A 57,671-nucleotide genomic window follows, 5' to 3' on the forward strand; every position below is an offset into this window, starting at 1 on the left:
CCGCGCCGCCCTACGACCCGTACGGCACCGGCACGCACTCGGCGCAGTACGACCCCTATGGCCGTACCGCCACCAGCGGACAGCAGCCGCGCGTCGCCGAGCAGACCGCCTACATCCCGCACCAGGCCGGTCCGGTCGAGGAACAGGGGACCCAGGAGCGCGGCGACCGGGACTACCGCACCGAGCAGTTCGCCTTCGTCGAGGAGCCCGACTCGGACTCCGAGGACGTCATCGACTGGCTGAAGTTCACCGAGAACCGCACCGAGCGCCGCGAGGAGGCCAAGCGACGGGCACGCGCGCGTGTGATCGCCCTCGTGGTCGTCCTGGCGATCGCCGCGGCCGGCGGCGTCGGCTACCTCTGGTACGCCGGGAAGCTGCCGGGCCTCACCGCGTCGGACGACAAGACCAGCGCCTCGACCCCGGTGGGCGCCCAGAAGCGCGAGGTGATCGTCGTCCATCTGCACAACACCAAGCAGGGCGGCACCTCCACGGCGCTGCTGGTCGACAACACCACCACCAAGCAGGCCACCACCGTCCTGCTGCCCAACTCCCTCGCCCTGAGCGGCGACGACGGCACCACGACCACGCTCGCCAAGTCGGTCGACGACGACGGTTCCTCCGGCACCCGCGACGCCATCGACACCGTCCTCGGCACCGAGATCCAGGGCACCTGGCGGCTGGACACCCCCTATCTGCAGAACCTCGTCGACCTGGTCGGCAACATCGAGGTCGACACCAACGCGAACGTCCCCGACCCGGACGCCAAGTCCAAGGGCGCCGCGCCCCTGGTGCGCAAGGGCAAGGCACAGACCCTCAGCGGCAAGCTCGCCGTCGCCTACGCCACCTACCAGGGCTCGGGCGAGGCCCAGAACGCCCAGCTCGAGCGGTTCGGGCAGGTCATGCAGGCCGTGCTGCGCAAGATGACCTCGGACACCCAGGGCGCGATCACCACCGTGCAGACGCTCGGCATGATCATCGAGCCGCCGCTGACCGACAAGGACCTCGGCGCCTTCCTCGCCCGGCTCGCCGACCTCGCCAAGGGCGGCGACTACAAGACGGCCCTGATGCCCGTCCAGGGCGACGGCACACTGAGCGCACAGGCGAGCGCGAGCGTCGTCAAGGACGTCCTCGGCGGCACCGCCAAGAGCCCCGACAAGGACGCCGCCGTCCGCGTGTCCGTGCGCAACGCCAGCGGCACCAGGGACAACACCGGGAACGCGCGCGTGGTGCTGCTCAACGGCGGCTTCACCTTCCTGGAGGGCGGCACCGCGGCCACCGCGGCCACCTCGAAGGTCGTCTACGCCGACGCCGCCGACAAGGACAACGCCACCGAGGTCGCCAAGACCCTGGGCCTGTCCGCGGACGCGGTCAGCAAGGGCGACGTGTCCTCGAACGCGGACGTCTCGGTGGTCCTCGGCCAGGACTACAAGCCGTCGTCCTCGTAGCCGCGGGGTGTCCGATCGGTGCATCACCGCAGGCCACCCCACGTGAGCCGGTAATCACGTGGGGCGCTGTCGGCGGTCCGTGAGACCCTTGGTGTCAAGTGTCCGCCGACCGAAAGCCTTGTAGTGACCGCTACCGACCGTTCCCTCGAGCTCGTCAACACCGCCGCCCAGGCGGCCGCCGACAAGCTCGCGCACGACATCATCGCCTACGACGTCAGCGACGTCCTGTCGATCACGGACGCCTTCCTGCTGGCCTCCGCGCCCAACGACCGCCAGGTCAAGTCGATCGTCGACGAGATCGAGGAGCGGCTCCTGAAGGAGCTGGGCGCCAAGCCGGTGCGCCGCGAGGGCGACCGTGAGGCCCGCTGGGTGCTGCTCGACTACGTCGACATCGTCGTCCACGTCCAGCACAGCGAGGAGCGCGTCTTCTACGCCCTGGAGCGGCTGTGGAAGGACTGCCCCGAGCTCGAACTGCCCGACGACGCCAAGGCCACCCGCGGCAAGGCCGAGGAGCACGCCAAGCTCCAGGCCGCAGAGGAGGCGGCCGACCTGGGCGGTGAGTGGCGATGAGCACCACCGGCGAGGTGCCCACCGGCAAGCCCGGCCGCGGCCGCCGCGTCATCCTGTGGCGGCACGGCCAGACCTCGTGGAACGTGGAGCGCCGCTTCCAGGGCACCACGGACGTCCCGCTCACCGAGGCCGGCGTCTCCCAGGCCCGCCGAGCCGCCCGGCTGCTGGTCAACCTCAAGCCCGACGCGATCATCGCCTCCGACCTCCAGCGCGCCGCCGACACCGCCGCCGAGCTGGCCGGGCTCACCGGCCTGGCGGTGACGCACGACGAGGGCCTGCGCGAGACCTACGCGGGCGTCTGGCAGGGGCTGACGCACGAGGAGATCATCGCCCGGCACGGCGAGGAGTACGCCGCGTGGAAGCGCGGTGAGCCGGTGCGCCGCGGTGGCGGCGAACTGGAGACCGAGGTCGCCGACCGCGCCGCGCCGGTGGTGCTCCGGCACGCCGAGAAGCTCCCCGACGACGGCACGCTCGTCGTGGTCAGCCACGGCGGCACCATCCGTACGACCATCGGCCGGCTCATCGGCCTGGAGGCCGGGTACTGGGAGAGCCTGGGCGGCCTCACCAACTGCTGCTGGTCCGTCCTGGGCGAGGGCGCGCGCGGCTGGCGCCTGCTGGAGCACAACGCCGGCACCCTGCCGGAGCCGGTGCTCGGCGACGACGACTGACGTCGGGGTCCCGGCCGGGTCGACCCGGGACCCGGATTTCACTTTCTGGCAGGTCGCAGGCTAAAGTTCTTCTTGTTCGCCCGCCGAGCGGAGGACACCCAGGGGCTATAGCTCAGTTGGTAGAGCGCCTGCATGGCATGCAGGAGGTCAGGAGTTCAATTCTCCTTAGCTCCACAGTGAGACAACAAGATCCCGTCGATCGAAGCGATCGACGGGATCTTCTGGTATCCGCCAAAGTGTTCGGGTTCGGGTTGAGTCACCCGGGCCCCGCCAGGCGTATACCTCTCCGGAGGGGTCGCGGAGGCTGCCGTGTCCGGACTGGTACTGAGGCGTCGCTGACCGTATTGGTCCGGCCGTGGCAGAATCAAACGGCCGGAAGGGGACGCGGCCCGACGGGAGGGAGTAGCGATGCCTGCGAGCATCCTCGAAGAGGTCGGTCACCTCTTCGAAGCAGCATTGACACGGGATACGATCACCCGCCTCAGCTGCCCTTCCTGCGGCTCCGTCCATGTTGCCCAGCTTCTCGGTGACAATGGCGGAATTTCCTACGTGTGCACGGCCTGCGGCCACAGCTGGAGCTGATCGATGGGTGCACACAGGCGAAAGTGCGACTGGTGCGGCAGCGGAACGCCGATCGTCCGTGACATGGAACCGGTGAACCCCGACTACCAGTACTGGTGCGAGGAATGCGCGCGGGCGCTGATCATAAAGGGCGACCCGATCGAGACCTACCGTGAACTCGAGGGCGAACCGATCTACGGCCGACTCCTCGAAGAACACTGCACCCTCAAGCGCTTCTACTCCTTCGTCACGGCTTGAACCGGACATAAGCACCCGTATCGCGCCGCACGGGAAACGATTTGGTGCTGCACCTGATCGACCGGTAATGTTGGCGTCGCCGCCGGGGAAACCGGGCGAACGAGGGGCTATAGCTCAGTTGGTAGAGCGCCTGCATGGCATGCAGGAGGTCAGGAGTTCAATTCTCCTTAGCTCCACAGTGAGACAACAGGATCCCGCCGGATCGATTCGATCCGGCGGGATCTTTTGCGTGCGCGGATGCCGTTGGTTTCAGGGGCGGTTGGGGAACGAACGAGGGGCCGTCCGGGTGGGACGGCCCCTCGTGTGTGCGTGTCGGGCCTCAGCGGCCCAGGGCGCGCCTGCCGCGGCCCTGGGAGAGGACCGGCAGGTTGTTGCGGGAGGAGTCCTGCGCGCGCGTGTCCTCCTCGATGCGCAGGGCGAGGGCGGGGCAACGGCGCACCGCCCGCATGGCCTTGGCCTCGGCGTAGCGCGGCACCTTCGCCTGGGCGACGGTCGGGAAGCCGTCGGCGCCCAGTTGGAAGACCTCCGGGAGGATGTCCGCGCACAGGCCGTGCCCCCGGCACAGCGTCCAGTCGACGTAGATCTTCTGGCGGCTGGGGCCGTTCTCCTCCGACTCGGCGCCGCCCGGGATGCCCGTGGGTGCCCTGCCGCCCTCGAAGAGCGGCAGAACGCCCTCCACGCGCCGTCCGCAGCCGTTGCCGAGGACATGGGCCGCGAGGTCGTCGGTGAACGCCTTGATGGTCGACTCCAGGAACATCGCGGAGCCGTCCGGGTGCGAGCACGCGCCGCGCCGCTTCACGTTCTTGGCGACCTGCTTGAGCGCCTCCAGGGCGGCCGGGCCGCCGCCGTTGAGGATGTCCTCCATACCGCGCGCGGCGGCCGGCAGACCGAGGTAGCAGGGGCCGCACTGGCCCGCGCTCTCCTCGGCCAGCCACTGCGCCACCCGCAGCGACTCGCCCAGCGGGCAGGTCTCCTGAGTGATCGGCAGGATCGCGCCGGCGCCGAGCGCACCGCCCACCGCGTCCAGTGAATTGCGCGAGACGACCGCCTCGTTGACCGTCGCCGCGTCGATCCACTTGCCGTGGTAACCACCCGTCAGCACGCCCTGCGGCACCGGCGGGGCGCCGGCGAGCTGCAGGACGTAGCGCAGCGGCACGCCCGTGGGCACCTCGATGACCATCGGGCGGGCGACCGCGCCGGAGACGGTGAGCATCACGGTGCCCGGCTCGTCGTACAGGCCGGTGTTGCCGTAGCGCTCCGGGCCGATGCGGGCGGCTATGGCGAGTTGGGCGAACGTCTCGGCGTTGGACAGCAGGGTCGGGGCGCCGCCGACGCCGTTCTGCGAGGCGCTGACCTTGCGGCCGGGCGGGATCGCCGGGCCGCCGTCGATCGAGCGGACCAGGGAGGCGGCGGCGCCGGTGACCATGCGCACCGGGTTGCGCTGCACCCACGCGCGTAGAGCGGAGCGGCGACTGTTGCTCAGGCCGCGTTCTGCGAGGGCGGCCTCCATGGAGCGCTGCGTCGATTCCCGGGTGACCCCCACCACGAGCGTGCGGGCACCCAGGGCCTCGGCGCACAGCAGCGCGCCGTCCAGGATGAGATGCGGGGCACGGTTGATCAACACCGTGTCCTTGCGGCAGGCCGGCTCGTCCTCACTGCCGTTGATGACCACGACCGGCCGTACGCCGCGTTTGATCGCCGCCTCGGCGACCGAGCGCAGCTTCTTGTGGAAGGGGAAGCCGGCGCCGCCGCGGCCCTTCAGATTGATGTTCTCGGCGAGCTTCGCGAGTTGCTCGCCGCCCATCGGCTCGAGCGGCCCGTGCACCTTGAGATGCATGGGCAGATCGAGTCTTTCGACAAGGTCGAAGCCCGACGTGAGCTGGGGAAGGCCGACCACGCGGACTTCGGGTACGTCGGGCAGGGCCTCGTTCACTTAAAGCCTCCGGAAGGCGTGTTCCAAGGTTCGCCCGAACCCGGTGCGTCGAAGTCGTAGGAGGCACCGGGCAGTGTTTCAGTGGCGGGACCGCTGTTGTTGTACGTGTCGTTCTGGTTGTACGTCCCGAAGACGGCGTTCGTCTCAGCGGTGTCGTACACATCACTCGAGCCGTAGCCAGATGCGCCGTTGCCGTAGCCCGGAGTGCCCGAGTTGTCGTAGACGGGGATGTTGTATCCCGTGTCGTTGAGCGGGTCGTAGGCCGACGGGGGCGCTTCGCCCACCGGCGGTGGGGAGGGGATCGGCCAGTTCCCCGAGGTGCTGCCGCCGCCGTCGATGCGCGGGATGGCCTCGGTGGGCTGCATGTCCAGGGGCAGGTCGAAGGGGGAGGCCTGGTCGGCCGCGAGGGACTGCTGCCGCTCGCGCGCGGGTGGCGAGACGGCGCGGTAGGCGGCGGCGAAGCCGCCGGTGGTCTCCGCGGCGGACGGGGACCGCATGCCGGGCAGCGGGCCCGTCGTGCCGGGCAGCGGGCCCGCCGGCTGACCGTCGCGCGCGCGTCGCCTCGACCGCGGCTCCTCGTAGCCCGACAGCGCGGACTCCGTCGCCCTGGCCCGGCTGGCCTCGAGATCCTCGCGGGCGGCCGGTTCGCCGTTGCCGATGAGCCGGGTGAGCCGGTCGGCGACCTTGCGCTTGAAGGGGCGCGGCGCGGCGCGCAGGGCGAGTGCCGCGCCGACCGCCACCACGCACAGCTCGTACGACACCATGAAGAACGTCTTCGCCGGGCGGCCGGCGAACAGGCCGTGGACCAGCGCCGCGCACCAGGCCGGGTAGGCCAGCATGTGCATCGCCCGCCAGCGCGCCGCGACCGGCGCCGAGGACGCGAAGCGGTTGCGCAGCGCGCCGGTGACGCCCACGAAGATCATGAGCATCCCGGCCAGGGTGCCCAGGCCGATCAGGAACGCGGTGCCCGTGAACTGGTCGCCGCCCGAGATGAGCAGCCCGAAGGGGATGAACGCGGCGATCCAGCTCGTGTGCTCCAGCACCAGCTTCGTCACGATGTGCACCAGCAGGAAGGCGATGGAGGCGACCGCGGTCACCCGGTGCACGGCCTGCGCCGTCATCCGCTGGCGGGTGTTGAGGATCATCCGGTCCTGGGCGACGAGTCCCCAGACCACCGAGCAGGTGAGGAGGACGAGGGACAGGACGCCCGCGCCGAAGTTGAGGAACTCCAGGAACGCGTCGTCCATCACGCCGTCGTCCGGATCGAACGGTTCCGTCGTCACGACATGCCTCCCGTCGAAACAAGGGCGGGTATGGACGGCAGAGGGGCAGCGGCCACCGTCCCGGCGGCCGACGGGCCGGGCCTGGGCGGCGGGCTGCTGTGAGGACGAGGGTTCATGGGGGCAACTCCGAACGGTTCGGGAAAGCGGTCCCGCTGCCGCACTCTAAGTGGCTCCATACCGATGGGTACGGCGTTTGAGTTATTGCGTTGTTATCCACGGACGGGGTGGGGCTGGTGATGTCCCTTAGCGACTGTTACGCCAGGTAACAGTTGAACATTGTTCAGCTTTTCGAGGTCTTCACATCTTTCAGGTACGGAGCCGAGGCTGTCATTGTTCATACGCGACGCTTATGTGCGACCCCGCCGGAAGCCCGTCGCGACCCGCTCCGGCGCTGCGGTACCCTGACGCCATGCGTGCCGTACGCCTTCTGCTTAGCGAGCCGCGCTGATCAGTCCCGACCACTGGGCGAATCGGATGGTCGGAATCGGCGCGGCGTCCCCTCCTGTGCGAGGGGATTTTTCGTTTCTAGAGAATCGCAGCCGCTGGCAGAGACGATCGATGGAGCTTAAGGACCATGAGCGAGACGAACCCCGCTGCCACCGCCGAGGTGGCCGCGCCGCACCGCTACACGGCGGCCATGGCCGCCGAGATCGAGGCACGCTGGCAGGACTTCTGGGACGCCGAGGGCACGTACGCGGCGCCGAACCCCAAGGGTGACCTGGCGGGCGACTCCGAGCTGGTCGCCCGGCCCAAGAAGTTCATCATGGACATGTTCCCGTACCCCTCCGGTGCGGGCCTGCACGTCGGTCACCCGCTGGGCTACATCGCCACCGACGTCTTCGCGCGCTTCCAGCGCATGACCGGCCACAACGTCCTGCACACTCTGGGCTTCGACGCCTTCGGCCTGCCCGCCGAGCAGTACGCCGTGCAGACCGGCACGCATCCGCGCGTCTCCACCGAGGCCAATATCGAGAACATGACGGCCCAGCTGCGCCGGCTGGGCCTGGGTCACGACAAGCGCCGGTCGTTCGCCACGATCGACCCGGACTACTACAAGTGGACCCAGTGGATCTTCCTGCAGATCTTCAACTCCTGGTACGACGACGAGGCGAGGAAGGCCCGCCCGATCGCCGAGCTGGTCGCCGCCTTCGAGTCCGGTGAGCGTGCCGTACCGGGGCACACGCGCGCGTGGAGCGAACTGAGCGCCGACGAGCGCGCCGACGTCCTGGGCGAGTACCGGCTGGCCTACGCCTCCGACGCGCCGGTCAACTGGTGCCCCGGCCTGGGCACCGTGCTGGCCAACGAGGAGGTCACCGCCGACGGCCGCTCCGAGCGCGGCAACTTCCCGGTCTTCAAGGCCAAGCTGCGCCAGTGGAACATGCGGATCACCGCCTACGCCGACCGGCTGCTGGAGGACCTGGACGCGCTGGACTGGCCCGAGGCCATCAAGCTGCAGCAGCGCAACTGGATCGGCCGCTCCGAGGGCGCCCGCGTCGACTTCCCCATCGACGGCGAGCGCATCACCGTCTTCACCACGCGCCCCGACACCCTGTTCGGCGCGAGCTACATGGTGCTGGCGCCCGAGCACCCGCTGGTCGACAAGTTCACCCCGGACGCCTGGCCCGAGGGCACCCACGACGTGTGGACCGGCGGTCACGCGAGCCCGGCCGAGGCCGTCGCCGCCTACCGCGCGCAGGCCGCCTCCAAGTCCGACGTCGAGCGCCAGGCCGAGGCCAAGGACAAGACCGGCGTCTTCATCGGCTCGTACGCGACCAACCCGGTCAACGGCGAGCGGGTGCCCGTCTTCATCGCCGACTACGTCCTGATGGGCTACGGCACCGGCGCGATCATGGCCGTCCCGGCGCACGACACGCGCGACTTCGCCTTCGCGCGCGCCTTCGAACTGCCGATCCGCTGCGTCGTCGAGCCGACCGACGGCAGGGGTACCGACCCCGCGACGTGGGACGACGCCTTCGTGTCGTACGACGCGAAGATCATCAACTCCACCGGTGCGGGTGTCTCCCTGGACGGCCTGGGCGTCGCCGAGGCCAAGGCGCGCATCACCGAATGGCTGGAGCGCGAGGGCATCGGCGAGGGCACCGTCAACTTCCGGCTGCGCGACTGGCTGTTCAGCCGTCAGCGCTACTGGGGCGAGCCCTTCCCGATCGTCTACGACGAGGACGGCATCGCCCACGCGCTGCCCGAGTCGATGCTGCCGCTGGAGCTGCCCGAGGTCGAGGACTACTCGCCGCGCACCTTCGACCCGGACGACGCCGACACCCAGCCCGAGACGCCGCTGTCGCGCAACGAGGAGTGGGTCAACGTCACCCTGGACCTGGGCGACGGCCCCAAGCGGTACCGGCGCGAGACCAACACCATGCCCAACTGGGCCGGTTCCTGCTGGTACGAGCTGCGCTACCTGGACCCGCACAACAGCGAGCAGCTGGTCGACCCCGAGATCGAGCAGTACTGGATGGGCCCGCGCGAGGGGCAGCCGCACGGCGGCGTCGACCTGTACGTCGGCGGCGCCGAGCACGCCGTGCTGCACCTGCTGTACGCGCGCTTCTGGTCCAAGGTGCTGTTCGACCTGGGCCACGTCTCCTCGGCGGAGCCGTTCCACAAGCTGTTCAACCAGGGCATGATCCAGGCCTACGTCTACCGCGACAGCCGTGGCATCGCGGTGCCGGCCGCCGAGGTGGAGGAGCGCGACGGCGGCTACTACTACCAGGGCGAGAAGGTCTCCCGGCTGCTGGGCAAGATGGGCAAGTCCCTGAAGAACGCGGTCACTCCGGACGAGATCGCCGCTGAGTACGGCGCCGACACGCTGCGGCTGTACGAGATGGCGATGGGCCCGCTGGACGTCTCCCGGCCCTGGGACACGCGCGCGGTGGTCGGCCAGTTCCGGCTGCTGCAGCGGCTGTGGCGCAACGTCGTCGACGAGACCACCGGTGCCGTGACGGTCGTGGACGCCGAGCCCGACGAGGACACGCTGCGTGCCCTGCACAAGGCGATCGACGGGGTGCGCGGGGATCTGGAGGGCATGCGGTTCAACACCGCGATCGCCAAGGTCACCGAGCTGAACAACCACCTGACCAAGACCGGCGGAGCGGTGCCGCGTTCCGTCGCCGAGGCGCTGGTGCTGATGGCCGCGCCGCTGGCCCCGCACATCGCCGAGGAACTGTGGCGCAAGCTGGGGCACACGGACTCGGTGGTGCACCGGGACTTCCCGGTCGCCGACCCGGCGTACGTGGTCGACGAGACCGTGACCTGCGTCGTGCAGATCAAGGGCAAGGTCAAGGCCCGCCTGGAGGTCTCGCCGGCCATCTCCGAGGAGGATCTGGAGAAGGCCGCGCTGTCCGACGAGAAGGTCGTGGCGGCGCTGGACGGGGCCGGGATCCGCAAGGTGATCGTGCGGGCGCCGAAGCTGGTGAACATCGTTCCCGCGTAAGCGGCGCGGGGCCGTACCCACGGCTCAGGGGAGTCCCCTACGGGCAGGTTCGGGGTTCAGCTGGAACTCCGGGCCTGCCCGTAGCGTTTACCGTTGAAGAGCGATGCGGGCGTGCGTCGCGCCCGGACGTAGGAGGAGCGTCGTGGAAGCAGTGATCGCAGTCTTCGCCCTGCTCTTCGTGCTTTTCATAGCGCTCGGCGCCTACGCCACGGTGAAGGTCGTCGGCGCCGCCAAGCGACGCGTGGACCACACCATCACCCAGGCCCGCCGCACGGTCGAGGACCACACCCTGCGGGCCAAGTCCTTCGCCCAGCCGGGCGCGGTCGGCGAGCTCGCCGAGCTGCGGCTGAAGCTGCGCACCTCCATGCGGGCCACCCAGGACGCGCTGCACGCGGGCGCGGCCGAGGACGAGTCCCTCAAGGAGTCCCTCGGCCTCTTCCAGCGCCTCAGCGCCCATGGGCACGAGCTGGACGCCGAGCTGCGGCGCCTGGAATCCGAGCCCGACCGCTCCACGCTCGCCGAGCGACTTCCCGACCTGCGCGAACGCGCCGAGCGCATCGTGCAGGCGGCGGACTCGCTGCGCTGGGCGGCCCGCGACCGGGCCCACCGCTTCGCTGACGACGACCTGGACACCCTCAGCGCGCAGATCGACGTGGAGACCGGGGCGCTGCGGCACTGGCAGACGACAGAGCCGTCGGCGAGCGGATCTTCGACGACCGCGTCCACCACGGGAGCCGCGCCGCCGCCCCCGTGGCCCGAGGCACCCGCCGCCGAGTCCGGTGCGACGACCGAACAGACCTGGCCGGACAGCCCTCGCACCCAGCGGGCCGAGGAGCCCACGCGGCCCGCCATCAACCCGCCCGGACCCCGGCCGACATACCCCTGGCAGAAGAAACCCCGCCCCGAGAGCACGACTTGAGCCCGCACGACCACCAGCCGCTCCGGTCAAGGCTTGACCGGCTGAGCGGGGTCGGGCTGCCGCCCGGGCGCTACGCCAGGTAACCTCCAGCTCATGTCCCGCCATGTCGCGATCGTCACCGATTCAACGGCCTACCTGCCGCCCCGGACGATGGAGCGTCATGGCATCACAACGGTGCCTCTGACCGTGGTCGTCGGCGGCCAGGCACTGGATGAGGGCACCGAGATCTCGACCCGTTCCCTCGCCCAGGCGTTGCAGAAGCGACGCCCCGTCACCACCTCGCGCCCCAGCCCTCAGGTCTTCGCGGAGCATTACCGCAAGGTCGCCGAGTCCGGCGCCACCGGCATCGTCTCCCTGCACCTGTCGGCCGAACTCTCCGGCACCTACGACGCGGCGGTCCTCGCGGCGCGCGAGGCGCCGGTGCCGGTGCGGGTGGTGGACACCGGCATGGTGGCCATGGCGCTCGGGTTCTGCGCGCTCGCGGCGGCAGAGGCGGCGGAGTCGGGCGGCACCGTGGACGAGGCCGTCACCGCCGCCGAGAAGCGGGCCGGGGGCACGGCCGCCTACTTCTATGTCGACACCCTCGACTATCTGCGCCGCGGCGGCCGCATCGGCGCCGCGCAGGCCCTGCTGGGCTCCGCGCTCGCGGTGAAGCCGCTGCTGCAGCTGGAGGGCGGCCGGATCGGTCCGCTGGAGAAGGTGCGGACGGCCTCCAAGGCCATCGCCCGCCTTGAGGAGATCGCCGCCGACCGGGCAGGCGGCGCCCAGGTCGACATCGCGGTCCACCATCTCTCCGCTCCCGACCGGGCGGCGGCGCTGGCGGATCGTCTGCGGGCGCGAGTGCCGGGGTTGGCGGATCTGCATGTGAGTGAGGTCGGGGCGGTCATCGGGGCGCACACCGGGCCCGGACTGCTGGGCGTCGTGGTCTCGCCTCGGTGACGGATCCTCGGGGTGCGGGTGAGTCACCCCTGTGGGTGACGGAGTTATCCACAACTGGGCGGTAATCCCCGGGAATTGAGCAAGATCATCGCGGATGTGCCGAGGTGCCCGATCCTCGTCGCATGGCACTTCGATCACATACACATGCAGCCACCCCCACCCGCCGCCCGGCGGTGACCAGCGGCCCGGGACGCGGCCCGTACTCCGACGGCCGCGCCCGCCGCCGACGCGGCGCGCAGGTCCAGGGGAGGGCTCGGCAGCGCCATGCGTCGGCGGAGGAACTGCGGCGCCGGACGGAGGTGATCTTCGCCGAACACAGCGGGGAGTGGCGGGAGTCGGGGGCGGGGCCATCGGGCCGGGCGGAGGGTGCCCCGGTGGCGGCGGCTGTGGACCGGGGCGGGGAAGCGGAGTTGCACCCCGACGCCGACGCCGACGCCGACGCCGGTGCCGGGGACGCGGGTGCCGATGTCGGCACGGGGCGCCGGCGTTCGCGGGCCGGGCTGGCGTTGCGGGAGCGCATGCCGGTGTGGTTGCAGGCGCGGTGTGGACTGGAGCGGCGGGGCGTGGTCGCGCTCACCGTGGTGCTCGTCGTCGCCGCCGGTTTCGCGGTGCAGCACTTCTGGGCCGGGCGGGCACAGTCGGTGCGCGCTCCTGAGGTGGTGCGGGCGGCGGCCCAGTACGGCGGTGGACAGGGCGCGGGAGAGGAGCTGGGCGGTGCGGCCGGGGCGGGCGCCGCGGCGACCGGTGCGCCAGGGGCCGTCGGTACGCCCGTCGCCGAGATCGTGGTGGACGTCAGCGGCAAGGTGCGTGAACCGGGGATCCATCGCCTGCCGGCGGGTTCGCGCGTCGCCGACGCCCTGCGCGCGGCCGGTGGCGTGCGGCCCGGCACGAACACCGACGGACTCAACCGGGCCCGGTTCCTGGTGGACGGCGAGCAGGTGATCGTCGGCGCTCCGGCCGCCGTGCCCGGTGCCGCCCCGGGTGTCGGCTCGGGCGGCGCGGCCGTCCCCGACGGGGCACCCGCCGCCTCGGTCGCCCTCAACACGGCCACCGTGGAACAGCTCGACACCCTCCCCGGCGTCGGCCCGGTGCTGGCCCAGCACATCATCGACTACCGCACCCAGCACGGCGGCTTCCGCTCGGTGGACGAACTGCGCGAGGTCAACGGCATCGGCGACCGCCGGTTCGCCGATCTACGGAATCTCGTGCGGCCATGAACCACGACCTCCGCCCATCCGACCTCACGCCCTCCCGCGCCGCCGTTCACGCGGCGTCCGGACGGCGCCTCGGTGCCGCCCACCCCCGGCAGGAAGGGCCGACGGACCTACGTCTCGTCCCACCCGCGCTCGCGGCCTGGGCGACGGCGGCGCTGACGCTGGACGCCCCGCCGGAGTGGGTGAGCGGTACGGCGGTGGTCTGCCTGCTCACGGCGGGCGTACTGCTGCTGGCGCGGCGTGGCGCGATGGCCGTGCAAGGCCTGCGGGGCATGCGCCCCACCTGGCCCCGCACCTCGGTCGCCGCCGTGCTGCTCTGCATCGCCGCGGCCGCCGTCTCCGCCGGGCTGCACGGCGCCGATCTGCGGCGTGGGCCGGTGCCGGGGCTGGCGCGGGAGTACGCCACGGTGACCGCCGAGGTCGAGGTCACCTCCGACCCGCGGCTCACCCGGCCCCGCGTCAAGGGGAATCACATGGCGCCGACCGCCGTGCTGATCAACGCGGAGGTGCGACGCGTCGAGGACGCGGACGGCACGGCGGTGGTGACGCGGGCGCCGGTGCTGATGATCGTCGACGGGGGCCGGGGGTCCTCGGACGGCGTCGACGAGCAGCCGCGGCCCTCTCAGCCCTCGTCCGCCGACCGACCCTCGCCCTGGTCGAGCCTGCTCCCGTCCACGCGGCTGCGGGTGACCGCTCGGGTCGCGCCCGCCCTGGCCGGCGGAGACCGGATCGCGGCCGTGCTGCGGGTGCGGGACGCGGCCGTGCCGGAGGTCGTCGGGGAGCCGTCGGCGGCGCAGCGGCTGGCGGGGCGACTGCGGGCAGGGCTGCGGGAGGCGACCGACGGGCTGTCGGCGGACGCGCGGGCACTGTTGCCGGGGCTGGTCGTGGGCGACACCTCGCGGATCACGCCGGAGCTGGACGAGGCGTTCAAGGAGACCGACCTCGCGCACACGCTCGCCGTCTCCGGCAGCAACCTCACGATCATCCTGGCCCTGCTCATCGGCCCGCCCGGGACGGCACAGCTCGTCGAGCGCCGAGGGCTCGCTCCGCGCCTCGGCATCTCCTTGCGGACGACCGCGCTGCTCGGCGGAGCGCTCACGCTCGCCTTCGTCGTCGTGTGCCGGCCGGACCCGAGCGTGTTGCGGGCCGCGGCCTGCGGGTCCGTCGCACTGCTCGCCCTGGCGACCGGACGCCGCAGATCGCTGATCCCGGCGCTGGCGACCGCGGTCCTGCTGCTGGTGCTGTACGACCCCTGGCTGGCCCGCAGTTACGGCTTCCTGCTCTCCGTGCTGGCCACCGGCGCCCTGCTCACCCTCGCGCCCCGCTGGAGCGCGGCGTTGCGCAGCCGCCGGGTGCCGCCGCGGCCGGCCGAGGCGCTGGCGGCCGCGGCGGCCGCGCAGGCGGTGTGCGCGCCGGTGGTGGCGGTGCTGTCGGCCCGGGTGAGCCTGGTGGCGGTGCCGTGCAATCTCCTCGCGGAGTTCGCGGTCGCGCCGGCCACGGTGCTGGGATTCGCGGCGCTGGCCGCGGCACCACTCGCGATGCCGGTGGCCAAGGCCCTGGCCTGGTGCGCGAGTTGGCCGACCGGGTGGATCGCGGACGTCGCCCGGACGGGGGCCGCGCTGCCCGGCGCGGGCGTGGACTGGCCCGGCAGTTGGGCGGGGGCGGCGCTGCTCGCCCTTGCCACGGTGGTCGCGGTGCCGGCCGGCCGGCGGCTGCTGCGGCACCCCTGGTGGTGCGGTGTCTGCGGGGCGCTGGTGCTGCTGGCGGTGGTGCAGCCGCCGCCGCTGACCAGAGTGGTCACGGGGTGGCCGCCGCCGGGATGGCGGTTCGCGATGTGCGACGTGGGGCAGGGCGACGCGACGGTGCTCGCGGCGGGCGCGGGGACGGGGGTGGTCGTGGACGCCGGCCCCGATCCGACGCTGGTCGACCGCTGTCTGAGCAGACTCGGCATCACGAGGATCCCGCTGGTCGTGCTGACCCACTTCCACGCCGACCATGTGGCGGGCCTGCCCGGCGTCCTGCGCGGGCGTGCGGTCGGCGCCATCGAGACGACCGGGCACGAAGCGCCCGTGGACCAGGTGGAGTTCGTCCGGAGGGAGGCGGCAGCCCGGCGGATCCCCGTGACGCGGGCCGCCGCCGGGGAGGAGCGGCGTACCGGGGCGCTGAGCTGGCGGGTGCTGTGGCCGCCGCCGCACCCGGCCCCGGCACCGGAGGGCCCGAACGACTCCAGCGTCACCCTGCTGGTCCGGTCGGCCGGGCTGCGGCTCCTGCTGCTCGGGGATCTCGAACCCCCGGCCCAGCGGGCGCTGTCGAGAACCCCGGCGGCGGCACTCCTGGACGGCGTGGACGTGCTGAAGGTCGCCCATCATGGCTCGGCGTACCAGGACCCGGAGCTCATACGCCGGGCGGCGCCGAGGCTGGCGTTGATCTCCTGCGGGGAGGACAACCCGTACGGGCACCCGGCCCCCGGCACGGTCGCGGCGCTGCGGGCGCGGGGCGCGGTGGTGCTGCGGACGGACGTGGACGGGGCGCTGGCGGTCGCGGGCACGGGCGCGGAGCTGCGGGTGGCGGGAGACTGAGGTCATGGATTCCGAAGAGGTTGATGCCTATCTCCGGCGACTGGGAGCGGAGCACCCGGCCTGGCCCACCGTGGACGTGCTGCGCGAGCTGCAACTGCGCCATCTGCAGACCGTGCCGTTCGAGAACCTGTCGATCCACCTCGGCGAGGAGATCGTGCTGGAGGAGAAGCGGCTGCTGGACAAGGTGGTGGGCGCGCGGCGGGGCGGATTCTGCTACGAACTGAACGGCGCGTTCGGGGCGTTGCTCGGGGCGCTGGGCTTCGATGTGACGCTGCTCGCGGCGCGGGTCTACGACGGCGAGGGGCAGCTCGGGATCCCCTACGACCACATGGCGCTGAAGGTGGGGACGGTGGACGGGGGCGCGTGGCTGGCGGACGTCGGCTTCGGGGCGCACAGCCACTATCCGCTGGCGTTCGAGGCGCGGGGGGAGCAGCGGGATCCGGCGGGTGTGTTCCGGGTCGTCGAGGCCGGGCCGGACGCGGCCGGGGTGCGCGGCGGGCACGACGTGGCGGAGGCGGCGGACCTGGACGTCGTCATGGACGGCAGAGCGCGGTACCGGCTGGACCGGCGGGCCCGGGCGCTCGGTGACTTCGCGGCCGGGGCGTGGTGGCACAGCACCTCGCCGCTGTCGCACTTCACACAGTCGCTGGTGTGCTCGCGGGTGACGGAGGACGGAGGGCGGATCACGCTCAGCGGCCGCACGTTCAAGTCGACGGCGGCGGACGGGACACGTGAGGAGTGGGAGTTGGGCACGGACGAGGAGGTGCTGAGGATGTACCGGGAGCGGTTCGGGGTCGAGCTGGACCGGGTGCCGACGGTGCGGAGGGCCGACCGGGACGGCTGATTCCGCCGGCCGCACCCGGTGTGCTACTCGTGCGTAGAACCAGCACATGTGCCGGTTTCCCACGATGTGATCCCGTGTTGCCCCGAAAAACTCGACGGTGGTCGAATGTTCCTTCGGCAACGGATGATGTCGAGGCGTACAGGGGTGTCGTGGATGATCGGTCGCTGGCTGGGAAGCCGAACGAACCGGGAGCAACGGACGAGCCCGCTGGCGGCCCTGGAGACCCCGCCGAGTGCCGGGGTGCTGAGCTGCCGGGTGCTCGATCCGGTCAACGAGCCCGTGCGGCACGCGGAGTTCGCGGTCAGCGACACCATGGGGCGGCCGGTGGTCGGCGGCGGGCTGGATCCCTTCGGGTCGTTCGTGACCACGGTGCCGGCGGGGGAGTACCGGCTCGCGGTGTCGGCCGAGGGGTACACGCCGTACCGGACGACCGCGACGGTCGGGGAGAACGCGCTCGTCTCGCTCGGTGATGTGACCCTCCAGATCGCCCAGCCGCCGGAGCCGCCGGGGCCCGGCGACTGGGAGATCGAGCCGGCGCACACCTCGATCGGGTTCACCGCGCGGCACATCGGGCTGGCCCGGATCCACGGCCGGTTCAACTCGTTCGCGGGCGTGGTGCGGATCACCGAACCCGTCGAGCGGACGGCGATGCACGTGGTGATCGACGCGGCGTCCATCGACACGGGACTGCGGATGCGGGACGACCATCTGCGGTCGGCGGACTTCCTGGACGTGGCGGCCTTCCCGACGCTGGAGTTCTACAGCGACCGGTTCGTGCACAAGGGCGGCGCCCGGTGGGCCGTGACGGGGGCGCTGTCGCTGCACGGCGTGACACGGACGGTCGTGCTCGACATGGAGTACCTCGGGCTCGGCAACGGCATGGAGGGCGAGGTGCGGGCGGCGTGCCGGGCCACGACCGAACTGCACCGGGACGACTTCACGGTGAGCTGGCAGACGATGCTGGCGCGGGGCATCGCGGTGGTGGGGCCGAGCATCCGGGTCGACCTGGATGTGCAACTCGTGCGGAAGGGCTGACCCGGGGTTCGGGGCTCGGCGGGTGCCCGAGAATGGCTCCGTGAGCGATGTGAGACATGTGCTGGTGCTGCCCGACCGTGACGCGGCGGAGGAGGTCGCGGAGGCGCTCGGGGAGCGGTTCGGCATCGACGAGGAGCCGCGCCTGGTGCGCGACGCCCTGGCCGGCGAGGACGACGCCGAGGACGCACAGTGGCTCGTCGTACTGCGGGACGAGCGGGAGCGGCTGGATCCGGGGGAGCTGGACGAGTTCGCGGGGGAGTGGGACGGGTGGCGGGAGGAGCCGTAGCCCCATAGGCGTTCTGGCGCCGGCCGGGGTTGTCAGTGGCGCGTGCCATGCTTGTCGCGATGGCCAGGAAGACTGCGAATGACGATCCCCTCGCTCCCGTGACCCTCGCCGTGGGTCAGGAGGAGCTGTTGCTCGACCGTGCCGTGCGGGAGGTGGTGGTCGCCGCCAGGGCCGCCGACGCCGACACGGATGTGCGGGAGCTGACCCCGGACCAGTTGCAGCCGGGCACGCTGGCCGAGTTGACCAGCCCCTCGCTGTTCGCGGAGCGCAAGGTGGTGGTCGTACGGGCGGCGCAGGACCTGTCGGCCGACACGGTCAAGGACGTGACGGCGTACCTCGCCTCGCCCGCCGAGGAGATCACGCTGGTGCTGGTGCACGCCGGCGGGGCCAAGGGCAAGAAGCTGCTCGACGCCGCGCGCAAGGCGGGGGCGCGGGAGGTGGCGTGCCCGAAGATGACCAAGCCGGCGGACCGGCTGGCGTTCGTCAGGAGCGAGTTCCGGGTGACCGGGCGCTCCGCGACGCCCGAGGCCTGCCAGGCGCTGGTCGACGCCATCGGGAGCGATCTGCGTGAGCTGGCGTCCGCGGTGAGCCAGCTGGTCGCCGACGTCGAGGGGACCATCGACGAGGCCGTCGTCGGGCGGTACTACACCGGCCGCGCCGAGGCGTCGAGCTTCACCGTCGCCGACCGGGCGGTCGAGGGGCGGGCGGCGGAGGCGCTGGAGGCGCTGAGGTGGTCGCTGGCGACGGGCGTGGCGCCCGTCCTGATCACCAGCGCGCTCGCCCAGGGCGTGCGGGCCATCGGCAAGCTGTCCTCCGCGCGCGGCGGCCGCCCCGCCGATCTGGCGCGTGAGCTGGGCATGCCGCCGTGGAAGATCGACCGGGTCCGCCAGCAGATGCGTGGCTGGACGCCCGACGGGGTGGCGGTCGCGCTGCGGGCGGTCGCCGAGGCGGACGCCGGGGTGAAGGGCGGCGGGGACGACCCGGAGTACGCCCTGGAGAAGGCGGTCGTGACGATCGCGCGGGCGGCCCGCTCCAGGGGGCGCGGCTAGGGGCGGGAGAGGAGAATCGGGCGTATCAGCCGTATCTCGCCGGACTGGGAAAGGTGGCGACCACCATGGCTGAACACCCGCACGCTGCTCTTGTCCGCAAGGGCTATGAAGCGTTCCAGCGCGGAGACATGGACACCCTGCGCGGGTTGATGACCGCGGACTGCGCGCAACACATACCCGGCAGCCACCCGCTCTCCGGTGACTTCAAGGGCCAGGACGCGATCCTGCAGATGTACGGTCGGCTCTTCGAGGAGACGAGCGGCACGTTCACCGCCCAACTGCGCGATGTCTTCGTCGACGGCCGGGGCCATGCCGTGGCCCTGCACCACGTCACCGCCGACCGCGGCGGCAAGCGGTACGACGCGGACGAGACGCACGTCTTCCGGATCGTCGGGGACAAGATGACCGACCTCGACCTCTGCATCCCCGACATCGACGCGTCGAACGACTTCTGGTCGTGACGGCTCTCGCAAGCCGAAGGCCCCGCCGCCCGCCCTGGGGAAGGGCGTGGCGCCGGGGCCTTCGGTTCAAGCTGCTGAGCCCGTACCCGCGTGGCGAACGCAGGCCGCGTACAGGCTCGGGGCGCCGGACGGGAGCGGATGAGAGAGGGCCCGCCCTGGGTCCTTCCGGCGATCAGATCGACAGAGTGTCAGCCCTTGATGGACGCGACCTTCGAAGCGAGCGCCGACTTCTTGTTGGCGGCCTGGTTCTTGTGGATGACGCCCTTGGAGACGGCCTTGTCGAGCTGACGCGCGGCAGCGCGCTGGTACTCGGTGGCCTTCTCGACGTCACCCGCGGCAGCGGCCTCACGGGCCTTGCGGATCGCGGTCTTCAGGGAGGACTTGACGGCCTTGTTGCGCAGCCGGGCCTTCTCGTTGGTCTTGATCCGCTTGATCTGGGACTTGATGTTCGCCACTGATTGAGCCTTTTCAGGTTCTGGCACGGGACCGCACGGGAGCCGCACGGACCGGTACCGGGTGATTTCTTCGGGGTGTGCCTCGCGCTGAGAGGGCATGAGACACAGCCACCCAGGCTACCAGCGGCCCAGCCGACGGCCCAAAACGGTCCCCGGTCGCCGCCCATGGGACCATGGAAGCTACGTATCGATCCGACCCGAGGCATAAGGCGCCTCAAGAGACAGGACCCTGCGTGCCCGCGACCCCTAAGAATGTGCCCGAGCCGAGCCGCACCGACCCGGCTCAGATCCGCAATTTCTGCATCATCGCGCACATCGACCACGGCAAGTCCACGCTCGCCGACCGGATGCTCCAGCTCACCGGCGTGGTCGAGCAGCGGCAGATGCGTGCTCAGTACCTCGACCGGATGGACATCGAGCGTGAGCGCGGCATCACGATCAAGTCCCAGGCGGTGCGTCTGCCGTGGGCTCCGACCCACGACAAGAGCGACACGCACATCCTCAACATGATCGACACCCCGGGGCACGTCGACTTCACCTACGAGGTCTCACGGTCGCTCGCCGCCTGCGAGGGCACCATCCTCCTCGTCGACGCCGCCCAGGGCATCGAGGCCCAGACCCTCGCCAACCTCTACCTGGCGATGGAGAACGACCTCACGATCATCCCCGTACTGAACAAGATCGACCTGCCGGCCGCGCAGCCCGAGAAATTCGCCGAGGAGCTCGCCAACCTGGTCGGGTGCGACCCCGACGACGTGCTCAAGGTCTCCGCCAAGACCGGGCTCGGCGTCGAGGCCCTCCTCGACAAGGTGGTCAAGGAGATCCCGCCCCCGGTCGGCGTCAAGGACGCCCCCGCGCGCGCCATGATCTTCGACTCCGTCTACGACTCCTACCGCGGTGTCGTGACGTACGTCCGTGTCATCGACGGCCAGCTCAACAAGCGCGAGCGCATCAGGATGATGTCGACGGGCGCCACCCACGAGCTGCTGGAGATCGGGACGAACTCGCCGGAGATGCTGCCGGCCGACGGCCTGGGCGTCGGCGAGGTGGGCTATCTCATCACCGGTGTGAAGGACGTCCGCCAGTCCAAGGTCGGTGACACCGTCACCAGCCAGCACAAGGGGGCCACCGAGCCGCTCGGCGGCTACAAGGACCCCAAGCCGATGGTCTTCTCCGGCCTGTATCCGCTGGACGGCTCCGACTACCCCGAGCTGCGCGAGGCCCTCGACAAGCTCCAGCTCAACGACGCCGCGCTGGTCTACGAGCCGGAGACCTCCGCCGCCCTCGGCTTCGGCTTCCGCGTCGGCTTCCTCGGCCTGCTCCACCTCGACGTGATCCGCGAGCGTCTGGAGCGCGAGTTCGGGCTCGACCTGATCGCCACCGCGCCCAACGTGGTCTACCGCGTGATCATGGAGGACGGCGAGGAGGTCACCGTCACCAACCCGAGCGAGTTCCCCGAGGGGAAGATCGCCGAGGTGTACGAGCCGGTCGTGCGGGCCACCATCCTCGCGCCCACCGAGTTCATCGGCGCGATCATGGAGCTCTGCCAGACCCGTCGCGGCACCCTGCTCGGCATGGACTACCTGTCCGAGGACCGCGTCGAGATCCGCTACACCCTCCCGCTCGCGGAGATCGTCTTCGACTTCTTCGACCAGCTGAAGTCCAAGACCCGCGGCTACGCCTCGCTGGACTACGAGCCCACGGGCGAGCAGTCCAGCTCCCTCGTCAAGGTCGACATCCTGCTGCACGGCGACAAGGTCGACGCCTTCTCGGCGATCACCCACAAGGAGCAGGCGTACGCGTACGGCGTGCGGCTCGTCGCCAAGCTGAAGGAACTGATCCCGAGGCAGAACTTCGAGGTGCCGGTCCAGGCCGCCATCGGCTCCCGGGTGATCGCCCGCGAGACCATCCGCGCTATCCGCAAGGACGTCCTCGCCAAGTGCTACGGCGGTGACATCTCCCGTAAGCGCAAGCTGCTGGAGAAGCAGAAGGAAGGCAAGAAGCGGATGAAGATGGTGGGTTCCGTGGAGGTTCCGCAGGAGGCCTTCATCGCCGTGCTGAGCAGTGATGACAGCGCGGGGTCGGGCAAGGGCAAGAAGTAACCGCCGGTAAGAGAGCGTCGTCCGGCAAATCGCCGCAACCAGGGGTCCGTCGTACGAAAGTGCGGTGGGCCCCTACGCGTGCGTAGCGTCGCTCTCTGTAGGAAGTGACAGGCCGCAGCCCCTTACGCGGTGGCCGGTCGGGCTCTACCCTGATCTCTGCTCGATAGTTACTCGTGAGTTAAACAAACGCTACCGCGTGAAGCCAGCCGCAATTGAGCCAGCCGCATTGTCGCGGGCCCCCGGAGGATGTCGTGAGCGACACACAGACACTGATCGAGAACCGTCCACCGAGCGTGGCGACCCTCTTCCTGGACCGCGTGACCGCCACGCCGGACGCCGAGGCGTACCGCTACCCGGTGCCCGCGGCCTCCGGTGAGGGGCCGGACGACTGGAAGTCGCTGAGCTGGGCGCAGGCCGCCGAGCGGGTCTACGCCATCGCGGCCGGGCTCATCGAGCTGGGTGTGCAGCCCGAGCAGCGCGTCGCCCTCGCCTCCTCGACCCGGATCGAGTGGATCCTCGCCGACCTGGGCATCATGTGCGCCGGCGCCGCGACGACCACCGTCTATCCGCAGACCAACGCCGAGGAGTCGGCGTACATCCTCTCCGACTCCGAGAGCCGGGTGCTGATCGCCGAGGACGCGGCGCAGCTGGCCAAGGCCGTGGAGAAGCGCGCCGAGCTGCCGCACCTCACCCATGTCGTCGTCATCGACCCGGCCGGCGTCGAGACCGCCGACTGGATCCTCACCCTCGACGAGCTGGAGAAGCGCGGCGCGGCCCGGCTGGAGAAGGACCCCGACCTGATCAAGCAGCGGGTCGGCGCGATCACCAAGGACCAGCTCGCCACCCTCATCTACACCTCCGGCACCACCGGCCGCCCCAAGGGCGTGCGGCTGCCGCACGACAACTGGGCGTACATGGCCAAGGCGATCGCCGCCACCGGGCTGGTCGGCGCCGAGGACGTGCAGTACCTGTGGCTGCCGCTGGCGCACGTCTTCGGCAAGGTGCTCACCTCCGGCCAGATCGAGGTCGGCCACGTCACCGCCGTCGACGGCCGCGTCGACAAGATCATCGAGAATCTGCCGGTCGTACGGCCGACGTACATGGCCGCCGTGCCGCGCATCTTCGAGAAGGTCTACAACGGGGTCGCCGCCAAGGCCCGCGCCGCCGGTGGCGCCAAGTACAAGATCTTCCAGTGGGCCGCCGGGGTCGCCCGCGAGTACGCCAAGGCCTCCCAGGACACCTTCCGGCGCACCGGCACCCACTCCGTGCCGTTCGGCCTCGGCGCCAAGCACAAGGTCGCCGACGCGCTGGTGTACGCCAAGATCCGCGAGGCCTTCGGCGGCAACCTGCGCGCGTGCGTCTCCGGCAGCGCCGCGCTCGCCCCGGAGATCGGCTACTTCTTCGCCGGCGCCGGCATCCACATCCTGGAGGGCTACGGCCTGACCGAGTCCTCGGCCGCCTCCTTCGTCAACCCCGGCGAGGCCTACCGCACCGGCACGGTCGGCAAGCCGCTGCCCGGCACCGAGGTCCGTATCGCCGACGACGGCGAGATCCTGCTGCGCGGCCCCGGCATCATGGAGGGCTACCACGGGCTGCCGGACAAGACCGCCGAGGTGCTGGAGAGCGACGGCTGGTTCCACACCGGCGACATCGGCGAGCTGTCGCCCGACGGGTACCTGCGCATCACCGACCGCAAGAAGGACCTCATCAAGACGTCCGGCGGCAAGTACATCGCGCCCGCCGAGGTCGAGGGGCAGTTCAAGGCGGTGTGCCCGTACGTCTCCAACATCCTGGTGCACGGGGCCGACCGGAACTTCTGCACCGCGCTCATCGCCCTGGACGAGGTCGCGATCCTCGGCTGGGCCGAGGAGAACGGGCTCGGCGGCAAGGCGTACGCCGACGTGGTGGCCGCGCCGGCGACCGTGGCGATGGTCGAGGGCTACGTCAAGCAGCTCAACGAGGGCCTGCAGAAGTGGCAGACCATCAAGAAGTTCCGGCTGCTGCCCAGGGACCTCGATGTCGAGCACGGTGAGATCACACCGAGCCTGAAGCTCAAGCGGCCCGTGGTGGAGCGGGAGTACAAGCACCTCATCGACGAGATGTACGCCGGTACGCGCGAGGCGTAGGCCGGATGGGCCCGGGACGAGCACCCTCACCCGACAAGACGGCGTATCTCGTGGATCCTCGCGCGTAGCTCCGTCAGGTCCGGGGGCGTGTCCTCGGAGAGCTGTTCCTCCAGGGCCGCCAGCCGGGTGCTCAGTTCCCTGCCGTGGCTGTGCTCACGCCTCAGCAGGTGCTCCAGCTGCCTGTTCTTGCGGTACAGGTCCAGGAACACCGTCACCTTCGCGCGCAGCACCCATGGGTCGAACGGCTTGGTCAGATAGTCGGCGGCCCCGGTGGCGTAACCGCGGAACGCGTAACCGGGGTCGTCCTCCGCGCCGGTCAGGAAGATGATCGGCACGTCCTTGGTCTGGTCGAGCCGTTTGATGTTCGTGGCGGTCTCGAAGCCGTCCATGCCCGGCATCCGGACGTCGAGCAGGACCAGGGCGAAGCGTTGCCGCAGCAGCGCCTTCATGGCCTGCTCGCCCGAACGAGCGCGGACGAGCGGCTCGTTGAGGGACCCAAGGACGGCCTCCAGCGCGATCAGGTTGTCCTCCATGTCATCGACCAGGAGGATGCCGGCACGCTCGTCGGTCGTTGCCTCAGCGATCATGGTGAATTGGCCTCATTCAGTCGTCGGCGGATCCGCCGTCTCCTCGGCGGCGTCCGTCGCCCCGTCATCTTGGGTGCCGTCCGCGCCATCGGGGTCCAGGAGGTCGCAGACGACGGTGAACAGCTGATCCACGTCCACCGGCTTCGGTACGTATTCGTTGGCGCCCCGCGCGATGGACTTCTCCCGGTCTCCGGGCATCGCCTTCGCGGTCAGCGCGACGATGGGCAGATGCGCCCAGCGCGGGGTGCGGCGGATGGCGGAGATCGTCTCGTAGCCGTCCAGCTCCGGCATCATGATGTCCATCAGGACGAGTTCGACGTCCGGGTTGCGCTCCAGCGTCTCGATGCCCTCGCGGCCGTTCTCCGCGTACAGCACCGGCATGCCGACCCGGCCCAGCACATGGGTCAGCGCGAAGACGTTGCGGATGTCGTCGTCCACGATCAGCACCCGCCGGCCCGGCAGCACCCGTCCCGCCCGCCCCGTCTGCCACGCCTCCAGCTTGGTCGGCGCCGGCCAGGTCTCCTCCGCGTCGTGGGCGGTCGGGAACGGCTCGGCCGACCGCTGTTCCGGCATCGGCAGCGGACGGTTCTCGGGAACCGGGCCGGTCGCCGCGTGCCCGGGGCCGACGACCGGGACGTACAGCGTGAACGTGGAGCCCTTGCCGAGTTCGCTCTCGGCGACGATACGACCGCCCAGCAGGCCCGCGATCTCCCGGCTGATGGACAGGCCCAGGCCCGTGCCGCCGTACTTGCGGTTGGTCGTGCCGTCGGCCTGCTGGAACGCCTCGAAGATCACGGGGAGCTTCTCCGCCGTGATGCCGATGCCGGTGTCGGACACCGCGAAGGCGATCACATCGTCGCCGTCGTGGACGTAGCGGTGCTCGGGGTCCTTCAACCGGCTCACCCGCAGCTCGACACCGCCCCTCGCGGTGAACTTGATCGCGTTGGACAGGAGGTTGCGCAGGATCTGCTGGAGGCGCTGCTCGTCCGAGTGCATCTCGCGCGGCACGCCCTCGCCGACCGACACCTCGAAGGCGAGCCCCCGGTCCAGGGTGAGCGGGCGGAAGGTGGCGTGGACGTAGTCGAGGAGCTTGATGAGCGGCAGCCGCTTGGGGCGCACGTCCATCCGGCCCGCCTCGATCTTCGACAGGTCCAGGATGTCGTTGATCAGCTGCAGCAGGTCCGAGCCCGAGCGATGGATCGTCGTCGCGAACTGGACCTCCTGGTCGGAGAGCCGGCCGTCCGGGTTGTCGGAGAGCAGACGGGCCAGGATCAGCAACGAGTTCAGCGGCGTGCGCAGCTCGTGCGACATGTTCGCCAGGAATTCCGACTTGTACTGGGAGCTGGTCGCCAGCAGGGCCGCCTTCTCCTCCAGTTGGGCGTTCGAGCGCTGCAACTCCGCCTGCTGCATCTGGAGTTCGTCGGAGCGTTCCTGGAGCTGCATGGCGAGGCGCTGGGACTCGCCGAGCAGCGACTCCGTACGGGAGTTGGCGATGATCGTGTTGATGGCGACGGCGATGGTGTTCACGAACTGGTCGAAGAACGCCAGGTGCACATCGGAGAAGCGGGAGAACGACGCCAGCTCGATCACGCCGAGAAGCCTGTCCTCGAAGAGGATCGGGATGATCACGACGCTGCTGGGCGCGGCCTCGCCCAGCCCCGAGGAGATCTTCACGTAGTCCGGTGGCACCTCCTCCACCAGGATCCGCTTCTTCTCCAGCGCCGCCTGCCGGATCAGGTTGTGTCCGGGACTGTTGGCGGCGGTCACCACGGCCTCCTCCGCGGAGCCGTACCCGGCGATGTAGGCGAGCCCCTTGCCCGGCACGATCGGCAGCGCGGTGTCGTCGGTGTTGTCCGGGTCGGCCAGGAAGAACGCGCCGTACTGGGCGTTCACCAGCGGCGTCAGCTCGCGCAGCAGCAGGTCGGCGACCTCCATCAGGTCCCGGTGGCCCTGCATCAGGGCGGCGAGACGGGCCAGGTTGGACTCCAGCCAGTCCTTGGCGCGGGTCGTCTCGCGCAGGTTGGCCACCATCAGGTTGATGTTGTCCTTCAGCTCGGCGACCTCGCCGCGGGCCTCGACCGTGATCGAGCGGGACATGTCGCCCTGGGCCACGGCGGAGGCGACCTCGGCGATCGCGCGGACCTGGGTGGTCAGGTTGAGGGCGAGTTCGTTCACGTTGGTCGTCAGGCGCTTCCAGGTGCCGTAGACGCCCTCGACCCTCGCCTGGCCGCCGAGTTGGCCCTCGCTGCCGACCTCGCGGGCGACGCGCGTGACCTCGGAGGAGAAGGAGGAGAGGGTGTCGACCATCGTGTTGATGGCGGTCTTCAGTTCCAGGATCTCGCCGCGGGCGTCCACGTCGATCTTCTTGGACAGGTCGCCGTTGGCGACGGCGGTGGTCACCTGGGCGATGTTCCGCACCTGTGAAGTCAGGTTGTCGGCCATGTAGTTGACGTTGTCGGTCAGGTCCCGCCAGACCCCGGAGACGCCCAGCACCTGCGCACGCCCGCCGAGCCGCCCGTCGGTGCCGACCTCGCGGGCGACCCTCGTCACCTCGTCGGCGAAGGCGCGCAGCTGCTGCACCATCGTGTTGACGGTGTCCTTCAGTTCGAGGATCTCGCCGCGTGCGTCGACGGTGATCTTCTTGGACAGGTCGCCGTTGGCGACGGCGGTGGTCACCTGGGCGATGTTGCGGACCTGTGAAGTCAGGTTCAGCGCCATGAAGTTGACGTTGTCGGTGAGGTCCTTCCACACGCCGCTGACGCCCCGCACCTGCGCCTGGCCGCCCAGGTTTCCTTCGGTGCCGACCTCGCGGGCGACCCGCGTGACCTCGTCGGCGAAGGCGGAGAGCTGGTCCACCATCGTGTTGATGGTCGACTTCAGCTCCAGGATCTCGCCCTTCGCCTCGACCGTGATCTTCTTGCCGAGGTCGCCCTGGGCCACGGCGGTGGAGACGAGGGCGATGTTGCGGACCTGCGAAGTGAGGTTGTCCGCCATGAAGTTGACGTTGTCGGTGAGGTCCTTCCAGACGCCCGACACACCTCGCACCTGGGCCCGGCCGCCGAGGTTTCCCTCGGTGCCGACCTCGCGGGCGACCCGCGTGACCTCGTCGGCGAAGGCGGAGAGCTGGTCCACCATCGTGTTGATGGTCGACTTCAGTTCGAGGATCTCGCCCCGGGCGTCGACGGTGATCTTCTGGCTCAGATCGCCGTTGGCGACGGCGGTGGTCACCTGGGCGATGTTGCGGACCTGCGAGGTCAGGTTCGACGCCATGAAGTTGACGTTGTCGGTGAGGTCCTTCCAGACGCCCGACACACCTCGCACCTGAGCCCGGCCGCCCAGTTGCCCTTCGGTGCCGACCTCGCGGGCGACCCGCGTGACCTCGTCGGCGAAGGCGGAGAGCTGGTTGACCATCGTGTTCACGGTCAGCTTCAGTTCGAGCAGCTCGCCGGTCGCCTCGACGGTGACCGTGCGGGTGAGGTCGCCGCGGGCCACGGCCGTCGTCACCGCCGCGATGTCGCGCACCTGGGCGGTCAGCCGGGACGCCATCGCGTTGACCGCCTCGGTCACGTCCCGCCAACTGCCCGACAGGCCCCGTACCTTGGCCCGGCCGCCGAGCCGGCCCTCGGTGCCGACCTCGCGGGCCACCCTCGTCACCTCGCCGGTGAACAGGGAGAGCTGGTCGACCATCCTGTTCACCCCCCGGCCGAGGCGGCGCAGGTCGCCGCGTAACTGGCGGGTGCCGTCGTGCAGATCGACGCGCTGGGTGAGGTCGCCGCCCGCCACCGCGTCCAGCACGCGAGTCGCGTTCGCCGCCGGGGCCACCAGGGCGTCGAGCAGCTGGTTGACGTCGTTGACGCGGGTCGTCCAGACGCCCTGGCCCGGGCTCGCCGACAGCCGCTCGTCGAGCCTGCCGTGCCGGATCAACTCCCTCTTGACGCGCTGCACTTCCCCGGTGAAGTGGGTGCTGCGGTCCACGATCTGGTTGAAGACCGCGGTCAGCTCGGCCACGACTCCCTCCCCCGTCTCCGGGAGCCTGCGGAAGTCGCCGTCCCGGGCCGCGGTCATCGCGGCGAGCAGTGGGCGCAGAGCCGATGCTCGAATTTGACCGTCTTTCTGTCCGTCTTCGAGCACACGCGTAGCACGGTTCTCACTCATGGCGGCCCACTTCGGTAACTCGGTGCTTATGGGCGTGGCCAGTCTGTCACTCTGTCGGCGTCGACTGAGGCGTATTCGTCCGAACCGTTCGGGGAGCTGTACATGGGGGCCATTCCGGCGCAACGGGAGACCGTTACCCGTGCCTGTGATGCGCCTGCGCGGGACGGCGGGCACGCGGAGGCCCGCACCACCCTGCCCGGCAGCCCGCTCTCCCCGGGCTCCGCCCGCACCCTCGTGCGCGCCGCCCTCACCGACTGGGCCGCCTCCGGACTCCCCGGCACCGAGCACGTCACCGACCGCCTCGTCGACGACGCCGTCGTGGCCGTCAGCGAACTCGTCACCAACGCCGTCGTGCACGCCGGCACCGAGGTCGAGCTCTCCTGCCGGCTGGAGGAGGACGGCGCCCTGCTCGTCGAGGTCCTGGACCACCACCCCTCGCGCGCCCCGCGCGACGGTGAGCTGGAGGCGCCGTACGAGACCCCGGAGTACGGGCGCGGGCTGCGGCTGGTGTCGCGGCTCGCGGAGTCCTGGGGCGTCACCTACCGCACCGGCGCCAAGACCGTGTGGGCGCGACTGCCCGCCGAGGACCCCGTCGCGGCCAGGGACGACATCGAGGCGTACGCCGAGGAGCGCGCGCTGGAGCGCGGGCTGCGCGTCGCCGAGATCCTCGCGCCCGAGCCCCAGCGCGCCGAGCGGGACCGGGACTGGCTCAACCGGGGCGCCCTGTCCTTCCTCGCCGAGGCCTCCGACCTGCTCGCCGGGCAGCTCGACGAGAACCTCGTCGCCGCGCTCGCCGGCCAGCTGATCGTGCCGCGGCTGGCGGACTGGTGCGCGGTGTGGCTGGAGGACGAGGTCGCCGGGCGCTGGGGATACCCCCGATCCGGTGAGACACAGGGCGGGGCCGGCTGGGCCGCGGACGGCACGGCCGGCACCGGGCCCCGGCTCGCCCGCGTCTGGCACGGCTCGGAGAACCTCATCGAGGAACTGCGCCGCGCCCTGGAGAAGGAGCCCCCGCTGCCGCCCGCCAGCCAGCGCACCGGGCCCGTGGCCTACCCCTGGCCCGGCGAGGCACTCGGCGCCCGCCAGGCACACGGCACCGCGCTCGCGTACCGTCTGATCGCCGGCGGCCATCCGCTGGGCACGCTCGTCATCGGGCGGGCCGACCTCGTGCGCTTCCCCGACGAGGTCACCGGACTCGTCGAGGACCTCAGCCGCCGCGTCGCCCTCGCCATCGGCGCGGCCCGCCAGTACGCCCGCCAGGCCACCATCAGCCGGGTCCTGCAGCGCGGACTGCTGCCCGGCGCCGTCGCCGAGATCCCCGGGGTGGCCAGCGCCCTCGTCTACGAGCCGTACGACAAGGGCGGCCCGAGCGGCGACTTCTACGACCTGTTCCCGGCCGGCGACGGCCGCTGGTGCTTCGCCATCGGGGACGTCCAGGGCAAGGGCCCGGAAGCCGCGGTGGTGATCGGCATCGCCCGCCCCTGGCTGCGGCTGCTCGCCCGCGAGGGCTACCGCGTCTCCGACGTCCTCGACCGCCTCAACCAGCTCCTCCTCGACGACGCCACGGAGGCCGCCGACGCCGCCGCCCGCGCCCTGGCCGGCCCGGTGGCCCCCGGCGACGGCCCGCAGACCCGCTTCCTCTCCCTGCTCTACGGCGAGCTGACGCCCTTCGACGGCGGCATCCGCTGCACCCTCGCCTCCGCCGGCCACCCCCTGCCGCTGCTGCTCGGCGAGGACGGCGAGGTGCACACGGCCGCGCAGCCGCAGACCCTCCTCGGGGTCGTCGAGGACGTGACGTACACCAGCGAGACCTTCGAGCTGCGCTCCGGCGACACCCTGCTGTGCGTGACGGACGGGGTGACGGAGCGGCGCAGCGGCTCCCGCCAGTTCGATGACGGCGACGGCCTCGCGGCGGCGCTGGCCGGGTGCGCGGGCCTGAACGCCCAGCTGATCGCGGAACGGATCCGCAGGCTGGTGCACGAGTTCGGGGGCCGTCCGCCGGAGGACGACTTGGCCCTGCTGGTGCTGCAGGCCGAGTGACCGGCGAGGTACGGGACAATAGAACCCATGCCCTCCGCACTCCCCGACGGCGAGCCCGTCCCCGCCGACGGCGCGCTGCCGCCGACCGCCCTCGCCGACGTGGCCGACCGCCCCCTCGGCTTCTACCTGCACGTCCCGTACTGCGCGACCCGCTGCGGCTACTGCGACTTCAACACCTACACGGCGACCGAGCTGCGCGGCACGGGCGGCGTGCTGGCGTCCCGCGACAACTACGCCGAGACGCTGATCGACGAGATCCGCCTGGCGCGGAAGGTCCTCGGCGACGATCCGCGCCCGGTCCGCACGGTCTTCGTCGGCGGCGGTACGCCGACGCTGCTGGCCGCCGACGATCTCGTACGGATGCTGGGGGCGATCCGCGACGAGTTCTCACTGGCGCCGGACGCGGAGATCACGACGGAGGCGAACCCGGAGTCGGTGGACCCGGCGTATCTGGCGCGGCTGCGGGAGGGCGGCTTCAACCGGATCTCCTTCGGCATGCAGAGCGCGAGGCAGCACGTGCTGCGCGTACTGGACCGCACGCACACGCCGGGACGCCCGGAGGCATGCGTGGCGGAGGCCCGCGCGGCGGGCTTCGAGCACGTGAACCTGGACCTGATCTACGGCACACCCGGCGAGTCGGACGACGACTGGCGGGCCTCGCTGGAGGCGGCGATCGGCGCCGGACCGGACCATGTCTCGGCGTACGCCCTGATCGTCGAGGAGGGCACCCAGCTGGCCCGCCGCATCCGCCGGGGCGAGGTCCCGATGACGGACGACGACGTGCACGCGGACCGGTACCTGATCGCGGAGGACGTGCTGTCGGGGGCGGGATTCGACTGGTACGAGGTGTCCAACTGGGCGACTTCTGAGGCCGGGCGCTGTCTCCACAACGAGCTGTACTGGCGGGGCGCGGACTGGTGGGGCGCGGGGCCGGGAGCGCACTCGCACGTGGGCGGGGTGCGGTGGTGGAACGTGAAGCATCCGGGCGCGTACGCGGCGGCGCTTGCGGAGGGGCGGTCGCCGGGTGCGGGGCGCGAGCTGCTGTCGGAGGAGGACAGGCGGGTCGAGCGGATCCTGCTGGAGCTGCGGTTGCGGGAGGGGGTGCCGCTGGAGTTGCTGCGGGAGGAGGGGCTTGCGGCTTCGCGGCGGGCGTTGGGGGAAGGGCTGTTGCAGGACGGGCCGTACGCGGAGGGGCGGGCCGTGCTGACGTTGCGGGGGAGGTTGCTGGCGGATGCGGTGGTCAGGGATTTGGTGGACTGATCACTCGGGCGAGTGAATCGGCGTGGAACGTCGGTTCGGTCCCTAAGCTGGTTCGTAGGCTGCCGCCAAAAGGACGCGGCGGATGTGGAGGGCCACGGAGATGACCGCTGTGGACGAACGCGGGATGACGAAGTACTTCGAGGAGATTGAGCCTCCCGAGGGCGTCAGGGTCGAGCTCCTCCGGGGGGAAATCGTGATGATGGCGGCTCCCGATCTGGTGCACAACCGGATTGTGGCGGACGTGCAGGATCAGATCCCGCGCAAACCCTGGGAACGACTCCAGACGACGGACCTGGACATCATCGACGAGGCCAGCGAGCCCATTCCGGACCTTGTGGTGCTAGAGCGTGGTGTGGCTCCAGACTCAGGCAACCTGGTGCCGTCCCAGATGGTCACATTGGTGGTCGAGGTGGTCTCGAAGACGAGTGTCGACCGGGACTACGGGATCAAGCGCTCGATCTACGCGGCAGGCAAGATCCCCGCCTACCTGATCATCGACCCGATCATGGCGCACTGTGTTCTGCTGACCGATCCCATCGGCGATGGAGATCAAGCCGACTATCGCGGGCAGTGGATTACGAAGTTCGGTGACCCCGTGCTGCTCGAACTGCTCGGGGTAGAACTGGACACGAGCGAGTTCGGAACTCTTACCGGGGTCAGGCGTCACCGGCTGCCGTGACGAAGTCGATCAGCTCCTCCACCCTCCCCAGCAACTCCGGCTCCAGGTCCTTGTAAGACCCCACCCGCTTCAGAATCGCCTGCCACACCGCCCCGGTGTTCTCCGACGGCCACCTCAGTGCCCGGCACACCCCCGTCTTCCAGTCCTCCCCATGCGGCACCCGCGGCCACGCCTCGATCCCCAGGGACGACGGCTTCACCGCCTCCCAGATGTCGACGTACGGGTGGCCCACCACCAGGGCGTGCTCGCTCGTCACCGCCTGTGCGATGCGCCACTCCTTCGTGCCCGGTACCAGGTGGTCCACCAGGACCCCCAGCCGCGCATCCGGACCCGGTGCGAATTCGGCCACGATCGACGGCAGATCGTCCACGCCCTCCAGGTACTCCACCACCACGCCCTCGATGCGCAGATCGTCGCCCCACACCTTCTCGACCAGCTCGGCGTCGTGTCGGCCCTCGACGTAGATACGGCCGGCGCGGGCCACGCGTGCGCGGGCGCCGGGGACGGCGACCGAGCCGGATGCGGTACGGGTGGGACGTACCGGAGCCGCGCCGGACGGCCGGACGAGCGTCACCACCTTGCCCTCCAGCAGGAACCCCCGCGGCTCCAGCGGAAAAACCCGGTGCTTGCCGAAGCGGTCCTCCAGGGTCACCGTGCCGGCCTCGCAGCGGATCACCGCGCCGCAGAACCCCGTGCCGGGCTCCTCGACGACCAGGCCGGGCTCCGCCGGGACCTCGGGGACGGGCTTGGGCTTCTTCCAGGGCGGGGTCAGGTCCGGGGAGTACTGGCGCATTCGGATGACGATAGGAGAAGTGGCCCCGCGCTCACCGCGACACGCCGAATCTGGCGGCCAGCTCGTCGCGCTGGCGCCGTACGAACTCCGCGTCCACCACCGCTCCGTGACCGGGCACGTACAGCGCGTCCTCGCCGCCCAGGTCCAGCAGGCGGTCCAGGGCGGCCGGCCAGTGCGACGGTACGGCGTCGGGGCCCGCCTGGGGTTCGCCGGACTCCTCGACGAGGTCCCCGCAGTAGACGACCTCAGGGTCGCCCGGCACCAGTACCACCAGGTCGTGGGCCGTGTGCGCCGGGCCCACGTTCGCCAGCAGGACCTGGCGGCCGCCGCCCAGGTCGAGGGTCCACTCGCCGCTGACCTGGTGGTGGGGGTGGACCAGCGCGTCCACCGCCTCCTCCGCCGCGGCCGGGTCCAGGCCGTCCCGGACGGCGTCCGCGCGCAGCTCCTCGCGCGCGTGCCGGCCCGCCAGCACCGTGTCCATGCCCACCGGGCCGTACACCTCCGCCCCCGCGAAGGCCGCCGCGCCGAAAACGTGATCGAAATGGGGATGCGTCAGCGCGAGATGAGTCACACGGTGACCCGCGAGCCACTGCGCCTGCGTACGCAACCGCACGCCCTCCGCGAGGCTCGACCCGGCGTCCACGATCAGCGCGGTGCCGTCCCCCACCACCAGCCCCGCCGTGCAGTCCCAGACCGGAAGCCGGTACCGCCCCACCCCGGCCGCCAGCCGTTCCCACCCCAGCTCTTCCCAAGTCACCGTCATACGGCGACGCTAAGCGACACCACCGTCGGGCGCGGCGGTGCTGGCCCGGCCTTGCCCGGGGTGCACCCCACCGCCGTACACTGGCCGGGGACGGCTGGCACTCGGATGGACAGAGTGCCAGGAAACGCGCCAAGGGGACGACCGCTGGAGGTGTGCGCGAGATGCTGAGTGAACGCAGGCTTCAGGTACTGCGCGCCATCGTCCAGGACTACGTCGGGACCGAGGAGCCGGTCGGCTCGAAGGCGCTGACCGAGCGGCACAACCTCGGTGTCTCCCCGGCCACCGTGCGCAACGACATGGCGGCCCTGGAGGACGAGGGCTTCATCGCCCAGCCGCACACCAGCGCCGGGCGCATCCCGACCGACAAGGGCTACCGGCTGTTCGTCGACAAGCTCGCCGGCGTCAAGCCGATGACCCCGCCCGAGCGGCGCGCCATCCAGAACTTCCTCGACGGCGCCGTGGACCTCGACGACGTCGTGGCCCGCACGGTACGGCTGCTCGCGCAGCTCACCCGGCAGGTCGCCGTCGTGCAGTACCCGTCCCTGACCCGGTCCACCGTCCGCCATGTCGAGCTGCTCTCGCTCGCGCCCGCGCGCGTGATGCTCGTCCTGATCACGGACACCGGCCGGGTCGAGCAGCGCATGATCGACTGCCCGGCGCCGTTCGGCGAGGCCTCGCTCGCCGATCTACGCGCGCGGCTCAACAGCCGGGTCGCGGGCCGGCGCTTCACCGATGTGCCGATGCTCGTCGAGGACCTCGCCGAGGCCTTCGACCTCGAGGACCGAGGCACCGTCTCGACCGTGCTCTCCACCCTCCTGGAGACGCTCGTCGAGGAGAACGAGGAGCGGCTGATGATCGGCGGCACCGCCAATCTGACCCGCTTCTCGCATGATTTCCCCCTCACCATCCAGCCGGTGCTGGAGGCACTGGAGGAGCAGGTCGTGCTCCTCAAGTTGCTTGGCGAGGCCGGGGATTCGGGCATGACCGTGCGCATCGGGCACGAGAACGCCTACGAAGGACTCAACTCCACGTCCGTCGTGTCGGTGGGCTACGGTTCGGGCGGCGAGGCAGTCGCCAAGCTCGGCGTGGTCGGACCGACCCGCATGGATTACCCGGGAACGATGGGAGCGGTACGCGCAGTGGCACGTTACGTCGGACAGATCCTGGCGGAGTCGTAAGTGGCCACGGACTACTACGCCGTGCTCGGCGTGCGTCGCGACGCGTCGCAGGAAGAGATCAAGAAGGCCTTCCGGCGGCTCGCGCGCGAGCTGCACCCGGACGTCAACCCGGATCCGAAGACCCAGGAGCGGTTCAAGGAGATCAACGCCGCGTACGAGGTGTTGTCGGATCCGCAGAAGAAGCAGGTCTACGACCTCGGCGGCGACCCGCTCTCGCAGCAGGGCGCCGGCGGCGGTGCGGGCGGCTTCGGGGCCGGTGGGTTCGGGAACTTCTCGGACATCATGGACGCGTTCTTCGGTACGGCGTCCCAGCGCGGCCCGCGCTCGCGCACCCGGCGCGGCCAGGACGCGATGATCCGGCTGGAGGTCGAGCTCGACGAGGCGGCCTTCGGCACGACGAAGGACATCCAGGTCGACACGGCCGTCGTCTGCAACACCTGCAACGGTGAGGGCGCGGCGCCCGGCACCTCCGCGCAGACGTGTGACATGTGCCGCGGTCGCGGTGAGGTGTCGCAGGTGACGCGGTCCTTCCTGGGCCAGGTCATGACCTCGCGGCCGTGCCCGCAGTGCCAGGGCTTCGGGACCGTCGTCCCGACGCCGTGTCCGGAGTGCGCGGGCGACGGGCGGGTACGGTCCCGTCGGACCCTCACCGTCAAGATCCCGGCCGGTGTCGACAACGGCACCCGGATCCAGCTCGCCGGCGAGGGCGAGGTCGGGCCCGGCGGCGGTCCCGCAGGTGACCTGTACGTCGAGATCCATGAGCTGCCCCACCCGACCTTCCAGCGGCGTGGCGACGATCTGCACTGCACGGTGACGATCCCGATGACGGCGGCGGCCCTCGGCACGAAGGTCCCGCTGGAGACGCTGGACGGCCTGGAAGAGGTCGACATCCGCCCGGGCACCCAGTCCGGCCAGTCGATCCCGCTGCACGGCCGGGGTGTCACGCACCTGCGCGGCGGCGGCCGGGGCGATCTCATCGTCCACGTCGAGGTCACGACCCCGACGAAGCTCGACCCCGAGCAGGAGCGCCTCCTGCGCGAGCTGGCCAAGCTGCGCGGCGAGGAGCGTCCGCAGGGGCAGTTCCAGCCGGGGCAGCAGGGGTTGTTCTCCAGGCTCAAGGACGCGTTCAACGGGCGTTGAGTCCGGAGGCAAACTCCGGGCCTATGCCAAGGGGAAGGGTCGATTCGGACTTGTTCGGAGGACGTGACAACATGCCGTCATGTCCTCCGCACTGACCGATCTCTTCCCCCATCCGATCGTGCAGGCCCCCATGGCGGGCGGCGTCTCCGTGCCGCAGCTCGCCGCCGCCGTGTCCGAGTCCGGTGGGCTGGGTTTTCTCGCCGCCGGGTACAAGACCGCCGACGGGATGTACCAGGAGATCAAGCAGCTGCGCGGGCTGACCCAGCGTCCTTTCGGCGTCAACCTGTTCATGCCGCAGCCCGAGCATGCCGACGCCGCGGCCGTGGACGTCTACTCACACCAACTGGCCGGTGAGGCCGCCTGGTACGAGGTCGAGCTCGGGGACCCCGACAGCGGACGCGACGACGGCTACGACGCCAAGCTCGCCGTGCTGCTCGACAACCCGGTGCCGGTGGTCTCCTTCCACTTCGGCGTGCCCAGCGGCGACGTCCTGGAGTCCCTGCGCCGCGCCGGCACCGTCACCCTCGTCACCGCCACCACCCCGGACGAGGCCCTCGCCGTGCAGCGGGCCGGCGCCGACGCGGTGATCGTGCAGGGCATCGAGGCCGGCGGCCACCAGGGCACCCATCGCGACAACCCCGAGACCGAACGCGCCGGCATCGGGCTGCTCTCCCTCGTCGCCCAGGTCCGCGAGACCGTGAGCCTGCCCCTGGTCGCCGCCGGCGGCATCATGCGCGGCAGCCAGATCGCCGCCGCACTCGCGGCCGGCGCCAGTGCCGCCCAGCTCGGCACCGCCTTCCTCGCCACCCAGGAGTCCGGCGCCCACGCCCTGCACAAGCAGGCGCTGACCAACCCCCTGTTCGTACGGACCGAGCTGACGCGCGCCTTCTCCGGTCGCCCCGCACGCGGCCTCGTCAACCGCTTCATGCGCGAGCACGGGCCGTACGCCCCCGCCGCCTACCCCGAGGTCCACCACCTCACCTCGCCGCTGCGCAAGAAGGCCGCCGCCTCCGGCGACCCGCAGGGCATGGCCCTGTGGGCGGGGCAGGGACACCGCATGGCCCGCGAACTGCCCGCCGGGCAGCTGGTGGAGGTGCTGGCCGCCGAACTGGACGCGGCCCTGACAGCGTTGTCGGCGTTCCCGCGGGGCGGTGCCGGCCGATGACCGCGCCGGTCTTCGTCGTCGAGTCGCTGGAGCGGGCCACCGGTCCGGGCGGCGGCGAGTACGTGCTCGACGGGCCCGAGGGGCGGCACGCCGTCTCGGTGAAGCGGCTGCGGCCCGGCGAGGACGTCGTCCTGACCGACGGGCACGGGCGCTGGGCCGAGGGCGTCGTCAAGGCGGCCGAGGGCAAGGACCGGCTCGTGGTGGAGCTCGGCGCCGTGGCCGAGGAGCCGCCGGAGCGGCCCCGTATCACCGTCGTCCAGGCCCTTCCCAAGGGGGACCGGGGCGAGCTGGCCGTCGAGACCATGACCGAGACCGGCGTCGACGCGATCGTGCCGTGGGCGGCCGCCCGCTGCATCACCCAGTGGCGGGGCGAGCGGGGCGCCAAGGCCCTCGGCAAGTGGCGGGCCACCGCGCGCGAGGCCGGCAAGCAGTCGCGCCGGGTACGCTTCCCCGAGGTCGCGGAGGCGGCGACGACCAAGCAGGTCGCGGCGCTGCTCGCGCAGGCCGACTTCGCCGCCGTACTGCACGAGGAACGCGACTACGGCAGCGAGCCGCTGGCGACGGCCGAACTGCCCGCCGACGGCGAGATCGTGCTCGTCGTCGGCCCCGAGGGCGGGGTGTCCCCCGAGGAGCTGGCCCTCTTCGAGGAGGCGGGGGCGAAGGCGTACCGTCTGGGCCGTACCGTCCTGCGCACCTCCACCGCCGGAACCGCGGCGACGGCACTGCTCCTCGGCCGCACCGGCCGCTGGTCCTGACCCGGGGAGGGACGTCCGCCGTGGAACTCGCCCAAGTAAGACTGCTGGTCAGCGACTTCGCCGCCTGCTACCGGTTTTACGCCGACGTCCTCGGCCTCAAGCCGCAGTCGGGCGCGACCAGCGGGCCGTACGAGAAGTTCAGCCCCGCCACCGGCTCGGCGGGCATCGCCCTCCAGGACCGGGCGATGATGGCCGAGGTCCTGGGCGAACTCGGCGACGACGCCAGCGGCCATCGCTCACTGGTCGTGCTGCGGGTGGACGACCTGGACGCCTACTGCGCACAGATCGCCGAACGCGGCGCCACCCTCCTGCGCGGCCCCGCTCCCATGACCGACCGCATGCGCGTCGCCCACCTCAAGGACCCGGAGGGCAATCTGGTGGAGCTGCAGCAGTGGCTGCTGCTGCGCACCTGAGACAGGCCCTGGACCACCTGTGACGTGCGAGCGCGGGGTGTGGCCGTATGTGCTCTACCGCGGCGGCCGGGACAGTGGCAGGCTGCCCTCCCATGGGGGCTCTCAGGAGGGTTTGGGGCCGCGCGGACCGGCCTGCGGGGCGTCGTGCGCGCGCGGTGCGGGTGGCCGGTGCGGCGGGCGTGGCCGTGCTCGCCGTCGGCGGGACGTCGGCCTGCGATCCGGGCGGGCTGAACACGGCGACCGTGGCGTTCACGACCGACCAGACCGTGACCGCCGAGCTGGAGCGGCAGAAGGCCGATGTGCAGTGGCTCAACTGCACCGGTTCGTACGACAACGGCGGCAAAGGCAACGGCGGCAACAGCTCCGCGACGGCCAGTGAGAACACCATCGTCAAGGTCGACTGCGAGGGCGAGACCTCCGACGGCAAGGACATCACCGTCACCGGCCGGATCACCCGGGCCGTCAGCGGTGCCTGTGTGCGCGGGGACCTCGTCGCCAAGATCGACGGCAAGGAGTGGTTCCACGTGAACGGGCTGGGCAACTGCAACGCCACGCCCTCGCCGGTCAACCCGCCCGGCAACGGACAGCAGCCCGGGCCCACCGTCACGGTGACCGTCACCAAGACCGTCTACTGCAAGGAGCACCCGAACTGCTGGCCGGAGGGCAAGTGAGCGCTTTCCGAAGGGAGTTCGGGCAAGTGATCCAAAGGCCTGTCCCCGGACGCCGCCCCTGCCTATGGTGATCGGGTGACTCAGTCCGCGACGCCTGGATCGTCTTCGTATCTCCGGTATCCGCATCTCCACGGCGACCTGGTCGCCTTCACCGCCGAGGACGACGTGTGGCTCGCTCCCCTCGACGGCGGCCGGGCCTGGCGGGTCAGCGCCGACAACGTGCCGGTCTCCCGGCCGCGCATCTCGCCCGACGGCACCACCGTGGCCTGGACCTCCACGCGCGACGGCGCCCCCGAGGTGCACATCGCCCCGGTCGCGGGCGGCCCCTCCAAGCGCCTCACGCACTGGGGGAGTTGGCAGACCCGGGTGCGCGGCTGGACCCCGGACGGACAGGTCCTGGCGATCAGCACCCAGGGCCAGGCGGGCAGCCGCCGCACCTGGGCCCACACGGTCCCGCTCGACGGCGGACCCGCCACCCCCCTGCCGTACGGCCCCGTCGGCGACGTCGTGCACGGACCGCACCTGGTCCTGGCCTCCGCGCCGATGGGTCTTGAGGCCGCGCGGTGGAAACGGTATCGGGGCGGTACCGCGGGCAAGCTGTGGATCGACGTCGAGGGGGACGGCGAGTTCATACGGCTGCACGCGGAGCTGGACGGGAACCTGGAGGACCCCGTGTGGGTGGGGGAGCGGCTGGCGTTCCTCTCCGACCACGAGGGCGTGGGGGCGGTGTACTCCTGCCTCGCCGACGGATCAGACCTGCGACGCCACACACCGGTCGACGGCTTCTACGCCCGGCACGCCGCGAGCGACGGCACCCGTGTCGTCCACTCCCGCGCCGGTGAACTCTGGCTCCTGGACGACCTCGACGGCGCCGAGCCGCGCAGGCTGGACATCCGGCTCGGCGGGCAGCGCACCGACCGGCAGCCGTACCCGCTGAACGCCGCCCGCGCCTTCGGAGCCGCCGCGCCCGATCACACCGCGCGCGGCAGCGCCGTCTGCGTCCGGGGCGCCGTGCACTGGGTCACCCACCGCTCCGGTCCCGCCCGCGCGCTCGCCGCCGAGCCCGGCGTACGGGCCCGGCTGCCGCGCACCTTCCGGGCGGAGGGCGAGGAGTGGGTCGTCTGGGTCACGGACGCCGAGGGCGACGACGCGCTGGAGTTCGCCCCGGCGACCGGCCTCGCGCCCGGGGCCACCCCGCGCAGGCTGGCCGCCGGACAGCTCGGGCGGGTGCTGGAGCTCGCCATGGCGCCCGACGGAAGCCGGGCCGCGGTCGCCGCGCACGACGGGCGGCTGCTGCTCGTCGAGCGGGAGTCCGGCGAGGTGCGCGAGGTCGACCGCAGTGCGGACGGGGACGTCTCCGGGCTGGTCTTCTCGCCCGACTCGGCCTGGCTCGCCTGGTCGCACCCCGGCCCGCGCCCGCTGTGCCAGCTCAAGCTCGCCAACACCACCGACCTGTCGGTCTCCGAGGCGACCCCGCTGCGCTTCCAGGACTTCGCGCCCGCCTTCACCCAGGACGGCAAGCACCTGGTGTTCCTGTCGACGCGGGCCTTCGACCCGGTCTACGACGAGCACGTCTTCGACCTCGCCTTCGTGGTCGGCTCCCGCCCGCACCTGATCACCCTGGCGGCCACCACCCCGTCCCCCTTCGGCCCGCAGCGCCACGGCCGCCCCTTCGACGCGCCCGACAAGGACGAGACGCCCGACAGCGAGGGCGCTCCGGCCACCCGCATCGACCTCGAAGGGCTCGCCGACCGGATCGTGCCCTTCCCGGTCGAGGCCGCCCGCTACAGCAACCTGCGGGCCGCCAAGGACGGCGTGCTGTGGCTGCGGCACCCCGTGCGCGGGGCCCTCGGCTCCTCGCGGGCCACGCCCGACGACCCCGAGCCCAAGAACGAGCTGGAGCGCTACGACCTCGTCCAGCGGCGCGTGGAGCATCTCGCCGACGACGCCGACGACTTCGAGGTCAGCGGCGACGGCAAGCGGGTGTTGCTGTGGACCGACGGCCGGCTCAAGGTGGTGCCGAGCGACCGTCGGGCCTCGGGCGACGAAGACAGCGACTCGAACATCACCGTCGACCTGACCCGCGTACGGCAGACGGTCGACCCCGCGGCCGAGTGGCGGCAGATGTTCGACGAGGCCGGCCGCATCATGCGCGACCACTTCTGGCGGCCGGACATGAGCGGTGTGGACTGGACGGCCGTGCTGGACCGCTACCGGCCGCTGCTCGACCGGGTGGCCACCCATGACGACCTGATCGACCTGCTGTGGGAGGTCCAGGGCGAGCTGGGCACCTCGCACGCCTACGTCACCCCGCGCGGCGGATACGGCAGCGGCGCCCGGCAGGGTCTGCTCGGCGCCGACATCTCCCGCCATCCGGACGGCGGTTGGCGCATCGACCGCGTCCTGCCGTCGGAGACCTCCGACCCCGAGGCGCGGGCGCCGCTGGCCGCACCCGGGGTCGCGGTGCGGGTCGGGGACGCGATCGTGGCGGTGGCCGGGGTGCCGGTGGACCCGGTGGCCGGGCCCGGGCCGCTGCTCGTCGGCACGGCGGGCAAGGCGGTGGAACTGACCATCTCGCCGGCCGGGGGCGGGGACGTACGGCACGCGGTCGTCGTGCCGATCGCGGACGAGCAGCCGCTGCGCTACCACGCGTGGGTCGCGGACCGGCGGGCGTACGTCCACGAGAAGTCCGGCGGGCGGCTCGGCTATCTGCACGTCCCGGACATGCAGGCGCCGGGGTGGGCCCAGATCCATCGCGACCTGCGGGTGGAGGTGGCGCGCGAGGGCCTCGTCGTGGACGTGCGGGAGAACGGGGGCGGGCACACCTCGCAGCTCGTGGTGGAGAAGCTGGCGCGGCGGATCGTGGGCTGGGAACTGCCGCGCGGGATGCGGCCGTACAGCTATCCGGTGGACGCTCCGCGTGGGCCGGTGGTGGCGGTGGCGAACGAGTTCTCCGGGTCCGACGGGGACATCGTCAACGCGGCGATCAAGGCGCTGGGGCTCGGGCCGGTCGTGGGGACGCGGACGTGGGGCGGAGTGGTCGGCATCGACAGTCGGTACCGGCTGGTCGACGGGACGCTGATCACTCAGCCGAAGTACGCGATCTGGCTGGAGGGGTACGGCTGGGACGTGGAGAACCACGGGGTCGACCCGGACGTGGAGGTGGTCCAGCGCCCGCAGGACTGGGTGGCGGGCCGGGACGCGCAGCTGGATGAGGCGGTGCGGCTGGCGTTGGCGGGGCTGGAGGAGCGCCCGGCGAAATCGGCCCCGCCGCTGCCGGACCGGTGACCTGCCTTTCGCCCCCGCCGCCCCTACCCATTCCCGTCCCCTGGGGGCCTGCGGCCCCCAGACCCCCGCTCCGGCCCTGAAGGGGCCTTGTCCTCAAACGCCGGACGGGCTGAAAATCCAGCCCCTCCGGCGTTTGAGGAGCGGGGGTCCAGGGGGCGGAGCCCCCTGGCGGGGTCGAAGGGGCGGAGCCCCTGGGGACGGGAATGGGTAGGGGCGGCGGGGGCGAGGAAGACACATGCCCGGCGATAGCATGCCCCCTGAGAGATCAACCGGCGTGAGGAGGCACACGCATGGCAGGGGAACCGCAGGACGACTGCCTGTTCTGCAAGATTGTCGGAGGGCACGTGCCGGCGACGATCGTGCGGGAGACGGACACGACCGTCGCGTTCCGGGACATAAACCCCCAGGCACCCACCCACGTCCTGGTGATCCCCAAGGCCCACTACCCGGACGCCGCCGCCCTCGCCGCCGGCGACCCCACCCTCGCCGCGGACGTCCTGCGAGAGGCGCAGTCCGTCGCCGACGAGGACAAGCTGGAGAGCTACCGCATCGTCTTCAACACCGGCCCCGGCGCCGGCCAGACCGTCTTCCACGCGCACGCCCACATCCTCGGCGGCCGTGGCATGCAGTGGCCCCCTGGCTAGGGCGAAGCCGTCGTGTCCGTACGTGAGTTGGTCGTCCTGGGGACGGCGAGCCAGGTCCCCACCCGGCACCGGAACCACAACGGGTACCTGCTGCGCTGGGACGGGGAGGGCATCCTCTTCGACCCGGGCGAGGGCACCCAGCGGCAGATGCTGCGTGCCGGGGTCGCCGCCCACGACCTGAACCGGATCTGTGTCACCCACTTCCACGGCGACCACTCCCTCGGACTCGCCGGGGTCATCCAGCGGATCAACCTCGACAAGGTCCCGCACCCCGTCACCGCGCACTACCCGCGCTCCGGCCAGCGCTTCTTCGACCGGCTGCGGTACGCCACCGCCTACCGCGAGACCGTCGACCTCGCGCAGGACCCGATCAACATCGACGGCGTCATCGCCGACACCGGTGGCTACACGCTCCACGCCGCCCGGCTCTCGCACCCCGTCGAGTCGTACGGCTATCGCCTCGTCGAGCCCGACGGCCGCCGCATGCTGCCCGAACGGCTCGCCGCGCACGGCATCCAGGGGCCCGACGTCGGACGGCTCCAGCGGGCGGGGACGCTCGGCGGGGTCTCGCTCGACGACGTGAGCGAGATCCGGCGCGGGCAGCGGTTCGCGTTCGTCATGGACACCCGGCTGTGCGACGGGGTGTACACCCTCGCCGACGGCTGCGACATGCTCGTCATCGAGTCCACCTTCCTCGACGAGGACGGCGGACTCGCCGCCGAGCACGGCCATCTGACCGCCGGTCAGGCCGCCCGCGTCGCCCTCGATTGCGGCGTACGGCATCTCGTGCTCACCCACTTCAGCCAGCGCTACACCGACCCCGACGAGTTCGAGCGGCAGGCACGGGACGCCGGCTTCGCGGGGGAGCTGACGGTGGCGCACGACCTGCTGCGGGTGCCGGTTCCGAAACGTCGGTAATACCGCCGTACGATGCTTTGATGTCCCTCCCGAAAGCAGAACTGCACCTCCATATCGAAGGCACCCTCGAACCCGAGCTGGCCTTCGAACTGGCCGCCCGCAACGGCGTCACGCTGCCGTACGGCGACACCGACGAACTGCGCGAGGCCTACCGGTTCGAGGATCTGCAGTCCTTCCTGAACCTGTACTACGAGCTCATGGCCGTCCTGCGCACCGAGCGGGACTTCGCGGATCTCACGAACGCCTATCTCGCCCGCGCCGCCGCCCAGGGTGTGCGGCACGCGGAGATCTTCTTCGACCCGCAGGCGCACACCAAGCGGGGCCTCGAGCTGGGCACGGTCGTCGAGGGGCTGTGGCGGGCGCTGGAGCGGAGCGAGGCCGAGCACGGGGTGTCGACCCGGCTCATCATGTGCTTCCTGCGCGACGACCCCGCCGAGTCGGCCATGGAGACGCTGCGCGCCGCCGAGCCGTACCTCGACCGGATCGTCGGCATCGGCCTCGACTCCGCCGAGGTCGGGCACCCGCCGGTGAAGTTCCGCGAGGTGTACGAGGCGGCGGCCGCGCTCGGGCTGCGGCGCGTCGCGCACGCCGGCGAGGAGGGGCCGCCCGCCTACATCACCGAGGCCCTGGACGTCCTGGGCGTCGAGCGGGTCGACCACGGGCTGCGCTGTGTGGAGGACGCGGACCTGGTGGAGCGGCTGGTGCGGGAGCGGGTGCCGCTGACCCTGTGCCCGCTGTCGAACGTCCGGCTGCGGACCGTCGACACCCTCGCCGGCCATCCGCTGCCCGCGATGCTCGACGCCGGCCTGATGTGCACGGTCAACTCCGACGACCCGGCCTACTTCGGCGGATACGCCGGCGACAACTTCGACGCGGTGCGCGAGGCCCTCGGGCTGACCGACGAACGCCTCCGGGAGCTCGCCCGCAACTCGTTCCTCGCCTCCTTCCTGGAGGACGACGAGGAGCTGCGGGCGCGGTATCTGGCCGAGGTGGAGGGCTACGAGTTCACGTAGCCGGGGCCAGGCGCCCGGGTGCGGCCGGGGTGGCCTCGGCGGTGTCCAGCGGGATCTCGACGACCTCCATGACCTCCATGGCCGCCACGGGCTCGACGATGTCGACGGTGGCCCGGGAGTGCCTGCCGAGTGCCACCGCCGTCATCGGCACGGCGATCAGCAGCAGCCCGGCCGCCAGCACCGCGCCCATGACCGGGAACCCGGCCTGCGCCGACACCAGGCTCCCGGCGAGCGGGCCCGCCGCCGTGCCCAGCGACGACGCCGAGCCGACCAGCACCGCCCAGCGGCCGCGCGGGTCGAGGGAGGCGGCCAGGCCGATGACGTACGACAGGACGATCGGGTAGAGCGTGTTCCAGGCGATCTCGCCGGTCGCGAAGCTCGTCAGGTCGGTCGCGGAGGCGCTGAGCACGATGCAGGCCGCTATCAGGACCGTTCCGCCGCCGATGGGCAGCGCGCGGCCGAGGCGCGGGCCGAGCGCGCCGGCCCCGGTCACGCCGAGCAGCCCGGCGCCGAGCCCCACCGCGAACACCGCGCCGACCGTGGCCTCGGTCAGCTGCGCCTGCGTCAGGCCGATGCGGCCGCTGACGCCCCAGAGGGAGTTCTGGGCGAGGGACCAGCACAGCATGCAGGCGGCGAGGGTCATGCCGGGGCGGCGGTGGGGAAGCCGGGTGGCGGCGCGGGCCGCCTGCGGATGCGGGGCGGTGCCCGACGGCAGCCGGCCCGTCGTCGGCCATACGACGAGTGCGGTGAGGGCGATCGCGGCCAGCGGCTGGCCGTGGCCCGGCCCGAGGTGCGGCACGGTCAGATAGGCCGTGCCCGCGAGGGCGGAGACGCTGAGCAGGCCGGCCGTGGTGACCCGGTGCGGATCGGGCTGGGCGGCGATGCGGGTGGCGGCGACCGCGGTGGCCGTACCGGATCCGAAGCCGCCGATCAGCACGCCGAGGACGACGGCCGGTACGGAGTGCGCCAGGGCCGCGCCGCCGTAGCCGAGCAGGGCCAGGGTGAGGCCGATCCGGGCCAGCCTGCGGGCGCCGACGCGCTCGACGCGCGATGCCAGCAGGAAGCCCGCGGCGGCCGACCCCAGCAGCAGCGCGCTGCCGACGGCGCCCGCCCGGGTGGGGGAGAGCGGAAGTCCTGAGTCGAGCCTGCCGACGACGGTCGGCAGCAGATACGGGGCGAGGTACCCGGCCGTGAAAAGGGCGACGAGGGGCCAGGGGGTGGTGCGGGGGGCGAACACGGGCGTTCCCAGGGCATGCGAAAGGAGCGGCACAAAAAAGGGGGAGGGGCGCAGGCCGTCGATGGACAGGAACGCGCGAAGAATTTGTATCAAGTCAGGGGAGGCGCGAAGAAGGGGAGATGGTGTGATCTAAGGCACGTTCTGTTTGGGGTGGGGAAAGAGGGGTAGCAGAGATCGCTCCCGGTCGGTCCGGTTGGCCTCCGCAGGTGTTCTCACCTGCGCCAGTGCACCGCCCCGGCCCCGCCGGGAACCGTCGCCTCGATCTTCGCCCTGATCTCCCGCATCACCGCGACAATCCGCTCCTCGTGCTCCGCCGACAGCCGGGCCACCGGCACCGAGCAGCTGATCGCGTCCTGGGCCGGGGAGTCGTAGCGCAGCGCGAAGCCGAAGCCGACGATGCCGAGGACGCCCTCCTCGCGGTCGACCGACCAGCCGCGCGCCCGCACTTCGGCGAGGTCCGCGGCGAGGGCGGCGCGGGTGGTGTGGGAGTTGGGGGTGAGGGCCTGGTACGGGCCCTCGGGGAGCTCGGCGTCGGGGCGTTCGGCGAGCAGCGCCTTGCCCAGGGCGCCGACGTGCGCGGGGAGGCGCCGGCCGACGCGGCTGATCGTCCTGAGGTATTCGTGCGACTCGCGCGTCGCCAGATACGCCACGTCCCGGCCGTCCAGCCGCGCCATGTGGATCGTCTCGCCCAGCGCGTCGGAGGCCTCGTCGAGATAGGGGCGTACGAGGCGCACGCGCGGGTCGGAGTCGAGGTAGCCGGTGCCGGTGAGCAGGGCGTGGATGCCGATGCCGTAGAGGGAACCGGTGACGTCGGTGCGGACCCAGCCGCGCGAGATCAGGGTCTGGAGCAGCGCGTACATCGAGCTGCGCGGCACCTCCAGCTCGTCCGCCAGTTCCTGGAGGCGTGCGGGGCGGTCGCCGCGCGCGGCGAGGAGCTCCAGCAGCTCGACCGTGCGCGCCGCCGACTTCACCTCGCGGACGCCGCCTGTCTCTGACATGGGCCGATCGTAAACGGACGGACCGTGGCATTGACGGTCACGGTTCGCGTATCTAATCTCCATTTTCATACATGACTGATGTCTACATGGGGAGATGGATTCGATCTCGTGGGAGCCGCATCTGTGAACCTCACCATCACCGACGTACGCCTGACCCCGATCCTGGTCGCCGACCCGCCCCTGCTGAACACCCAGGGCGTCCACCAGCCGTACACGCCCCGGCTGATCGTGGAGGTGGAGACGGCGGGCGGGATCGTCGGCGTCGGTGAGACCTACGGCGACACCAAGTACCTGGAGCTGGCGCGGCCGTTCGCGCGGAAGCTGGTGGGACGTCAGGTCGGCGACCTGAACGGGCTGTTCGTCGTCGCCGACGACGTGGCCGTCGACCGGTCCCGGGTCTCGGGCCAGGTCGACGTCGGCGGACTGCGCGGCGTCCAGACCGCCGACAAACTGCGGCTGTCCGTCGTCTCCGGCTTCGAGGTCGCCTGCCTCGACGCCCTCGGCAAGGCGCTCGGGCTGCCGGTGCACGCGCTGCTCGGCGGCAAGGTGCGCGACGCCGTCGAGTACAGCGCGTACCTGTTCTACAAGTGGGCCGACCATCCCGAGGGCGTGCGCGCGGAGAAGGACGACTGGGGTGCCGCCGTCGACCCGGACGGGGTCGTCGAGCAGGCGCGGAGGTTCACCGAGCGGTACGGCTTCACCTCCTTCAAGCTCAAGGGCGGGGTCTTCCCGCCGGACGAGGAGATCGCGGCCGTCCGGGCGCTTGCGAAGGCCTTCCCCGGGCATCCGCTGCGCCTCGACCCCAACGGGGCCTGGTCCGTTCAGACCTCGCTGAAGGTGGCGCGGGAACTCGGGGACGTCCTGGAGTACCTGGAGGACCCGACCCTCGGCACGGCCGGCATGGCGGAGGTGGCCGCGCGGGCCGGGGTGCCGCTGGCGACCAACATGTGCGTGACGACGTTCGCCGAGATCAAGGAGGCGTTCACCAAGGACGCCGTGCAGGTGGTGCTCTCCGACCACCACTACTGGGGCGGGCTGCGCAACACCCAGCAACTGGCCGCGATCTGCCGCGCCTTCGGCGTCGGGGTGTCCATGCACTCCAACACCCACCTCGGCATCTCCCTGGCCGCGATGACCCACGTGGCGTCGACCGTGCCGAACCTGCACCACGCCTGCGACTCCCACTACCCCTGGCAGTCCGAGGACGTCCTCACCGAGCGCCTCGCCTTCGACGCCGGCAAGGTCGCCGTGCCGGACGCGCCCGGCCTCGGCGTGGAACTCGACCACGATCGGCTACGGCCACTGCACCAGCGGTGGCTGGATGACGACGGTGCGCTGCGGGACCGCGACGACGCCGCGGCGATGCGGGTCGCCGAGCCGGAGTGGGTCACGCCTGCGGTGCCTCGCTGGTAGCCCCGCAGGGGGATCGAGGAAGATCGCGGTGGCGTTGTCAGTGGCGTGGTGCACACTGGCCAGATCAGCACCACGTCAGGGAGCGCACCGTGACCACGCCCACCGCGCCCACCGGAAAGGGACCCTCGCCGCAGGGGCCGTCGGCCATGGCGGCGGGGCCGCACCGCCGGACCCGGGTCGACCCGCTCGCCCGTCTGCGCGGGCCCGCCGACCCGCCCTGGGACGTGTACCTCACGGGCACGGTCTTCCTGGACATCATCTTCACCGGCCTCGACTCGGCGCCGGTGCGCGGCACGGAGTCCTGGGCGCGCGGCATGGGCTCCAGTCCCGGCGGCGTCGCCAACATGGCCACCGCCCTGGCCCGCCTCGGTCTGAAGACCTCGCTCGCGGCGGCCTTCGGCGACGACCACTACGGCGACTACTGCTGGGACGCGCTGGAGAAGGGCGAGGGCATCGACCTGTCACCGTCGCGCACGGTGCCGGGCTGGCACTCGCCGGTGACGGTCTCGATGGCGTACGAGGGAGAGCGCACCATGGTCTCCCACGGCCATGAGCCGCCCCCGGAGGAGCCCGCGCCGGACTGCCCGCCGCGCGCGCGTGCCGCCGTGGCCTCCCTGGTGCCGGGCACCCGAGCCCCCTGGATCGCACAGGCCGCCGGCAAGGGCGCCCGGATCTTCGGCGACGTCGGCTGGGACGACACCGGGGCGTGGGATCTGGCGGGGCTGGCGGACCTGGAGCACTGCGAGGCGTTCCTGCCGAACGCGCAGGAGGCGATGCGGTACACCGGCACCGAGTGCCCTCGCGAGGCGGCCCACGCCCTGACCGAGCACGTCCCGCTGGCGGTCGTCACCCTCGGCGCGGAGGGCGCGTACGCCGTGGACGGCAGAACCGGGGAGACGGCGGTCGTCCCCGCCATCGCCGTCGAGGCCCTCGACCCCACCGGTGCCGGTGACGTCTTCGTCGCCGGCTTCGTCACTGGCACGCTGGCCGACTGGCCGCTGGCCGACCGGCTGGCCTTCGCGGGCCTGACCGCCGCGCTGTCGGTCCAGGAGTTCGGGGGGTCCCTGTCCGCCCCCGGCTGGGCGGAGATCGGCGCCTGGTGGCGCCGGGTCAAGTCCCTCGACCGACAGGACCCCGAGGCGCTGCGCCGGTACGCGTTCCTGGCGGACCTGGTGCCGGAGGAGGCGGCGAGCCCTTGGCCGCTGCGGCGGGCGGTGCCGACGATCGGGTTCCGCAGATCGGCGTGACGGGTCCGGCCCCGGCGGTTCAGCCGGGGATGGCCGGCGTCAGCACGACGAAGTCCGCGTTGGCCGGGTCGAGGCACACGGCCAGCCGGCCGACCCCCTCCGCGTCCTCCGGCCCCATCTGCACACTGCCGCCGTTCTCGGTGACCCTGGCGACCGCCGCGTCGCAGTCGTCGACGTTGAAGACCGGGTGCCAGTACGGCCGCCCGTTCGCCAGCGCGAGGTTCTCCTTCGGCAGCTCCATGAGGCCGCCCTGCATGCGCTCCTCGGGCTGCCCGGCGGGCGTGATCATGGTGTAGGCGCCTCCGCCGCCCGGCAGCTCCATGTCGCTGAACTGCCAGCCGAAGACCCCGCCGTAGAACTCCTTCGCACCCGCGGCGTCGCTCGTGTACAGCTCGGTCCAGGACAGCGACCCCGTCTCGTCCGCCATCTCGAAACCCGAGTCCTTCCCCGGCTGCCACACGGCGAACTGGCCGCCCAGCGGGTCGCTGAACTGCGCCATCCGGCCCCAGTCCTCGAGGTCCATCGGCGCCACCCGCACCGTGCCGCCCGCGCTGCGCACCGCCTGTGTCGTGGCGTCCGCGTCGGTGACGGTGTAGTAGATCATCCAGGCCGAGCGCGCCCCTTCCTCGGTGAGCTTCCCGAGCCCGGCGACGGTCTTGCCGTCCTTCTTGAACATCCCGCCCTCGAAGTCCTCGCCCGCGCCCATCGACTCGTACTCCCACCCGAACACCGCGCCGTAGAAGCCGGCGGCGGCCCGCACGTCGGGGGCGCCGAGGTCGAGCCAACAAGGGGAGCCAGGGGTCAGGTCAGTGGTGATCATGACGATTCCCTTCCGCCGATCCGCTATGCCCTCAGCCTGACACCCGGCACTGACAATCGCCCGCCGGATGCGCTTCGCATGCCGCGCGGGCCGCCGCTGGCTACCATCCGGCCATGAGCGACGACGCACGCACGGCCTCGTCAGGAGCGGATGCCACGCGGCACCGACTCGCCGCCGTGGCGCACGACTGGGCGGCGGCGATGGTCTCCAATGACCCCGCCCGGATCGCCGACTTCATGGCCGACGAATGGGTCATCGTCTCCGAGTCGGGCATCTCCACGAGAGCGCAGTTCCTCTCCCACGTGGAGTCCGGCGACCTGACCCACTCGGCCTTCCGACTCGTCGGCGAGCCCAGGATCCGCGTGCACGGCGACTCGGCGGTCCTCACGGCTCGGGTGACCAACACGGCCCACTACAAGGGCGAGCGCTTCGACGCCGACGAGTGGACGACCGACGTGTTCGTACAACGGGACGACCGCTGGCTCTGCGTACTCAGCCACATCACGACAGCGGCCGGGACCTGACCCGGTACATCAGTCAGCCTGTCCGGCGTTTGAGGACAAGGCCCGTTCAGGGCCGGAGCGGGGGTCTGGGGGCGCAGCCCCCAGGGGCGCCCGGGGTCGAAGGGGCGGCGCCCCTGGGGATGGGACGGGTAGGGGCGGCGGGGGCGAGGAAATCAGCCCGCCGTCACTGTCGTACGTACCGCACCATCCGGCCCCGCCACCAGCACCGGCGTCCCCGGCCCGCCAAGATCCCGCACCGCGGCCCGGTCCTCCGCCGAGGCGCCCTCCGCCTCCGTCACCACCGCCGCGGCCTCCAGCGACGTCGCCCCCGACGCCACCGCCATCGCCACCGCCGTCCGCAGCGCACTCAGCTTCAGCGAGTCCAGGGCGACGGTCCCGGCGACATACGTACGGCCCGTCTCGTCCCGCACGGCCGCCCCCTCGGGCACCCCGTTGCGGGCCCGAGCCGAACGGGCCAGGGTGACGATCTTGCGGTCCTCGGGGTCAAGCGCGCTGTTGTCGGTCATGACCTGAGCATACGTAGCGCCGCACGACCTACCCGGCCACGGGGTACATCGCCCCGCGCCGCCCCTCGGGCGACGCCAGCCACTCCAGCTTCGCCGCCGTGTTCGCCTCGTCCAGCGGAGTGTGCAGCACGATCGACAGATCGGGCCGCACCGGCATCTGCATCACGCTCGACTCCAGGCACAGCACCCCGACCAGCGGATGCTCCAGCTCCTTGCGGATCTGCCCGGCGTCCTCGATGTCCCGCCGCTCCCACAGCTCGGTGAACTCCGGACTCGACGCCTTCGCCTCGGCCAGCACCGCCTGGAACCCCTCGTCGTCGGGCGAGGCCGAGCACACCGCCCGGAACTGCGCCACGACCGTGGCCGCGTTCGCCTCCCAGTTCCGCGACCGCGCCCGGTACTTCGGGTCGGTGAAGAAGTCGATCAGGCAGTTCCACCGCTTGCCGGGCCGCATGCCCAGCACCGTCGCGGCGGCGTCGTTGTGCATCACGCCGTTGTAGTACTTGTCCATGATGTGCGCCGGAAACGGCATCCACGCGTCGATCAGCCGCCGCAGCCCGTCGCACATGTCCCGCTTCTCCGGAGCCACTTCCGCCACCGGCGGATTCAGCCCGGCCAGCAGATACAGATGCCGGCGCTCGGCGTTGCTCAGCCGCAGCACCCGGCCGACGGAGTCCAGCACCTGCGGCGAGACGGAGATGTCCCGCCCCTGCTCCAGCCACTGGTACCAGGAGGCGCCCACCCCGGCGAGCACCGCGACCTCCTCGCGCCGCAACCCCGGTGTGCGGCGCCGCGCCCCACCGTCCGGCAACCCCGCCTCGCCCGGCGTCACCCGGGCCCGCCTGCTCATCAGGAACTCGCGCAGCTCACGCCGCCGATGGCTCTTCGGCGCGCCCTCGGACACGTCGGACACGAACGGATCCCCCTCATCCCGTTGCCTGGTGGTGCCACCACCAGCACAACTTCCCGCTCCCCACGGCTATTCCGACACCAGCAGTCTCCTGCCCATGGCGATCGACAGTCCCCACACCACCAATCCCGACACCTCCAGTCCCCACACCACCAGTCCCGACACCACCAGCCCCGACACCCTCAGTTCCACCCCGCCGCTCGACACCCCCCGCTTGTCGACGCGCGACAAGCTCGTCCTGTTCGTCCTGTGCGCCGCCCAGTTCATGGTCGCGCTCGACTTCTCCGTCCTGAACGTCGCCCTCCCCGTCCTCGGCGCCGACCTCGGCATGAGCCAGTCGGCGCTGCAGTGGGCGGTCACGGCGTTCGCGCTGCCGTCCGGCGGCTTCCTGCTGCTGTTCGGCCGCATCGGCGACCTGTACGGCCGCCGCAGGCTGTTCCTCACCGGCCTCGCCGTGTTCGCCGCGGCCTCGGCGCTCGCGACGTTCGCCTGGGACCCGGCGTCCTTCCTCGCCGGACGCGCCCTCCAGGGCCTCGGCGCCGCGGTCATCGTCCCGACGGGCATGTCCCTGCTGACGACCACCTTCCACGAGGGGCCAGCCCGCGACCGCGCCCTCGGCATCTCCGGGACGCTGATGTCCCTCGGCTTCACCATCGGCATGGTCGCGGGCGGCGTCCTGACCGATGCCTTCGGCTGGCGGTCCACCATGGGCCTGCTCACGATCTTCGCCCTGGTCGTACTGCCGCTCGCCCCCGGCCTGCTGCCCGAGTCCCGCACCCCGGACCGCCCCCACCTGGACGTACCCGGCGCGATCACCGTCACTGGCGGTCTGCTGTCCCTGATCTACGCCCTGACCACGGCCGCCGACCACGGCTTCGCCCGCGCCGACGTCATCACGACCCTGATCGCCGGCCTCGCGCTCCTCACGGCCTTCGCGATCGTCGAGTCCCGCACCACGGCGCCCCTGGTCTCCCTGCCGATGCTGCGCCGCCGCACGGTGGCCTGGGGCAACCTGGGCGGTCTGGTCACCTTCTCGATGATGTCGACGGTGGTCTTCGTCCTCACCCTCTACCTCCAGGAGATCCTGCACCTGTCGGCCTGGGAGACGGGCCTGGTCTTCGGCGTCCAGGGCGTGATGTCGGTGATCGCGGGCTCGCTCACCCCGAGGTTCGTCAGCCGCTTCGGCGCCCGCCGCACCCTGGTGGTCTCGCTCACGGGCCAGGGGGCCTTCATCGCGGCCCTGCTGTTCCTCGACACCCACGGCTGGTCCGTCTGGCTCGCCACGGCCGCCGTATCGCTGTCGAGCATGTTCCACCTCGGCGCGATCATCTCCTACGGCCTGACGGTCACCTCCGGCGTCCCCGACGAGGAACAGGGCCTGGCCACCGGCCTGGTCACCTCCACCCAGCAGGTCGGCATCACGATCGGCATCCCCCTGCTCGGCGTCCTCGCCACGACCTCCGGCGACCTGATGTCCGGCACGCGCCTGGTGATGGCACTGGACGCGGCGATCGTGCTGGCCGCCGCCGTACTGGTGGGGATCGGACTGCGGGCGGGACGCCGAACGGTCGTGCCCGGGACCCGCCGCCCGACGGATCGGGCCGACGCCCGGGTCGACGGCCGCGGGAAGCCCTAAAGTCCCCCGTGTGAGGACTGATCGAGTCGACCCGGGCGGCCCGGGAACCGAAGCCGGTGTCCACGGGCCGTCGCCCCGAGGCGCCCGGACAGGCCGGTGACCAGGAGCGCCGAAGGGCTGGACGTCACCCGGGCGGTGGAGGTCATCGCCGAGCCCGCCGAAGGCCCCGGCCGCCGCGGCTCCGGCTACCGGGTCACCGGCGGCACCGTACTGACCGCCGCCCACGTGGTCGCCGCGGCGTCGGCGGTGCGGGTGCGCTGCAACGCCGACACCGCCGAGGAGTGGACGCGGGACGCGCACGTGATCGGCACGGACGGCGACCTCGCCCTCCTGGCCGTCGACCGGTCCGACGAACTCGCCCCCGTCCGCTACGGCCGTGTTCCCGAGCGGGACGCCGTGATCGCCTGCACCGGTCTCGGCTTCCCCCGGTTCAAGCTCCGCGACGACGCCTCGGGCAGCTACCGGGACCTGTGCCATCTGCTCGGTTCCGCTCCGGTGCTGTCGAACCGGCGCAGCGGAACACTGGAGATCACGGTCGCGAGCCCACCCGAGCCCGACCCCGACCCGGCGCGGTCGGCCTGGGAGGGCATGTCGGGCGCCCCGGTCTTCGCGGCGGGCCGCCTCATCGCCGTCGTCACCGCGAACCACGCCCTCGAAGGCGCGGGCAGGCTGGCGGCACACCGCATCGACACCCTGTACGGCGACGGCGACGCCACGTTGCGCGCCGCCCTCGGACTGCCGGCCCGGGCCGAGGACCTCCCCGACGTCCTGCCGCCGGTGCCCCGGTCCCTGGTGCTCGAGGCGCACCAGGCCGAGGTCGCCTCGATCGCGCCCCTCCACATGGTCGGCCGGGACGCCGAACTGGCGGAACTCACGGAGTTCTGCTCGGGCCCGGACCCGTATCTGTGGTGGCAGGCGGGCCCATGGGCCGGCAAGACGGCCCTGGCGTCGTCCTTCGCCGCCGCCCCTCCCGACGGCGTACGCGTCGTGTCGTTCTTCGTCACCGCCCGGCTCGCCGGGCAGGCGGACGCCACCGCTTTGAGCGCCTCGCTGATCAGACAGCTCGCGGAGATCGCGGAGCGGCCCCTGTCACCCGGAGCGGGCGGCCCGGGCCTGCTCACCCTGCTGCTCACCGAGGCGGCCGAGCGGTGCGCCCGGCGCGGTGAACGCCTCGTCCTGGTCGTCGACGGCCTCGACGAGGACCAGGGAGCCCGACCCAGCGTCGCCGCACTGCTGCCGCGCCGCCCACCGGACAACCTGCGCGTCCTGGTCACCAGCCGCCACCACCCCGGCCTGCCCGACGACGTACCCGGAGACCACCCGCTGCGCACCTGCCGGATCCGTCACCTCGAACCCTCCGCCTACGCCCAGGACCTCGGTTTCCGGGCCCGGGCGGAACTGCAGGACCTCATCCGATCCGGGCCGGACGGCTACGAGGTCGTCGCTCTGATCACCGCGAGCGGCGGCGGTCTCACCCCGGCCGATCTGGCCGTGCTCACCCGACGTCGTCACCACGAGGTGGCCTGGCACATCGACAGCGTCTTCGGCCGGGCCTTCACCTCCCGCACCACCGGCGACGAACAGGTCCTGCTGTTCGCGCACGAGACACTCCGGGCCACGGCCGAGCAACTCCTCGGCCCCGAACTGACCGAGTGCCACGACCGGCTGCACGACTGGGCCCGGCAGTACCGCGACCGGGGCTGGCCCGACGACACCCCCCGCTACCTCCTGGAGCCCTACGCCCGCCTGCTCGCCGCGCGCGAGGACACCGACCGCCTGGCGGAACTGGCCCTGGACCGGCGCCGGCACGAGCGCATGCTCGCCCGTTTCGGCACGGACCGCGCTGCGCTCGCCGAGATCGCGGCGGCTGCGGAACTCCTCGCCGACGTCGAGGACTTGACGCGTCCGACGCTCCTCGTGCTCGAACGCCGCAGGTTGGACGAGCGCAGCTATGAAGTCCCCCGGGAACTCGCCGCCGTATGGGCGCGGCTCGGCTACTTCGGCCACGCGGCCGAACTGAGCGAGTTCCTCTACGAGGACCCCCTGGCCGACTACGCTCTGGCGCTGGTCGAGGCCGGCCAGTACGAGGACGCCGCCGAGGCGGTCCGACGCCGCCCCGACTACGAACTGCTCGTGGTGTGGGCCGCCTTGCTCCGGCGTGCCGTGACGGAGGACCCCGACCAGGTGGCGGCATGGACGGCGGATGCCCTGGCGACGATGGAGGCCATGCCGTCCTTCGGCCTCACCCTGGACCTGTTCGCGGATCTCCTGGATGTCCTGAGTCCTTACCCGGCGCACAGCGCGATGATCCTCGAGAAGGCCAGGGCCCTGACCGAGGACCTGGAGCCTGCCTGGTCCGAATCGGCCCTGGACCGGCTGCTGTTCACGCTCGCCGCGGCACCGGACGACGCCGACCGGGCCCTGCGGGCCGTAGAGGAAGCGCGGCGCGCCTTCGACGCCCTGGCCGAATCCCGCCGAGCCCACTACTCCGGTGTGCTGGTCTGCGGGCTGCTGAGGGCGGCCGTCGTGGTGGGGCCGACATGGACGGCGGAGCAGGTCGGGGCCGAGATCGACGCCGTCATGGAGGGGAGCCGCAGCGGCCGGCCGACGTACTGGCGGCCGCGCGGGCTGTCCGTGCTGGCCGAGACCGACCCGTCCCGCGCGGCGCGATGGGCACGGGAGTGCCTCGCCGACTTCCTGGCACGGGAAGCCGAGGAGCCGACCACGGTCGACGACTGGGAGT

46 protein-coding genes and 2 tRNA genes (2 of these 48 only partly in view) are annotated in these 57,671 nt (G+C 71.6%); 36 read left to right on the forward strand and 12 right to left on the reverse strand.

What is annotated here, in order from left to right; translation table 11 throughout:
* The 6 genes from IM697_RS08305 to IM697_RS08330 form a co-directional block, all read left to right on the forward strand.
* A protein-coding gene (locus IM697_RS08305) for an LCP family protein (protein ID WP_194046118.1) crosses the window boundary here: on the forward strand, positions 1 to 1,445 show its 3' portion. The gene continues 229 nt to the left of window position 1, outside the view; only the last 1,445 of its 1,674 coding nucleotides appear in the window; its start codon lies beyond the left edge, outside the window; its stop codon occupies positions 1,443 to 1,445.
* A 123-nt stretch (positions 1,446 to 1,568) separates the two neighbouring features.
* The gene (rsfS, locus tag IM697_RS08310; RefSeq protein ID WP_194046120.1) at positions 1,569 to 2,015 is read left to right on the forward strand and encodes a ribosome silencing factor; all 447 of its coding nucleotides are present in this window, start codon (positions 1,569 to 1,571) and stop codon (positions 2,013 to 2,015) included.
* Positions 2,012 to 2,683, forward strand: a complete 672-nt coding sequence (locus IM697_RS08315; RefSeq protein ID WP_194046122.1) for a histidine phosphatase family protein — start codon at positions 2,012 to 2,014, stop codon at positions 2,681 to 2,683. Before rsfS ends, IM697_RS08315 begins: the two co-directional genes overlap by 4 nt.
* A gap of 101 nt (positions 2,684 to 2,784) precedes the next feature.
* Positions 2,785 to 2,857, forward strand: a tRNA-Ala gene (locus IM697_RS08320).
* 411 nt (positions 2,858 to 3,268) lie between these two features.
* Positions 3,269 to 3,502 carry a hypothetical protein gene (locus IM697_RS08325; RefSeq protein ID WP_003976229.1) on the forward strand — a complete coding sequence of 78 codons (234 nt, stop codon included), beginning with the start codon at positions 3,269 to 3,271 and terminating at the stop codon, positions 3,500 to 3,502.
* 103 nt (positions 3,503 to 3,605) lie between these two features.
* Positions 3,606 to 3,678, forward strand: a tRNA-Ala gene (locus IM697_RS08330).
* Positions 3,679 to 3,821: 143 nt separating this feature from the next.
* Here IM697_RS08330 and IM697_RS08335 read toward each other — a convergent pair.
* Together IM697_RS08335 and IM697_RS08340 are read right to left on the reverse strand one after the other, a co-directional pair.
* The gene (locus IM697_RS08335) at positions 3,822 to 5,435 is read right to left on the reverse strand and encodes an NADH-quinone oxidoreductase subunit NuoF family protein (RefSeq protein WP_194046124.1); all 1,614 of its coding nucleotides are present in this window, start codon (positions 5,433 to 5,435) and stop codon (positions 3,822 to 3,824) included.
* On the reverse strand, positions 5,432 to 6,682 hold the full coding sequence (locus tag IM697_RS08340) for a ferric reductase-like transmembrane domain-containing protein (RefSeq protein ID WP_194049637.1): 1,251 nt from the start codon (positions 6,680 to 6,682) through the stop codon (positions 5,432 to 5,434). Before IM697_RS08340 ends, IM697_RS08335 begins: the two co-directional genes overlap by 4 nt.
* A gap of 610 nt (positions 6,683 to 7,292) precedes the next feature.
* Here IM697_RS08340 and leuS point away from each other — a divergent pair.
* The 10 genes from leuS (at position 7,293) to IM697_RS08390 (ending at position 19,492) form a co-directional block, all read left to right on the forward strand.
* On the forward strand, positions 7,293 to 10,166 hold the full coding sequence (gene leuS, locus IM697_RS08345; protein ID WP_194046126.1) for a leucine--tRNA ligase: 2,874 nt from the start codon (positions 7,293 to 7,295) through the stop codon (positions 10,164 to 10,166).
* Between the two features lie 142 nt (positions 10,167 to 10,308).
* Positions 10,309 to 11,085 (forward strand): hypothetical protein, encoded by a 777-nt coding sequence (locus tag IM697_RS08350; protein ID WP_194046128.1) that lies wholly within the window; start codon positions 10,309 to 10,311, stop codon positions 11,083 to 11,085.
* Between the two features lie 93 nt (positions 11,086 to 11,178).
* On the forward strand, positions 11,179 to 12,024 hold the full coding sequence (locus tag IM697_RS08355; RefSeq protein WP_194046130.1) for a DegV family protein: 846 nt from the start codon (positions 11,179 to 11,181) through the stop codon (positions 12,022 to 12,024).
* A 122-nt stretch (positions 12,025 to 12,146) separates the two neighbouring features.
* Positions 12,147 to 13,241 (forward strand): ComEA family DNA-binding protein, encoded by a 1,095-nt coding sequence (locus tag IM697_RS08360; RefSeq protein WP_194046132.1) that lies wholly within the window; start codon positions 12,147 to 12,149, stop codon positions 13,239 to 13,241.
* Entirely contained in the window at positions 13,238 to 15,817 is a 2,580-nt protein-coding gene (locus IM697_RS08365) for a ComEC/Rec2 family competence protein (RefSeq protein WP_194046134.1), read from the forward strand. Before IM697_RS08360 ends, IM697_RS08365 begins: the two co-directional genes overlap by 4 nt.
* 4 nt (positions 15,818 to 15,821) lie before the next feature.
* A complete protein-coding gene (locus IM697_RS08370) occupies positions 15,822 to 16,661 on the forward strand; it encodes an arylamine N-acetyltransferase family protein (protein ID WP_194046136.1) in 840 nt (279 codons plus the stop codon).
* Positions 16,662 to 16,814: 153 nt separating this feature from the next.
* The gene (locus tag IM697_RS08375; RefSeq protein ID WP_194046139.1) at positions 16,815 to 17,696 is read left to right on the forward strand and encodes a YceI family protein; all 882 of its coding nucleotides are present in this window, start codon (positions 16,815 to 16,817) and stop codon (positions 17,694 to 17,696) included.
* 40 nt (positions 17,697 to 17,736) lie between these two features.
* A complete protein-coding gene (locus IM697_RS08380) occupies positions 17,737 to 17,982 on the forward strand; it encodes a hypothetical protein (protein ID WP_194046141.1) in 246 nt (81 codons plus the stop codon).
* Positions 17,983 to 18,041: 59 nt separating this feature from the next.
* On the forward strand, positions 18,042 to 19,031 hold the full coding sequence (holA, locus tag IM697_RS08385) for a DNA polymerase III subunit delta (protein WP_194046143.1): 990 nt from the start codon (positions 18,042 to 18,044) through the stop codon (positions 19,029 to 19,031).
* Positions 19,032 to 19,096: 65 nt separating this feature from the next.
* The gene (locus IM697_RS08390) at positions 19,097 to 19,492 is read left to right on the forward strand and encodes a nuclear transport factor 2 family protein (protein ID WP_194046145.1); all 396 of its coding nucleotides are present in this window, start codon (positions 19,097 to 19,099) and stop codon (positions 19,490 to 19,492) included.
* A gap of 188 nt (positions 19,493 to 19,680) precedes the next feature.
* On the opposite strand, the gene rpsT is transcribed toward IM697_RS08390, so the two are convergent.
* The gene (gene rpsT / locus IM697_RS08395) at positions 19,681 to 19,947 is read right to left on the reverse strand and encodes a 30S ribosomal protein S20 (protein ID WP_194046147.1); all 267 of its coding nucleotides are present in this window, start codon (positions 19,945 to 19,947) and stop codon (positions 19,681 to 19,683) included.
* Positions 19,948 to 20,180: 233 nt separating this feature from the next.
* Here rpsT and lepA point away from each other — a divergent pair, with 233 nt between their 5' ends.
* Complete coding sequence (lepA, locus tag IM697_RS08400) at positions 20,181 to 22,049, forward strand: translation elongation factor 4 (RefSeq protein WP_194046149.1); 1,869 nt, start codon at positions 20,181 to 20,183, stop codon at positions 22,047 to 22,049.
* A 251-nt stretch (positions 22,050 to 22,300) separates the two neighbouring features.
* Positions 22,301 to 24,175: an AMP-dependent synthetase/ligase gene (locus IM697_RS08405; protein ID WP_194046151.1), complete on the forward strand. Its 1,875-nt coding sequence runs from the start codon at positions 22,301 to 22,303 to the stop codon at positions 24,173 to 24,175.
* Between the two features lie 26 nt (positions 24,176 to 24,201).
* Here IM697_RS08405 and IM697_RS08410 read toward each other — a convergent pair whose 3' ends face one another.
* On the reverse strand, positions 24,202 to 24,762 hold the full coding sequence (locus IM697_RS08410) for a response regulator (RefSeq protein ID WP_194046154.1): 561 nt from the start codon (positions 24,760 to 24,762) through the stop codon (positions 24,202 to 24,204).
* A gap of 12 nt (positions 24,763 to 24,774) precedes the next feature.
* Entirely contained in the window at positions 24,775 to 28,917 is a 4,143-nt protein-coding gene (locus IM697_RS08415; RefSeq protein ID WP_194046156.1) for a HAMP domain-containing protein, read from the reverse strand.
* A 102-nt stretch (positions 28,918 to 29,019) separates the two neighbouring features.
* On the opposite strand from IM697_RS08415, the gene IM697_RS08420 reads away from it, so the two are divergent.
* From IM697_RS08420 to IM697_RS08430, 3 genes are all read left to right on the forward strand, one after another.
* The gene (locus IM697_RS08420) at positions 29,020 to 30,957 is read left to right on the forward strand and encodes a SpoIIE family protein phosphatase (protein ID WP_194046158.1); all 1,938 of its coding nucleotides are present in this window, start codon (positions 29,020 to 29,022) and stop codon (positions 30,955 to 30,957) included.
* A 27-nt stretch (positions 30,958 to 30,984) separates the two neighbouring features.
* The gene (gene hemW, locus IM697_RS08425) at positions 30,985 to 32,217 is read left to right on the forward strand and encodes a radical SAM family heme chaperone HemW (RefSeq protein WP_194046160.1); all 1,233 of its coding nucleotides are present in this window, start codon (positions 30,985 to 30,987) and stop codon (positions 32,215 to 32,217) included.
* 100 nt (positions 32,218 to 32,317) lie between these two features.
* Complete coding sequence (locus IM697_RS08430) at positions 32,318 to 32,896, forward strand: Uma2 family endonuclease (protein ID WP_228044567.1); 579 nt, start codon at positions 32,318 to 32,320, stop codon at positions 32,894 to 32,896.
* Here the strand turns inward: IM697_RS08430 and IM697_RS08435 are convergent.
* Both IM697_RS08435 and IM697_RS08440 read right to left on the reverse strand, forming a co-directional pair.
* Positions 32,874 to 33,689 (reverse strand): DUF3097 domain-containing protein, encoded by an 816-nt coding sequence (locus IM697_RS08435; protein ID WP_194046164.1) that lies wholly within the window; start codon positions 33,687 to 33,689, stop codon positions 32,874 to 32,876. The genes IM697_RS08430 and IM697_RS08435 overlap by 23 nt on opposite strands.
* 31 nt (positions 33,690 to 33,720) lie before the next feature.
* The gene (locus IM697_RS08440; RefSeq protein WP_194046166.1) at positions 33,721 to 34,452 is read right to left on the reverse strand and encodes an MBL fold metallo-hydrolase; all 732 of its coding nucleotides are present in this window, start codon (positions 34,450 to 34,452) and stop codon (positions 33,721 to 33,723) included.
* A 161-nt stretch (positions 34,453 to 34,613) separates the two neighbouring features.
* Here IM697_RS08440 and hrcA point away from each other — a divergent pair, with 161 nt between their 5' ends.
* The 10 genes from hrcA to IM697_RS08490 all read left to right on the forward strand — a co-directional run bounded on the left by hrcA (position 34,614) and on the right by IM697_RS08490 (position 45,637).
* On the forward strand, positions 34,614 to 35,630 hold the full coding sequence (gene hrcA / locus IM697_RS08445) for a heat-inducible transcriptional repressor HrcA (RefSeq protein WP_194046175.1): 1,017 nt from the start codon (positions 34,614 to 34,616) through the stop codon (positions 35,628 to 35,630).
* The gene (dnaJ, locus tag IM697_RS08450; protein ID WP_194046176.1) at positions 35,631 to 36,770 is read left to right on the forward strand and encodes a molecular chaperone DnaJ; all 1,140 of its coding nucleotides are present in this window, start codon (positions 35,631 to 35,633) and stop codon (positions 36,768 to 36,770) included.
* A gap of 79 nt (positions 36,771 to 36,849) precedes the next feature.
* On the forward strand, positions 36,850 to 37,935 hold the full coding sequence (locus tag IM697_RS08455; RefSeq protein WP_194046177.1) for a nitronate monooxygenase: 1,086 nt from the start codon (positions 36,850 to 36,852) through the stop codon (positions 37,933 to 37,935).
* Entirely contained in the window at positions 37,932 to 38,690 is a 759-nt protein-coding gene (locus tag IM697_RS08460; protein ID WP_194046178.1) for a 16S rRNA (uracil(1498)-N(3))-methyltransferase, read from the forward strand. Before IM697_RS08455 ends, IM697_RS08460 begins: the two co-directional genes overlap by 4 nt.
* Before the next feature lie 20 nt (positions 38,691 to 38,710).
* A complete protein-coding gene (locus IM697_RS08465) occupies positions 38,711 to 39,103 on the forward strand; it encodes a VOC family protein (protein WP_194046179.1) in 393 nt (130 codons plus the stop codon).
* 92 nt (positions 39,104 to 39,195) lie between these two features.
* The gene (locus IM697_RS08470; RefSeq protein WP_407699613.1) at positions 39,196 to 39,774 is read left to right on the forward strand and encodes a hypothetical protein; all 579 of its coding nucleotides are present in this window, start codon (positions 39,196 to 39,198) and stop codon (positions 39,772 to 39,774) included.
* Between the two features lie 75 nt (positions 39,775 to 39,849).
* Positions 39,850 to 43,062, forward strand: a complete 3,213-nt coding sequence (locus IM697_RS08475) for a S41 family peptidase (RefSeq protein WP_194046180.1) — start codon at positions 39,850 to 39,852, stop codon at positions 43,060 to 43,062.
* Between the two features lie 290 nt (positions 43,063 to 43,352).
* Complete coding sequence (locus IM697_RS08480; RefSeq protein WP_194046181.1) at positions 43,353 to 43,706, forward strand: histidine triad nucleotide-binding protein; 354 nt, start codon at positions 43,353 to 43,355, stop codon at positions 43,704 to 43,706.
* A 12-nt stretch (positions 43,707 to 43,718) separates the two neighbouring features.
* Positions 43,719 to 44,624, forward strand: coding sequence for a ribonuclease Z (locus IM697_RS08485; RefSeq protein WP_194046182.1), 906 nt, complete (start codon positions 43,719 to 43,721; stop codon positions 44,622 to 44,624).
* Positions 44,625 to 44,644: 20 nt separating this feature from the next.
* Positions 44,645 to 45,637, forward strand: coding sequence for an adenosine deaminase (locus IM697_RS08490; protein WP_194046184.1), 993 nt, complete (start codon positions 44,645 to 44,647; stop codon positions 45,635 to 45,637).
* On the opposite strand, the gene IM697_RS08495 is transcribed toward IM697_RS08490, so the two are convergent.
* Both IM697_RS08495 and IM697_RS08500 read right to left on the reverse strand, forming a co-directional pair.
* Positions 45,630 to 46,874: an MFS transporter gene (locus IM697_RS08495; protein WP_194046186.1), complete on the reverse strand. Its 1,245-nt coding sequence runs from the start codon at positions 46,872 to 46,874 to the stop codon at positions 45,630 to 45,632. The two genes, IM697_RS08490 and IM697_RS08495, sit on opposite strands and share 8 nt — an antisense overlap.
* Before the next feature lie 212 nt (positions 46,875 to 47,086).
* On the reverse strand, positions 47,087 to 47,872 hold the full coding sequence (locus IM697_RS08500) for an IclR family transcriptional regulator (RefSeq protein WP_194046189.1): 786 nt from the start codon (positions 47,870 to 47,872) through the stop codon (positions 47,087 to 47,089).
* Between the two features lie 123 nt (positions 47,873 to 47,995).
* On the opposite strand from IM697_RS08500, the gene IM697_RS08505 reads away from it, so the two are divergent.
* Complete coding sequence (locus IM697_RS08505; RefSeq protein WP_228044898.1) at positions 47,996 to 49,285, forward strand: glucarate dehydratase family protein; 1,290 nt, start codon at positions 47,996 to 47,998, stop codon at positions 49,283 to 49,285.
* A gap of 146 nt (positions 49,286 to 49,431) precedes the next feature.
* Entirely contained in the window at positions 49,432 to 50,532 is a 1,101-nt protein-coding gene (locus tag IM697_RS08510) for a carbohydrate kinase family protein (RefSeq protein WP_194049639.1), read from the forward strand.
* A 19-nt stretch (positions 50,533 to 50,551) separates the two neighbouring features.
* Here IM697_RS08510 and IM697_RS08515 read toward each other — a convergent pair whose 3' ends face one another.
* Complete coding sequence (locus IM697_RS08515) at positions 50,552 to 51,352, reverse strand: VOC family protein (protein ID WP_194046193.1); 801 nt, start codon at positions 51,350 to 51,352, stop codon at positions 50,552 to 50,554.
* Between the two features lie 113 nt (positions 51,353 to 51,465).
* On the opposite strand from IM697_RS08515, the gene IM697_RS08520 reads away from it, so the two are divergent.
* Positions 51,466 to 51,876 (forward strand): nuclear transport factor 2 family protein, encoded by a 411-nt coding sequence (locus IM697_RS08520; protein WP_194046195.1) that lies wholly within the window; start codon positions 51,466 to 51,468, stop codon positions 51,874 to 51,876.
* Between the two features lie 152 nt (positions 51,877 to 52,028).
* Here IM697_RS08520 and IM697_RS08525 read toward each other — a convergent pair whose 3' ends face one another.
* Both IM697_RS08525 and IM697_RS08530 read right to left on the reverse strand, forming a co-directional pair.
* On the reverse strand, positions 52,029 to 52,382 hold the full coding sequence (locus IM697_RS08525; protein WP_048585650.1) for a cytidine deaminase: 354 nt from the start codon (positions 52,380 to 52,382) through the stop codon (positions 52,029 to 52,031).
* A 28-nt stretch (positions 52,383 to 52,410) separates the two neighbouring features.
* On the reverse strand, positions 52,411 to 53,232 hold the full coding sequence (locus IM697_RS08530) for a helix-turn-helix transcriptional regulator (protein ID WP_228044900.1): 822 nt from the start codon (positions 53,230 to 53,232) through the stop codon (positions 52,411 to 52,413).
* Positions 53,233 to 53,389: 157 nt separating this feature from the next.
* Here IM697_RS08530 and IM697_RS08535 point away from each other — a divergent pair, with 157 nt between their 5' ends.
* Together IM697_RS08535 and IM697_RS08540 are read left to right on the forward strand one after the other, a co-directional pair.
* Positions 53,390 to 54,928: an MFS transporter gene (locus IM697_RS08535; RefSeq protein WP_228044569.1), complete on the forward strand. Its 1,539-nt coding sequence runs from the start codon at positions 53,390 to 53,392 to the stop codon at positions 54,926 to 54,928.
* A 96-nt stretch (positions 54,929 to 55,024) separates the two neighbouring features.
* Positions 55,025 to 57,671, forward strand: partial view of a trypsin-like peptidase domain-containing protein gene (locus tag IM697_RS08540; protein ID WP_194046197.1) — the 5' portion only. The gene runs 1,193 nt beyond the window's last position; 2,647 of the gene's 3,840 nt are visible here — the first part of the coding sequence; the start codon lies at positions 55,025 to 55,027; the stop codon falls past the right edge of the window.

Source organism: Streptomyces ferrugineus (genome assembly GCF_015160855.1).
Classification (GTDB): Bacteria; Actinomycetota; Actinomycetes; order Streptomycetales; family Streptomycetaceae; genus Streptomyces; species Streptomyces ferrugineus.

Coding starts and splice junctions, on each gene's coding strand:
- IM697_RS08315 (WP_194046122.1), top strand. CDS start 2,012: ATGAGCACCACCGGCGAGGTGCCCACCGGCAAGCCCGGCCGCGGCCGC.
- IM697_RS08325 (WP_003976229.1), top strand. CDS start 3,269: ATGGGTGCACACAGGCGAAAGTGCGACTGGTGCGGCAGCGGAACGCCG.
- IM697_RS08340 (WP_194049637.1), bottom strand. CDS start 6,682: ATGGACGACGCGTTCCTGGAGTTCCTCAACTTCGGCGCGGGCGTCCTG.
- leuS (WP_194046126.1), top strand. CDS start 7,293: ATGAGCGAGACGAACCCCGCTGCCACCGCCGAGGTGGCCGCGCCGCAC.
- IM697_RS08355 (WP_194046130.1), top strand. CDS start 11,179: ATGTCCCGCCATGTCGCGATCGTCACCGATTCAACGGCCTACCTGCCG.
- IM697_RS08360 (WP_194046132.1), top strand. CDS start 12,147: ATGGCACTTCGATCACATACACATGCAGCCACCCCCACCCGCCGCCCG.
- IM697_RS08365 (WP_194046134.1), top strand. CDS start 13,238: ATGAACCACGACCTCCGCCCATCCGACCTCACGCCCTCCCGCGCCGCC.
- IM697_RS08370 (WP_194046136.1), top strand. CDS start 15,822: ATGGATTCCGAAGAGGTTGATGCCTATCTCCGGCGACTGGGAGCGGAG.
- IM697_RS08375 (WP_194046139.1), top strand. CDS start 16,815: ATGATCGGTCGCTGGCTGGGAAGCCGAACGAACCGGGAGCAACGGACG.
- holA (WP_194046143.1), top strand. CDS start 18,042: ATGGCCAGGAAGACTGCGAATGACGATCCCCTCGCTCCCGTGACCCTC.
- IM697_RS08390 (WP_194046145.1), top strand. CDS start 19,097: ATGGCTGAACACCCGCACGCTGCTCTTGTCCGCAAGGGCTATGAAGCG.
- IM697_RS08410 (WP_194046154.1), bottom strand. CDS start 24,762: ATGATCGCTGAGGCAACGACCGACGAGCGTGCCGGCATCCTCCTGGTC.
- IM697_RS08415 (WP_194046156.1), bottom strand. CDS start 28,917: ATGAGTGAGAACCGTGCTACGCGTGTGCTCGAAGACGGACAGAAAGAC.
- IM697_RS08420 (WP_194046158.1), top strand. CDS start 29,020: ATGGGGGCCATTCCGGCGCAACGGGAGACCGTTACCCGTGCCTGTGAT.
- hemW (WP_194046160.1), top strand. CDS start 30,985: ATGCCCTCCGCACTCCCCGACGGCGAGCCCGTCCCCGCCGACGGCGCG.
- IM697_RS08430 (WP_228044567.1), top strand. CDS start 32,318: ATGACCGCTGTGGACGAACGCGGGATGACGAAGTACTTCGAGGAGATT.
- IM697_RS08435 (WP_194046164.1), bottom strand. CDS start 33,689: ATGCGCCAGTACTCCCCGGACCTGACCCCGCCCTGGAAGAAGCCCAAG.
- IM697_RS08440 (WP_194046166.1), bottom strand. CDS start 34,452: ATGACGGTGACTTGGGAAGAGCTGGGGTGGGAACGGCTGGCGGCCGGG.
- hrcA (WP_194046175.1), top strand. CDS start 34,614: ATGCTGAGTGAACGCAGGCTTCAGGTACTGCGCGCCATCGTCCAGGAC.
- IM697_RS08455 (WP_194046177.1), top strand. CDS start 36,850: ATGTCCTCCGCACTGACCGATCTCTTCCCCCATCCGATCGTGCAGGCC.
- IM697_RS08460 (WP_194046178.1), top strand. CDS start 37,932: ATGACCGCGCCGGTCTTCGTCGTCGAGTCGCTGGAGCGGGCCACCGGT.
- IM697_RS08470 (WP_407699613.1), top strand. CDS start 39,196: ATGGGGGCTCTCAGGAGGGTTTGGGGCCGCGCGGACCGGCCTGCGGGG.
- IM697_RS08480 (WP_194046181.1), top strand. CDS start 43,353: ATGGCAGGGGAACCGCAGGACGACTGCCTGTTCTGCAAGATTGTCGGA.
- IM697_RS08490 (WP_194046184.1), top strand. CDS start 44,645: ATGTCCCTCCCGAAAGCAGAACTGCACCTCCATATCGAAGGCACCCTC.
- IM697_RS08500 (WP_194046189.1), bottom strand. CDS start 47,872: ATGTCAGAGACAGGCGGCGTCCGCGAGGTGAAGTCGGCGGCGCGCACG.
- IM697_RS08510 (WP_194049639.1), top strand. CDS start 49,432: ATGGCGGCGGGGCCGCACCGCCGGACCCGGGTCGACCCGCTCGCCCGT.
- IM697_RS08515 (WP_194046193.1), bottom strand. CDS start 51,352: ATGATCACCACTGACCTGACCCCTGGCTCCCCTTGTTGGCTCGACCTC.
- IM697_RS08520 (WP_194046195.1), top strand. CDS start 51,466: ATGAGCGACGACGCACGCACGGCCTCGTCAGGAGCGGATGCCACGCGG.
- IM697_RS08525 (WP_048585650.1), bottom strand. CDS start 52,382: ATGACCGACAACAGCGCGCTTGACCCCGAGGACCGCAAGATCGTCACC.
- IM697_RS08530 (WP_228044900.1), bottom strand. CDS start 53,232: ATGAGCAGGCGGGCCCGGGTGACGCCGGGCGAGGCGGGGTTGCCGGAC.
- IM697_RS08535 (WP_228044569.1), top strand. CDS start 53,390: ATGGCGATCGACAGTCCCCACACCACCAATCCCGACACCTCCAGTCCC.